This window comes from Actinomadura sp. NAK00032 (assembly GCF_013364275.1).
GTDB lineage: Bacteria > Actinomycetota > Actinomycetes > Streptosporangiales > Streptosporangiaceae > Spirillospora.
The window spans coordinates 5,361,953-5,418,792 of sequence record NZ_CP054932.1 but is presented as its reverse complement, the minus strand read 5'-3'; the positions used below and the strand labels follow the sequence as shown (position 1 = coordinate 5,418,792).

Below are 56,840 nucleotides of genomic sequence, written 5' to 3'. Positions count from 1 at the left end.
GACCGACCGGATGTCCAGCGTCGACAGGTACGCCTGGCCGAGCCGCAGCGCGCCGTGCCCGAGCCGGAACCAGCCGTTCTCCCGGTCCCGGGTGAGCAGGTCGCCGTCGATGAGCGGCTGCGCGAGCCGCAGCACCGTGCTCTTGCTGACGCCGAGCTCGTCGGCGATGCGGGTCAGCGACACGCCCCGCGCGTCGGCGTGGTCGCGGACGTGGTCGAGCACCGCGAGCGCGCGGCGCAGCGACGACGACTGGTTGCGGGGCTTCGTCTCGTCGATGCTCATGTGGTGCTCCCCGGAAGCAGGCCGCGGCCGAGGACGTCCCGCGCGGTCCGCAGGTGCCGTCCCGCGCGGGCGAGGGATATCTCGTGGTGGCCCGGCAGCAGCATGTCGACCTCCAGCCCGGCGAGCCGGGCGAGGCTCGCGGCGTACTCCGGTACCCGCGCGTCGTGGAGACTCTGCAGCGAGATCCGTCCGCCGGTGAACACGCAGTCGCCGGAGAACAGCGCCCGCCCCCCGGGCGCGTCGAGCAGGTAGCAGGTGTGCCCGTCCGCGTGCCCGGGGGTGGCGACGGCCCGCAGGACGACGCCCCCGCCGAGGTCGACCTGCTCGCCGTCCGCGATGGGACGCACCGCCGGGCACGCCGCGAACGCGTACTCGTCCGGGTAGACCCCGGCCGCCTTGCCGCGGTCGACGCTGAGCAGCTCCTCGTCGCCGGCCGCGATCCACCGGTCCGCCGGTGCCCCCGCGCGGACGGCGATCCCCGCGACGCTCCGCGCCAGCTCGGCGGCGCCGCCCGCATGGTCGGCATGCCCGTGGGTGAGCAGCAGGTGCCGCTCGCCCGTCTCGCCGCGCAGCCGCTGAGCGAACTCCCGGGCGGACGCCCCGGCCCCGGCGTCGATCAGCGCCGCTCCAGCCGGCCCCCGCACGAGGTACACGTGGCAGTCCAGCGGATCGGTGAGGTCGAACCCGGCCGCTCCGCTGCCGATGAGTTCGATGTGCTCGGTCAGCTTCACGCCCGGCTCCCGTCGAGGGACCGGACGGCGTCGGCGACCAGCCTGGCGGCCAGCTCCACGTCGGCGAGCGCCACCGATTCGTCGGCGGAGTGCGCGTCGGTGATCGAGCCGGGGCCGAACACGACCGAGGGGATGCCCGCGCGTGCCAGCTTGCTCGCGTCGGTGCCGAACGGCATGCCCTGGACGGCCGCCGGACGTCCCGCCGCCTCCAGCACGCGGCGGAGCGCGGCCGGTACCGGGCTGGACGCCGGGGTGTCGAGGGCGTAGTCGACGGTGAACGGCTCGTCCACCTCGATCCGGCCGGGGAGGAGGGCGGCCAGCTCGGCGCGGTCGCGGCGCCACACCTCCAGGGGGTCCTCGCCGGGGAGGGTGCGGCGGTCGATGTCGATCTCGCAGCGGCCCGGAACGGTGTTCGGCCCCTCGCCGCCCCTGATCCGGGTGACGCAGCGGGTCGCCGGCCCCAGCAGGGCATGCGGCGCGACGTCCGGCTCGGCGGCGGCGATGTGGTCGATGACGCGGGACATGAGGGTGACGGCGTTGACGGCCTCGTCCGGCCGGGAGCTGTGCCCGGCCCTCCCCAGCGTGCGGACGGTGTAGCGGACGCAGCCCTTGTGCGCGGTCGCGGGCACCAACCCGGTCGGCTCGCCGACGATGGCGCCCACCACCGGCAGGTCGCCGAGGTCGGAGATCAGGCCGAGGACGCCCTGGTAGGCGTGCTCCTCGTCCATCACCCCGGCGAGGACGACGCCCGCCTCCGGCGGGTCGGCGGCGAGCTCGACCGCCGCCTGCATGAACGCCGCGAGAGGTCCCTTGGCGTCGCAGGCGCCGCGGCCGTAGAGGCGGCCGTCCCGGATCGTCCCGGCGAACGGGTCGATCGACATGCCGGTGGTCTCGACCGTGTCCAGGTGCGATTCGAGCAGCACCATGCGGGGCCCGCGCCCCGGCACGGTCGCGACGACGTTGGGACGTCCCGGCAGCACCTCCCTCAGCTCGGCCTCGATTCCGCGGCCTGCCAGCCAGTCGCGGACGTACTCGGCGATCGCCGCTTCGCCGAACCCGGGCCCGGAACCGGCGCGCGGGTTGACGCTGGCGATGCCGACCATGGCCTGTAGCAGTTCCCCCGAGGACGTCATCAGGACCGCCGTTCCCTGGCGTAGGCGAGCAGGAGCGCGATGATGAGCAGCCCGAGCACGATCTGCCGGACGCCCTCCGACACGTTCCACGCCGCCAGCAGCGCCGTCAGCAGTGTCAGCAGCAGGGCGCCCGCGACCGTCCCGAGGACGTGCCCGCGCCCGCCGAGAATGGACGTCCCGCCCAGCACGACCGCCGCGATCGACAGCAGCTGGTACGGGTTGCCCATCGTCAGCGAACTGGTGGACGTGAACCCGAGCAGCACCAGCCCGGACACCCCGGCGAGCAGCGCGCACGTCCCGTAGGCGATGAACGCGGTGCGCGCGAGCGGCACCCCCGACGCGCGCGAGGCCCGCTCCCCGTTGCCGAGCGCGAACACGTACCGTCCGACCCGGGAAGCGTGCAGCAGCCAGGCCGCGACCGCGGTGATGGCGATCCACAGGACGAACGCGAGCGGCACCCCCGCGACGCGGTCGTTGGCGAACGACGCCAGCAGCGGCACCTTCGCCGACTTCGGCGACCCGTCGGTGTAGACGAGCAGCGCGCCGGCGACGATCGTGCCGGTGGCCAGCGTCATCACCATCGGCGGCACCCGCAGCCAGGTCACCCCGGCCGCGTTGGCGACCCCGACGAGGACGCTCGCCAGGAGCGCCGCGGCGATGCCCGCCGCCCCGCCCGAGCCGGACGCGACCTGCGCGCACACGACCGCCGACAGCGCGACGACGCCCGACACCGACAGGTCGATGCCGCTCATCATGATCACGAGGGTCTGGCCGACGGCGACGATGCCGAGGAACGCGGCGGTCTGCACCAGGTAGCGGACGCTGGAGACGCTGTCGAAGCCCTTCGCGAACAGGATCGCGGCGATCCACGTCACGATGAGCACGCCGAACGCCCAGGCGGCGCGGTTGTCCCGCAGCACCCTCGGCACTGCGGCGGCCCGCGGTAGCGCGGTCATCAGTCCGTCCTCTCCCGGGTCGCGAACGTCTTGACGGCGATCGCCACGATCAGCACCGCGCCCTGCATGATCAGCTGGTAGAAGGGCGACAGGCCGGTGAACAGCAGCAGGTTCGTCAGCAGGCCGATCAGCAGCGCGGCCAGGACGGTCGCGCGCATCTGCCCGACGCCGCCGAAGAAGCTGACCCCGGCGAGCACGGACGCGGCGATCGAGTTGAGCGTGTACGGGGCGCCGATCGTGGCGTCCCCCGAGCCGGTCTGGACGGCGAGGCCGATCCCGGCGAGGCCGATGAAGACGCCGGCCAGCGCGTAGGCGGAGATCTTCACCTTCCGCGTCGCGATGCCGCTGGCGTAGGCGCCGTGCTCGTTGCCGCCGACCGCGTACAGCGAGAGCCCGAACCGGGTCGTCCGGACGACCTTCCACAGCACCAGGACCAGGACGATCGCGAGGGCTGGCAGCGCGATCCCGTTCCAGCCGTTGTTGTAGGCCTTGACCAGGCCGGACGGGACGCTGCCGCCCGGCTGGGGGAGCACCACGAGCGTGACGCCGCCCCACAGGAACGACGCGGCCAGCGTCACGATGATCGGCGGCAGCCCCGCGTACGCGACGAGCACGCCGTTCGCGGCCCCGGTCGCGGCGGCGGCCAGCAGCGCCAGCACGGCCGCGAGCACGACGCCGTCCTCCGCCCGGACGGCGAACACCGCCATCGCGAGCGCCAGCACCGAGCCGAGCGACAGGTCGATGCCGCCGGCCAGCATGACGGTGCTCTGCCCCATCGCGGCCAGGATCAGCGGCAGGAACTGCGCCGACAGGATCGTGATCGACGCCGGGGTGAACACCTCGGAGTCGTAGTGGCTGTAGACGGCGAGCAGGACGACCAGCAGCGCGCCGAGGCCCGCCACGTCCACGTTGCCGCGCAGCGCGCCGGTGAGCCGGTCAGGCATGCGCCACCGTCCCGGTCACGGAGGCGCGGACCAGCCGCTCCTCGGTGAGGTCGCCGCCCGACAGCCGGTCGACGACCGCGCCCTCGTACATGACGGCGACCTCGTCGCACAGGCCGACCAGTTCCATGGTGTCTCCCGAGGTGACCAGCACCGCCACGCCGCCGTCGGCCAGCCGGCGGAGCAGGTGGTAGATCTCGCGCTTGGTGCCGACGTCGATGCCGCGGGTCGGCTCGGCCAGCAGCAGGACCCGCGGCTCGGACGGCAGCCAGCGGGCCAGCGCGACCTTCTGCTGGTTGCCGCCGGACAGCCGGCGCGCCTCCTGCTCCGGCCCGGTCACCTTGATCCGCATCCGCTCGATGAGGTCGTCGACCAGCCGGGCCTCGGCGCCGCGGTCGACGGTGGTGAGCCGCCGCGCGGGCGTGACGACGTCGAGGTTGGTGAGGGACAGGTTCGCCCGCACGGTCTGCGCCACGTGCAGGCCCTCGACCTTGCGGTCCTCCGGCACGTAGGCGATGCGGGCGCGGATCGCCGCGCGCGGGGACGCGAGGCGGGCGGGGCGCCCGTCCAGCTCGATCCGCCCGGTGTGCCGGACGAGCCCGAACAGCGCGCGCAGCACCGCCCGCTGCCCCTGGCCCTGGAGGCCGCCGAGGCCGATGATCCGGCCGGGCTCCAGGTCGAGGTCGACGCCGGCGCAGGCGCCGGGGACGGTCAGCCCCCGCGCGCTCAGCACCGGCCCGCCGGTCGGGACGGGTGTCGCGTCCTTCGCGGCCCTCTTCTCCGCGGCGATCTCCGTCTCGGACGGGATCGCCGCGATCTGCGCCGCGTCCGGGCTGGCCGCGCTCCCCTGCGGCACCGCTCCGGCCTTCGGCGGGAACAGGTCGGACAGCTCCCGGCCGATCATCAGGCGCACGATGTCGTCGTGGTCGGTCTCCGCCCGCTCCCGGGTGGCCATGACCGCGCCGTCCTTGAGGACGGTCAGCCGGTCGGCGATGGCGAACAGCTCGCCCATCCGGTGGCTGACGGTGATCACGGACGAGCCCGCCTCGCGCAGCTCGTCCACGACCTCGAACACGCACTTGACCTGGTCGTCGTCCAGCGCGGACGTCGCCTCGTCCAGGATGAGCAGGCGCGGGGCGGACGCGAGCGCCTTGGCCAGCTCGACGAGCTGCTGCTGGCCGAGCGGGAGGCGTCCCGCCCGGGTCAGCGGGTCGGCGTCCAGGCCGACGCGCTCCAGCAGCGGCCGGGCGCGCCGGGCCAGGTCGCGGCGCAGGACGAGCCCGCGCCGCGCCGGCCACTGGCCGAGGAACACGTTCTCGGCGATGGTCTGGTGCGGGTTGAGGCTGAGCTCCTGGTGCACCGAGCCGATCCGGGCGGCCCGCGCGCGGTGCGGCGACCAGTCGCGGACGGGGTCGCCGTCGTAGACGACGCGCCCGGAGTCCGGCGCCAGCAGCCCCGTGATCAGGGACAGCACGGTGCTCTTGCCCGCGCCGTTCTCGCCCACGAGCGCGAGCACCTCACCGGCGCGGACGTCGAAGCTCACCTCGTGCAGCACGCGGTTGCCCGCGAAGGACTTGGAGACCCGCTCGACGGCCAGGAGTGTCATGGCTACTTGCCGATCAGCTTGTCGATCTCGGACTGCGGCAGCTCCTGGATGGGGTAGGAGTCGTCCGGCTGGTCCGGCTTGACGTACTCGCTCAGGTTCTCGTTGGTGATCTTGGGCAGCGGGACGGTGATCTGGTTCGGCACCGTCGCCCCGCCGGCCTTCGCGACCGCCGCCCGCAGCGCGATCACTCCGAGGTAGTTGGGCTGCGCCGTGGACAGCGAGGAGAACCCGGCGTCCTTGTTCTGCTGCCACAGCTTCAGGAAGCCGTTGTAGTTCTCGCCGGTGATCGGCACGAGCTTCTTCTTCTGCTTGACGAGCGTCTGCAGCGCCGCCGCCGACAGGGCGCCGCCCTGCGAGAACACGCCGTCGATGTCGGGGTTCGCGGAGTACGCGGAGGCGAACGCCTGCGCGGCCGGGGCCAGGTTGTACTCGCTGTGGACGTTCGAGACGACCTTGATGCCGGGGAACTTCTTCAGCGCCTCCTCGGCGCCCTTCCAGCGCTGCTCGCTGACCGCCACGCCGGCCGGGCCGTTGAACGCGATGATCTTGCCCTTGCCGCCCAGCGTCTCGCCGAGCCACTGGCCCATCATCCGGCCCCACTCGGTCTGGTCGGTGCCGACGCGCACGACCTTCTCGGAGGTGACCAGGCTGTCGAAGTTGACGACCGTGATGCCCGCGTTCGCGGCCTGCTCCAGCGCCGGGTTCAGCGCCGTGGACGACCCGGCGTCCACCAGGATGACGTCGTACTTCTGCTGGATCATCGCCCGGATCTGGGCGATCTGCTGGGAGGTGTCGCCGTTGGCGTTGAACACCTGGTAGTCGGCGACCTTGCCGTCCTTCTTCAGCTTCGCGACATCGTCCTTGATCATCTTGTCGGTCTGCTGCATCCACGACGGGGTCAGGTAGATCGTGGACCAGCCCACCTTGAGGGCCTTGGACTTGCCGGTGCCGCCGGACGAGCCGCCGTCGCCGGAATCGACGCCGCAGGCGGCCGTGGCGGTCAGCGTGCCCAGCGCCGTGACGGCCACGATGGCGCGCGTGAACCTACCGATCATGGATGGACTCCTTGTGCTGGTCCGGAGCCCGAGCGGGCTCCGGCGAACTGGGCGGGGGGTGTCTTGGGGTCAGGCGGGTGTTCAGGGTCGGGAGGGTGTGCGGGTCAGGCGGGTGTCAGGGCCCGCCCGGGCGGCTCGTGGGCCGCCGCGAGGATGCCGCCGCTGAGGACGGCCACGCCGTTCACGACGACGTGCTCCACGCCTTCGGCGGGCACCCTGGGTCTGTCGTAGGTGGAGCGGTCGGTGACGGTGGCGGGATCGAGGACGACGAGGTCGGCGGCGTACCCCGGCCCGACGCGGCCCCGGTCGGCGAGCCGGAACCGGTCGGCGGCGCGTCCGGACAGATGCACGGCGGCCTGCTCCCACGTCCAGTCGCCGAGGTCGCGGACGTGCCGGCCGAGCAGCCGCGCGAAGGCGCCCCAGCCGCGCGGATGCGGATGCCCGCCCTGGTAGATGGCGTCGGAGCCGGCCGTCTGGGCGGGGTGCCTGAGCAGCGCCCGCACCGACTCCTCGCTGTTGGTCGGCGGCTGCCCGAACACGCAGCCCGCCTCCAGCCGCGTGGCGACGAGCAGGTCGCAGCAGAACTCGCCGGGGGCCTTGCCGGCCTGCTGCGCCGCGTCCGGAAGGGTCATGCCCTCGGCCCAGCGGTAGTCGTCCGCCGGGACGTGCGACAGCGTGATGCGCGGCCAGACCTCGGCGCGGTGCGCGAACCACTCGCGCTCCAGCCGCCGCCTGACCGCCGGGTCGGCGAGCGCCTCCAGCGTGCCGTCCAGGTCGGCGATCGGGAGCCAGTCCGGCAGCGTGACCAGCGTCAGCGTGCTGGATCCGCGCAGGTACGGGTAATTGTCGAAGGTCAGGTCGATGCCCTCGGCGCGCGCGTTGTCCACGAGCGCGACCAGCTGGTCCCTGGGGCCGTGGTAGTGCGACACGTGCGGGGCGACGCGTCCGGCGCGCGCGATCTCCAGCACCTCGGCCATCGCCGTGACGGCCGCCGACTCGTACCCGCGCATGTGCGTGACGTAGGGCAGGCCCGCAGCGCCGACCGGCTCGCACAGCGCGGCGATCTCGGCCGCGTCCGCGTAGGCGCCGGGAACGTACTCCAGCCCCGTGGACAGCCCGGCCGCGCCTTCCGCCAGCCCCCGCTCGACGTGGGCGCGCATCGCCGCCAGCTCGCCGGCCTCCGGGGCCCGCCGCGCGGTCCCCATGACGCCGTGCCGGATGGTCCCGTGGGGGAGCAGGTAGACGGTGTTGAGCGGCGTCCTCCGGTCGTATCCGGCGAGCAGCTCGGCCACCGAGACCGGCCCGTCGTCCAGGCCGGGATGGACGCCGTTCACGGGCGCGAAGTACCGGCTGACGTACCGGAGCGTCCCCGCGCTCGCCGGTGCGTAGGACACGCCGTCCTGCCCGAGCACGAACGTCGTGACGCCCTGCCGCAGCGCGGCGTTCTGCACGTCGGGGTCGAACACGGCCGCGTCACCGTGCACGTGGGTGTCGATGAAGCCCGGCATGACGTACCGGCCGGTCGCGTCGATCTCCTCGGCGGCGTGCGCGCCGTCCAGGAGGCCGACCTCCGCGATGCGTCCGGCGGTGACGGCCACGTCCGCGCGGCGGCGGGCGGACCCGGTGCCGTCCAGCACCGTCCCCCCGCGAACCAGCAGATCGTACATCGGACCTCATTCGCCCCAGGAACCACGTAACCGGACGTCCGTGCCGGTAGTCGTGGAGGCTATGGCGCGCACCAACCCCCGCACCAGATTCACAACACATGATTTTGCACTGCAAAACTACCCGCTGACCTGCGCAGTTGTGCTGACGCGCGCAACGGGCGAACCAGTTCGCCCCGCCCGGCCGGGCTAGGGTGCTCCTCGAATCGCCGGTCCGGCCGCCGGGCCGGGACGCCGTAGTCGGAAGGGACGCCGGTGGAACTGGCCACGCAGGTGATCGCTCTGGCCGAGGGCCCGGTGGAGTACCGGTTGGAGCGGCGCGGTCCGGGCGTGGTGCTCATGCTGCACGGCGGGCACATGCGGGCCGGCCTGCCGCTCGGCGAGGAGGTGTTCGCCGACGCGGGGTACACGATCCTGGCGGTCTCGCGTCCCGGCTACGGCCGGACGCCGCTGGCCACCGGTACCTCGCCGGACGGTTTCGCCGACGTGGTCGCCGGTCTGTGCGCCGAGCTCGGGCTGGGACCTCTGGCCGCGGTGGTGGGCCAGTCGGCGGGAGGGCCGACCGCGGTGGCGCTGGCGGCCCGTCATCCCGAGCTGGTCGAGAGGCTGATCCTGCAAAGCGCCGTGGGGCCGGTGCTCTGGCCCGATCGCCGCACCCGGATGGGCGCCGCGGTGGTCTTCCATCCGGGAACTGAGGCGGTGACCTGGAGGCTGATACGGGCGATGACGCGCCGCGCTCCGGGCTTGGCGCTGCGGCTGCTGCTGCCGGACCTGACCGCCCGTCCGGTCGCCGTCGTGCTCGCCTCACTCACCGACGCGCGGCGCGGGGCGTTGCTGGACCTCTTCGGCCGGATGCGCTCCGGCGCCGGCTTCCGCAACGACGTGCGTGCCACGTCCACCCCGAGGGCCGTCGCCCGGCTCGCCGCCGCGGCCGCCCGGGTGAGCCGGCCGGCGCTGGTGATCGCCAGCCGCGACGACGGATCGGTCGCCTACGACCACGCGCGATCGCTCGCCGGGACCATCCCGCACGCCCGCCTGGTGGCCAGCGCCGCCCCCAGCCACATGATCTGGCTCGGCGATGACTACCCGGCCATCGCCGCCACCATCACCGGCTTCCTGGAGTCCGGGACGGTCTCGCCGCCCCCGAGCACGTCTCGCTGAGCGAGAAGGAGGCAGAGGCGATCGGCGTTGTGAAATATCGTCCTGCCGGTGGTGATCCGACAGCAAACGTTCCCAGCCCTCCTCTCGCCCGGCAAGATCGGGCCCATCGCGCTGGCCAACCGAGTGATTCTCCCCGCGATGGACATGAACCTCTGCGAGGACGGCGAGATACACCAGGGCGACATAGACCACTTCGCGGCGCGCGCCAGGGGCGGCACCGGAATGATCATCACGGGCTGCTGCGCCGTCGCCTACCCGGCCGGCTGCACCAGCCGCAAGGAGCCGGGCCTGTCCGAGGACCGGTTCATCCCCGGCCTCACGGCGCTGGCCGACGCGGTCCACGAGGCCGGCAGCAAGCTGTGCGTGCAGATGGTGCACCATGGCAAGGTCGCCCGGATCGACACCCTGGACGGCCGCCCGCAGCTGGTGCCGTCCGTCCCGAAGCCGCCCGGCGACATGAGCGCGATGATCGACTGCACCCCCGAGGAACTCGGGAAGATGGCGGCGATCCAGGAGGGCAAGAAGGCCACCCACCGCGAGGCCACCCACGAGGACCTCGCGTGGCTGGTCCAGATGTTCGCGGAGGCGGCGGGCCGCGTGAAGACCGCCGGTGGCGACGCCGTCGAGATCCACTGCGCCCACAACTACGTGCTCGGCGGCTTCCTGAGCCGCTACTCCAACCAGCGCACCGACGAGTACGGCGGGTCGCTCGAGAACCGGGCGCGGCTGACGTGCGAGGTGATCCGCGCCGTCAAGGAGGAAGTCGGTGACGACCTCGCCGTCATCGTGCGCCTGGCGGGCCAGGAGTACGGCGAGTCCGAGGGGCTGACGCCCGACGAGGCCGCCGGTGCCGCGGCCATGTTCGAGCAGGCCGGCGCCGACGCCATCCACGTCACCGGCACCGCGCTGAACGCGTTCGCGAACTTCACCGACGGCCCGCTGCCCGACAAGGTCGGCTTCTACACCGCCAACGCCGCGGTCGTGAAGCGCGCGGTGTCGATCCCGGTCATCACCGTCGGCCGCATGCTGCCCGAGGTCGGCGAGCAGATGATCACCGAGGGCCACACCGACTTCGTCGCCATGGGCCGCCAGCTGCTCGCCGATCCCGACCTGGTCAACAAGCTCAAGGCCGGCGTCGGTGAGCAGGTCCGCCCGTGCATCAACTGCTACGTGTGCGTGCAGGAGAACTTCTGGGACGCCACCCCGCTGTGCGCGGTCAACCCCGCGCTGGGCGAGGAGACGCTGCTGCCGTTCCCGCGCACCACGGCCCCCAAGCACATCGTCGTCGTCGGCGCCGGACCCGGCGGCATGGAGACCGCCCGCGTCGCCACCGAACGCGGCCACCGCGTCACCCTGCTGGACAAGACCGACCGTCTCGGCGGAACGCTGTGGTTCTCGACGCTGACCACCCCCGACAACGAGCGCCTGCTGAACTGGCTCGCCCAGGAGGTGCGGCGGGCCGGTGTCGACGTCCGGCTGAAGACCGAGGCCACCGCCGCGACGATCAAGGCCCTCGCGCCCGACGCCGTCGTCGTCGCCACGGGCGCCGTGCGGGGACGTCCGAGCGTTCCGGGCGGCGACCTGCCCCACGTGCACACCGGCGACAGCCTGCGCGGCCTGATGACCGGCACCGGTGACATCTCGGACCAGCCGCTGTTCCTGCGGGTCGCCGGCAGGCTCGGCGGCCTCGCCGGGATCACCAAGAGCCCCGCCAGGATTCGCGACCTGAGCCGCAGGTACCTCAGGTTCCTGCCGATGAGCAAGTACGTCGTCGTCATCGGCGGCTCGCTCGTCGGTCTCGAACTCGCGGAGTTCCTCGCCGCGCGCGGCAGCCGGGTGACTTTGGTCGAGGAGGGCCGGCAGCTCGGTGTGCCGATGGCGATGCCCCGCCGCTGGACCGCGGTCAAGCACGCCGGCGAACTCGGCGTGAAGATCCACCGCAACGCGACCGTCGAGCGCATCACGCGCAAGACCGTCGAGTTCACGGTCGAGGGCAGGACGCACTCCGCGCCGGCGCGCATGGTCGTCGTGGCGTCGGGCGTCTCGGCGGCGGCGCCGCTCGCCGACGAACTGGCCCGGGACGGCGTCGAGGTCCACGTCGTCGGCGACGCCGGCGAGGTCGACTACATCGAGGGCGCGATGCACTCGGCGTGGAAGGTGGCCACCGCTATCTGAGCGGATCGGGGCGGACCCAGCGGTGATAGTCGTCCAGGTCGACGTTGCTGCCGCAGATGACGGTGACCACGTGGCGGCCGGCGAAGCGGTCCGGGTCTTCCAGGACGGCGGCGACGCCGAGGGCCGCTGAGGGTTCGACGACCAGACCCGCGTGCTGCAGGAGCATCCGCATGCCCGCGACGATGGACGCCTCCTCGACCAGGACGGCGTCGTCGGCCACCGCCAGGAGATCGTCCAGCACGACGGGGATGGGGCGGCGGCCGGCGACGCCGTCGGCGATGGTGTCGGTGGAGTCGGTGGTGACGACCCGGCGCTCCTGCCAGGAGCGGGTCATCGCCGGCGCACCATGGGGCTGCACGCAGATCATCTCGGCTCCGGGTGCCAGGGCCTTCAGGACGTAGCCCACGCCGGTGGCCATGGCGCCGCCTCCCAGGGCGATCAGCACGGCGTCCAAGGGGGGCGCCTGCCGCACCAGTTCGAGGCCGATGGTCGCCGCGCCCTCACAGGTCTCGATGTCCAGACTGTCTTCGACCAGCCGGACGCCGCGCCGCCGCGCGATGTCCGCCGCCCGCTCCCGGGCCAGGTCGAAGTCGCCGTCGACCACTTCCAGCACCGCACCCGAGGCGCGGATCCGATCGAGCTTGGCGGCGGGCGCCCGGCGCGATGCCACGACCGTCACGTCCAGGTCATGGCGGCGGCCCGACCAGCCCAGCGCCCAGCCCAGATTGCCGGCGCTGGCGCACACCACGGCCCGCCGACCCTGACCGCTCAGCCGATCCGCGACGACCTCGGTTCCCCGTGCCTTGAAACTGCGGACGGGGTTCGCCGTCTCCAGCTTGATGCTGACCGCGCAGCCCAGCGCGCGTCCCAAGGCTTCGCACCGGAACAGCGGAGTGTCCAGGAACACCGGGTCGATCACGCGGCGGGCCGCGCATATCCGGTCAAGATCGAGGCGCGTGTTGAGCACGACGCAACAACGTACCGACACCAGCGTCACCTTGACCGATTTTTTTGGGAGGCGGTGTTCAGCGACGGGCCCTTCGTGGAGTCCAAGGAGTACCTCGCGGGCGTCTGGGTGCGGGAGGCGGCAGTCGCGCGCCGCGTACGACGAGGCCATCGAACTGGCCGGCAACACCGCCGAAACCGCCCACCTGACCCGCCGCCGCGACCAACTGGGATAAATGCGGCCGGGATTCGGCCGCATTCGTTCGTAGCGTGGGTCTCCAACCCGAGTGGAAGGAGACCCGCCTTGCGGATCGCAGTGACCACCCCCAACGGGAACGTCGGCCGCCATCTGACTCGGATGCTGGTCCGTGCCGGCGTCCGGCCGCTGCTGCTGACGCGGCACCCCGACCAGCTCTCCGACGAGCTGCGGGGGCATGTCGAGGTGGCCCGCGCCGACTCCTGGGACCGGAAGGAGGTCGTGGCGGCGACCCGTGGCGTCGACGCCGTCTACTGGGTCGATCCGACCTCGGCCTCCGAGGACCCCATGGCCGACTATGCGCGCGCCACCGAAGCGATCGTGGCGGCGGTCGAGGACAACCGGATCGCGAAGGTCGTCTTCCAGAGCAGCGTCGGGGCGGAGAAGCGCCATGGTGCCGGGGAGATCGATGGGCTGGCCGCCACGGAGGTGGCGCTGGACGCGCTGGGCATCGACGTCGCCCACCTCCGGTGCGGCTACTTCTTCACGAACCTGATCCTCCAGATCGAGGCGCTCCGCACCGGCAGGATCGAGACGGCGCTGCCGCTCGACGCCCCCATGGGCTGGGTGGCTCCTCGCGACATCGCCGAGGTCGCGGCCATGGTCTTGCTCGACTGCTCGTGGCGGCGGCGGCGCGTCCAGGCCGTCCATGGCCCCGAAGACCTGACCTGGGCTCAGGTCGGGGAGATCCTGACCGGCGAGCTCGGCCGGGAAGTCGTCGTCGAGTCCGTGCCCGACGAGGCGATGTACCAGCAGTACCTCGCGGCGGGCATGCCGCCGGCGCTGGCGAGCGCGGTGCTCGGCATGACCACCGGCCTGCGGGACGGCTTCGTGCCCGAACAGCCGCGCTCGGTCATGTCCACGACGCCGACCACCCTGCGCACCTGGGTGCGGGACGAACTCGTCCAGGCCCTGTGACCGATCGCGACCCGGCTCGGAGCTCCCACAGCAGGACCGGCGCCCGCAGGCGTTCGTTCCTTACTGCGGTCAGGCTAGGGGGAGGGTGAGGAAGGGGTCGGTCGACGGCCGGGCGGAGCCGCCCGCGGGTTCGACGGTCATGGCGATCTGCCGGGCGTTCCCGAGCCCGGACGCGATGATCGGCCGGGACGGCCGGTCCGCGGGCGGCCGCAGGACGCCGCCGGGGCGCGGGGCGGCGGAGGCGGCCAGGAACCACAGCTGGTAGGTCTTCGCCGCCGGCAGCCGCTTCAGCCGGGACGTGGTGATCACCGCTTCGTCTAGGGATCGCGACGACACGACCGTGACCGTGGCGCCGTCCTGTGTCCGGGCCGTGGACGATCGGGCGTCGGGGGCCGTCATCACGGCGGCGATCCGCCGGTTGAGGTCCCGCGCCCGTTCGGCGTCGCCCTGGAAACGCGCGGCCGTGATGCCGCCGGCGAGGGCGAGCAGGAGGCAGGCGGCGGCGGCCAGCCAGCTCAGGCCGCGTCCGGGGGCGGGCGGCAGCCGGCGGGTGAGGCGTGGCGGTGACTGCCGCGTCCGGCCGATCTCGGCGAGGACGCGGTCGCGCAGCGCGGGCGGCGGCCGCCGGGACGCGGCGAGCGCCAGCCGGGCGGTGGTCTCGCGCAGCCCGGTGACCTCGTCCGCGCAGGCCTGGCAGCCGGGCAGGTGGCGTTGGAACCGGCGCCGCTCGGTGTCGGGCAGCGCGTCCAGGGCGTAGGCGCCGGCGAGGTCGTGCGGGTCGTGGGTCATGCCCGCACCCCCAGGCAGTCGCGCAGCCGGATCAGCCCGTCGCGCATCCGGGTCTTGACGGCGGCGAGGCCGACGCCGAGCAGTTCGGCGACCTCCCGGTAGGTGTAGCCGCCGTAGTAGGCGAGCGTGATCGACTCGCGCTGGGTCGGGGTGAGGCCGCGCAGGCAGCGGCGCACCTGCTGGTGTTCCAGCCGGGTGCCGGCCTCCTCGGCGACCTGGTCGTAGTCGGGGCCGGGCGCGCCCGCGCGCTCCTCGCGGTCGCGGCCGGCCTGGGCGGAGCGGACCCGGTCGATGGCGCGGCGGTGGGCCATGGTCAGCGCCCACGCGGTGGCGCCGCCCTTGTCGGGCCGGTAGTGCGATGCCTTGCGCCAGAGCTCGACCAGGACCTCCTGGGCGATCTCCTCGGCCTGGGCCGGGTCGCGGACGACGCGCAGCGCCAGCCCGTACACGGGGCCGGACAGCCGCTCGTAGACCTGCTCGAAAGCGTCCCGGTCGCCCCGGGCGACCAGGACGAGCAGTTCGCCCAGGTCCGGGAGGCCGGGGGGCGCGGCGCGTCCGCTCGTCGGATCAGTCATCTCCACACCGGGTGTTCGGTGCCGGGGCGGGATCGGATGGGTGGATCCTGGTCCCGGAAAGTCGCACCCATCCGCTGACTGTGCGGCCCCGAACACCCGGTGTGACAGGCCAGAGAACAAGCGGACCGCTGCGGTGGGCCGGCGCGGCGCTGCGCGGCCTGCTCGCCGCGGCCGCCGCACTGGGGACCGCCGAGCTGGCGGCCGGTGCCCTCGGGCGGGCCACCGCGTCGCCGATCCTCGCCGTCGGCGCCGGGTTCATCGACCTCACTCCCGTCTGGCTGAAGGACTTCGCGATCCGGGCCTTCGGCTCCAGCGACAAGACCGTCCTGCTGATCGGGCTGGGCTGCGGGATCGCGGTGGCGGCGGCCGTGGTCGGGCTGCTGAGCCGCAGACGGCCGCCGTGGGGCCTGGTGGGGCTCGCGGTGTTCGGCGTCGTCGGCGTCGTCGCCGCCCTGACCCGTCCGATGGCGGATCCGGTCGACGCGGTTCCGGCCGTCGCCGGCGCCGCGTGCGGTATGGCCGCGCTGACCCTGCTCACCAGGAGCATCCGACCCACTTCACCTCGTTCTACCGCGGGTGAAGGTACCCGCGGCGGAGACGCCGGGCCAACCCGCGGCTACGACCGGCGGCGCGTGCTGCTGACCGGCGCCGGGGTCGCGGCCGTCGCGGCGGCCGGCGGCGCCGGCGGACGGGCGCTGCTGCGCCGCGAGAACGTCTCCGCCGTCCGTGCCCGGCTGCGGCTGCCCGCCCCGGCGAGCCCGGCCGGGCCGGTTCCCTCGGGCGCGCAGGCGCGGGTCCCGGGTGCGACGCCGTTCCGGACGCCGAACCCCGACTTCTACCGGGTCGACACCGCACTCGTCCTGCCCCAGGTCGATCCCCGCGACTGGACGCTGCGCATCCATGGCATGGTCGCCCGCCCGGTCGAGCTGACCTTCGAGGACCTGCTGAACCTCGACCTCGTCGAACGGCACATCACGCTGTCGTGCGTGTCGAACCAGGTCGGCGGCGACCTGGCCGGGAACGCCCGCTGGCTCGGCGCGCCGCTGGCGCCGCTGCTCCGCCGCGCCGGTGCGAGGCCGGGGGCCGACCAGATCCTGTCCCGCTCGTCCGACGGCATGACCCTGTCCACCCCGCTGGAGACGGTCCTGGACGGACGCGACGCGCTGCTGGCCGTGGGAATGAACGGCGAGCCGCTGCCGGTCGCGCACGGCTTTCCCGCACGCCTGGTGGTGCCCGGCCTGTACGGCTACGTGTCGGCGACCAAGTGGGTCGTCGACCTCAAGGTCACCCGCTTCGCGACAGACCAGGCGTACTGGACCGAACGCGGCTACGCCGAACGCGCCCCCGTCAAGACCTTCTCCCGCATCGACGTCCCCAAGCCGTTCGCGCGTCTCAAGACCGGGCCCGTCGCCGTGGCCGGCACCGCCTGGGCGCAGCAGCGCGGCATCGACGCCGTCGAGTGGCAGGTCGACGACGGGCCCTGGCGCCCGGCGCGGCTCGCCCCGGTACCCGGCATCGACACCTGGCGGCAGTGGGGCGCCGAATGGGACGCCTTCCCCGGCTCGCACACGCTCCGCGTCCGCGCCACCGACGGAACCGGGACGACCCAGCCCGAGCACCGGGAGCCTCCGTTCCCGGACGGGGCCACCGGCTGGCATTCGGTGGTGGTCACCGTGACCTGACCTCGGCGGCCAACGAAACCAACAGTTCACCAACCCCGGAGGAATCCCACCATGAAGCGCACCCGAATCGCCGCAGGCGTCCTGTCCGCGGCCGCCCTGACGGTCGGGCTCACCGCCTGCTCGGGCGGTGACGACTCCGCCGGCGAGGCGTCGCCCAGCGCGTCCGCCCCGGCCCCGTCCAGCACCGCCGCCGCGGCGCCCGCGACGGACAAGCCGTTCGGTCCGGCGTGCTCGGCCGTCCCCGCGTCCGGCAAGGGCAGCTTCAGCGGCATGGCCACCGACCCCGTCGCGACGGCCGCGTCCAACAACCCCGTGCTGTCCACGCTGGTCAGCGCGGTCAAGCAGGCCGGCCTGGTCGACACGCTCAACTCCGCCAAGGACATCACCGTCTTCGCGCCGACCAACGACGCCTTCGCCAAGATTCCGAAGGCCACCCTCGGCAAGGTCATGGCCGACAAGGAGACGCTGAAGAGCATCCTGACCTACCACGTCGTCGGCCAGAAGATCGCGCCTGGCGCCCTGTCGTCCGGCGACTTCAAGACCCTGCAGGGCGCCACGCTGACCACCAGCGGCTCGGGCGAGTCCTACACGGTCGGCAAGGACAAGGCCAACGTGGTGTGCGGCAACGTCCAGACCGCCAACGCCACCGTCTACATCATCGACTCCGTCCTGATGCCGCCCAAGTAACCCGCCCCACGAACGGCCGGTGGACGGCCAGGACCCTCGACACAGGGACAACCGGCCGTCCACCGCGCCCCTTGGCACCGTGATCCGACCGGACTCGCCGCCGAGCAGCACGCAGGGTTCCTTCGGAGAGCCGAGACCACATCAATGACTTTTCGCAATGGGTCGATGACATAGAGTCGTCTTGATCGATCGGCGGATCGATACCTGACTCCGCGGAGTGATGAGTCTGTGGTGGTTGCGTTGGGGGAGTGGCTGGATGAGCGCGGAGGACGTCAGCCGGCGCGGCTTCCTGGGCACCTCGGCGGCAGGGATCGCGGCAGCGGTGTCACCGGCGGCCGCATTGCCCGCATTGGCGGGGCCGAGCGCCGGCCCGGCCGTGCGGACGTTGACGTACACCGAGCTCACCGGCGGATCGGTGACCGCCTCCGCAGACGGTGAGACGCTGATCGCCGAAGTGCAAGGGGTTCTGTGGCGCATCCCGCGCCGGGGCGGTGCGGCGGTGCGGCTGACCGACTGGGAACTGGAGGCCACCCGTCCGGCGCTGTCACCGGACGGAAAGACGGTGGCGGTGTGCGCCTACCGCGGTGGCGGCTTCCACCTGTGGAGCATGCGCTCCGACGGCAGCGGAGTACGGCGGCTCACCGGCGGCCCATGGGACGACCGCGGTGCCGCGTGGTCGCCAGATGGGGCGTTGCTGGCGTTCTCCTCCGAACGGGGTGGCGACCCGGTGGCCGGCTCCGCATTCGGCATCTGGGCCCTCGATGTAGGCGGCGACCGGCTGAGGCGGTTGACCGGCGGGCACTTCGAGGACTTCGATCCGGCGTGGTCACCGGACGGGCGGTGGCTGGTCTGCGTCCGTGCCGCCCACAAGGCGGGCGGCGGCAGCGACGGTGGACTGGCCCTGGTACGGATACCGGCCGCGGGCGGCGCCGCACAGGTCATTCGCACAGTCCCCCGAGGCCGGTTGCTGTGCCCGTCGGTCTCGCCATCGGGACGGGTCGCCTACCTGCACCTGATGGACACGGGCGATACGCCGTCCCTGCCGGGAGCGAGGACCGATCTGCTCGTCGACGGCCGGATCGTGGCCGCCGATGCCGACCTGGCGGCGGCACCCCCTTGCTGGCTGGGCGAAGACCGGCTTCTCTACGTCGCCGGCGGCCGTATCCAGATCCGCACCCTGAGCACGTCGTCGGTCGAGCAGGTCACCTACACCGCGCGCCAGCCCGTCCACCCGCCGCGCCGGCGGGTCAAGGAGCAGGTCCGGCCGGCCGCGGCGCGCGGCATCCATCTGCCCGCGCTGTCGCCCGATGGGCGCAGCGTCGCCTTCGTCGCCTTGAACGCGCTATGGCTGATGCCGCTCGGCGAGTCACCGCGCAAACTGCTGCAGGGCGCGCCCGTCCACTACATGCAGATGCCGTCCTGGGCGCCGGACGGCCGCAGCCTGCTGTACTGCACCGACCGCGACGGGCTGGCGGCCGTCCACCGCGTCCATCTGCCCGTACCGCCCCCGCGCGGCTCGGCGTCCGGCGGAGTCTTGCAGGGAGCACGAGATGAGCTGGTGGCCGGTGGCGGGCTCATCCATCCGGTGCCGTCGCCCGATGGGACCCGGCTGGCGTGCCGCGACCTGGAGGGCAACCTGCTGCTGCTCGATCTCGGCACCGGCCGGCGGCGCCTCCTGGCCCGGCCGCTGGCCGACGACGGGCCGCCCGGCGCCCCCACCTGGTCGCCCGACGGGCGGCATGTCGCCTTCTGCGACCGCAACCGGCTCAACCAACGCTTCCGCGAGGGCTACAACCTCATCCGGATCATCGATACCTCGACCGGCGCCGACCGGCGCCATCTCCCCGGCGAGCACCAGTCGCTGTCGGACCGCGCCGCCTGCGGGCCGGTCTGGTCCCCGGACGGCCGCTGGATGGCCCTGGTCGCCGAATCGGCTCTGTGGCTGCTGCCGGTCGCCGCCGACGGCACCCCCACCCTGCCCGCCCGCAGGCTCACCGACGAGCCCGCCGACCATCCCAGCTGGGCCGCCGACTCGCGCAGCCTGCTCTACTTGTCCAGCGGCCGGCTCCGACTGCTGTCCCTGGACGCCACCGGAGCACCCATCGACCGCCGGACGGTGCCCGTCCGGCTCCCGATCCGCCGCGACCCGCCCCGCGGCGGTGACGCGCTGCGCATCCAGGCAGGCCAGCTCTGGGACGCCACCGGCGCGCCTCCACGCCACAACGTCGACATCCTGATCACCGGCGACCGGATCACCACGGTCGAGCCGCACCGCCCCCGCCGCCCGGGCCACCGCACCATCGACGCCTCGCGGCAGACCGTCATCCCCGGCCTGTTCGACAGCCACACCCACATCTACCAGGCCACCTACGGCGCGCGGCAGAACCTGCTGGCCCTGGCCTACGGCATCACCACCGCCGCGTGCCTCGGCGGCCCGCTCTACGAGGCGATCCGCCTCCGCGAGTCCGCCGACTCGCGGCACGGCCTCGGGCCCAGACTCCTGGCCTGCGCCGAACTGATCGACGGCGCCCGCACCGCCTACGGCATGGGCCGAGCCCACCGCACCACCGCCGGCGTCAGCCGCACCCTGCACCGCGCCACCGCGCTGGACGTCGACTTCGTCAAAACCTACGTCCGCGCCCCCGGCGAGACCATGGCGCGAGCCGCCTCCGCGGCCCACCGGCTCGGCGTGCCGTGCGGCAGCCACCTGTGCTCACCCGGCCGGTCGGCCGGCCAGGACCTCACCACCCACCTCCAGGCCACCCAGCGCCTGCCCTTCGGACACGCCACCACCCCGGGCTGGCACATCCACCAGGACCTCATCGAGCACTACGCCGACGGCACGTTCGCGTTGATCATCACCCCCTTCACCGCCCAGGTGCTCCTCGGCGCCGACCCGGCCCTGGCCGCCGACCCGCGCGTTCGCAACCTCATGCCGCCCTGGGACGTCGCGGCCGTCCAGGAGCGGGCGAACACCCGCCCCACCGGCCCGCAACTGCAGGCCATGGCCACCGAATTCGGCGACTACCGCCGCCTGGCCGACCACGGCGCCACCATCGCCCTGGGCACCGACGCGCCGCTGGTCCCCGTCGGCCTCTCCGTGCACCTGGCCCTGCGAGCCCTGCACGCCCACGGCTTCACCCCCGCCCAGGCGCTGCACTCCGCCACCACCACACCCGCCCGCGTGTTCGGCCTGAGCGCCGATCTGGGCACCGTCGAACCCGGCAAGATCGCCGACCTCACGATCGTCGACGGCGACCCCTTCACCGACTTCACCACCCTCGTCAACACATCCCTGGTGCTAAGCGGCGGCATCCCTCACCACCAAGCCGACCTCACCGCCGTCCACCCACCCACCCAACACACCCTCACCTCAACCCCGCCCACCCCCTAACCACGCTGCAGCGCGGTGAGGCGCCCAGACCACGCTGAGCAGACGCGACCCTGCAGCACGGCACCCCACAGCCCGGTAGCTGACGCCACCAAGGGCGCCACCCCTGAACGGGTCGTTTGATCTCGCCCGCAAGCTGCCGTCCATCGCCACGGCGGACCTCGTCCAGCGCATCAACCCGATGTGGACTCGGCAGACCTCACGCCGAGCTTGGGAGTGTCACGTGTCGCGAGCCACATAGACCACGTGTGACGCGAGACGGGTGCATCCGGGGTGGTGAGGAGCCAGAGGACGAAGCTCGCCTGGTACCGCGCCCATGGGTTGTCGGACTGGGCCGCATGGCCGAGTCTGGCGCGTAGGTCGTCGTTGTCGATGGCCCGGGCGAGCCGGGCGTACCAGCGGTCTTCGCAGCGGTAAGGGCGTTCGACCGCGCTCACGACGAGGTCTGCGAGCTTGGTTTCGGTGCTCGGGTGGTGGTGATTGGCCTTGTCCAGGTGCCGGAGCAGTCCCTTCTTTGTTCCCCAGGACTTGGCGTAGCGCGTCCAATCCTCGGGATATTTCGCCTCCCATTCCAGGTAGAGCAGGGCATAGGGCAGCCCCGGCCAGGCGGCGATGCCGCCCCACGGCCATTCCCATAGCCCGTCTGGCAGTGAGTGACTGCGGGCCTCGATGTAGCGCTGGCGGGCCTGAAGGAAAGCCGGCTCTTTGTAGTGCTCCTCCGGGCCGAGGGAGGACGCCAGCCGCCACAGCTCGTTGCTCTTCCGGAGTGCCTCGCGTGTTAGCCGCTGTACCTCGACCAACTGGGCTAGCGCGGCGGCTCGTTCAAGAGGATCTTCCGACACCAGCCCGAACGTCCACCCCAGCCGCTCGCGCCAGGCGCGTGTGTCGCCGGCGTTCGGGTGCGCTCCCATGCGAACGATCCTCCCTCAGCCCGCGTGGCCGTCCGGCGATGGGGCTTGAACGGTACGCTGCCGGGGTGCGGGAACTGATCGGCTACGCCCGATGTCCAACCGTCCTGCAAGACCTCACGGCCCAGCTCAAAGGACGCGCGCCGAAACTGACTGCACGCCAGCAGGCCGAACTGGTTCGGATGCACGCCACCGGCGACCACACCATCGCCGAACTCATGGAGGTGTTCTCCATCGGCCGTGCCACTGTCCACCGGACCCGGGATTGGACGGGATCCAAGCTCGTAGCCGGGGCGCCCCGGTAGGTCATGGACGCGAATCTCTATTCCGCAGCCCAGGCAGCCTTTCCCGCAGCCCTCGCCGATGACGTCCGTGCTGCCGCTCAGACAGTGCCCGAGGCCCGCCTCCGTCCGGCAGGTTCGTCCACGGTCTGGGTCCACGGCGAGCAGCTCGCGATCCCTTACCGGCTGTACCACTCCGAACCGCGCGAGGATCTGACGGCCCACCTGTCCGCGGTACAGGCCAAGATCCTGCATTGCCTCTACACGCGCCACCACGACGGCCATGTCCGGCAGCGCCACCTCGCTCAGATCATCGAGGCCACCGACTCATGGATCGTCCCGTTCGTGGTCCAACTCATCGGTGAGCCCGTCCTTGAGATCGTGATCGCCATCAAGGACGGGCTCGTAGACCTCGACCTGCGTGGCAGCCCCGACCACCAGGCCTATGGCCGATTCGTCGCCGACAACCCCGACTTTCTCCTCCTGACCAGCCAGCGCGTGGCCAGCTACTGGGACTGCTACTACCGCAACAAATTCCCACACCGCTACTATCCCGGCCGCATCCTCATCGGTTCCCTGAAGGACGCGGTGGCGACTTATAGGGATGCCGTCGATGAGTAGAAGACGTTACGTGGCCAAGGGTGTTCCCGGCGGCTACCGGATCTGGGACGCCAAGGCACGCCGGTGGTGGGGAGAGCTCTACGAACTCTGCCCTGATGAATTGCTCGCCGAATTGAACGGCGACGCGGACTACGCGAAGATCACTGCACTGCTCAAGAAATACCGAGCCCTCAAGCGCTGAATACGGATCCAGCTTGGGCTTCGCTCTTATGGGTTGTCGAAGGTGAGGATGTCGCCGGGCCGGCAGTCGAGTACGCGGCAGATAGCGCTGAGGGGGTGAAACGGATGGCCTTGGCGCGATTGTTCTTGAGGATGGACAGGTTGACGGCGGTCACGCCGACACGTTCGGCGAGTTCGGCCAGGGGCATGGCGCGTTCGGTCAGGAGGCGGTCGAGGTGGACCTTGATCTGGTGCGATCCTTCGGGTGGCATCAGACCAGCCCTTGGGTGTCGGCGCGCAGACGGGCGTCCTGGCGGAACGCCTCAGCGGTGGCGGCGGCCAAGAACCCAAGGAGCAGGGGAGGGCCGGAGAGTTCGTAGGTGGTCGGGACCTTGGGGGCGAGTGCCGTGCCGCTGACCAGAAGGTGGGGGGTGACGGTGTCGGTGAGCGGGACGATGGTGGCGATGGTCAGGATGGCCGGCGCGATGACGCCCAGCCGCCGGACGTTCTGCGTGACGAAGACGTCGCCGTCTCGCAGGGTGCGCACCATCCGGTAGGGGAGTTGAGGGTGGTGGACGAGGCGGCGTGCCTCATCGCCGATGATTTGGCGGGACCGCGCCTTCGATGACACCGGTGGTGGTCGGCCGCCCGGCTGCCAGGGCCCGGTCCTCGCGCAGGTAGGAGGCGTGGCCAGCGGGGTAGCGGATGGCGAGCAACAGGGCCCGGCGCGCGTTGGTGGGACGTGGCCGCCTGATCGTTTCAGCGGATGGTTCGGATCATCGGCTTTGGTCGGGCTAAGCTACCGACCGTCTGGACGGTCTGGAGAAGGGATGTCATGCGCGACAGAATCCTGGACGCGGTCGAGCGCATGCTGATCGCGGGCGGTGCCGACGCGATCCGGCTGGACGCGGTCGCCGCCGAGGCCGGGGTCAGCAAGGGCGGGCTGCTGCACCACTTCGGGTCCAAGCGCGCGCTGATCGAAGGGGTGCTCGGGCGTCTGGTCGAGCGGTTCGAGGCCGAGATGCCGCCGCCGGGCTCGCCACCCGGGTCGTTCACCCGGGCCTGGCTCGACGCGACCATTCCCGAGGAGGACGGACCACCGGACGATCGTTTCGACCAGGTCGCGGTGGCCCTGCTCGCCGGGATCTCGGGTGGGCCCGAGGTGCTGGCCGTGCTGCGCCATTGCTACGAACTCTGGCAGCGGCGGATCTCCGATGACGGGCTCGACCCGGCGACGGCCACCCTGGTGCGGCTCGCCGTGGACGGCTGGTGGATGGCCCGGCTGCTCGGCCTCGCCCCGCCGCGCGACGGTCTGCACACCGAGCTGCGCGCGCGGCTGACCGCGCTGATCAGCGAGGAGAACTGAATGCCGTACGTGCTGCTGTTCGGCGAGCACCTCAAGTCCATTGCCGTCATCGGCGCGGGCATCGTCGTCGCCGGCGTGATCGTCATGAACCTCGGCGGCGGGGTGAGCCGCGGATGAGGCCCGACCGGCTGCTCGCGGCGACCAAGGTCGCCATGCTGCTCACCGACGTCGGGTTCCTGCTCTACTGGGCGATCGCCTGCGGCGGCCTGATCCCTGCCTCGATGGCCTACAAGGACTACGCCGATCCGGTGATGAGCGACTGGAACACCTCGTTCCTGCCCCTCGATCTGGCCGCGAGCGTGACAGGTCTGCTGAGCCTGTGCAGGCCGCGCGGGTGGCGCATCCTCATGGCGGTGTCCCTCACCCTCACCAGTACCGCGGGGCTCCAGGCGATCACATTCTGGGCATTGCGCGGCGACTACTCGGTGACCTGGTGGGTGCCGAACCTCTTCCTGCTGCTTTTCCCACTCCCCGCCCTGGCCGTCCTGATCCGGAGGTCGGGCGCGACGGCGGCGACGGCTGATCTCCTGGCCGAACGCGACGAGCGGCGATAAGTGCTGTCCGCGGCTTCTCCGAACTCTGACGGTGTGGGTGCTGAGAGGCGCGCGGACGGCCTATCTCCTGCCAGATGCAGTGGGGGACGCTGTCGAAGTAGTCCTTTCCTCAATGGCGTGGGATGGCCGGGCCGTGGCCGTTGTCGCCGCGCACAATGATCGACGGGAAGATTTGAGGCCCTGCCAGTTCATCCCCGTCCGCTCGGACAGCATCATGACGGGCGTCTCGTCCGTTCCCCCCGCCGGGGCCGTCCGACAAGGATCGTCATGCGCACCCCCCGTACGTCCGCAGCCCTGCTCGGCGCCGCCCTGCTGGCCGGCGCGCTGACCGCACCGCCCGCCCTCGCCGACGCCCCGAACCGGGTGCCGGTCGCGGCGTCGCCGGCCGCCGCGCCCCGGCTGGCGACGGCCGCCAACTTCCGCGATCTCGGCGGCTACGCGACCGCCGACGGCCGCCACGTCCGCACCGGGGTCGTCTACCGCTCCAACTCCCTGGCCCACCTGTCGGCCGCCGACCAGCAGACGCTGCTCAGCCTCGGCATCACCCTGGACGTGGACCTGCGCAATGACAGGGAACGGTCGGACGACCCCGACCTGCTGCCCGCCGGGATCGCCTACAAGGTCGCCGACGTCGAGGACCTGACGCACGGGATCTCCTTCGCCAACCCGGCGCTGGGCAGCCTGCTGTACGGGCTCCTGATCGGGCTGGTGACCGGGTCGTCCAACCTCGGCCAGTCCATCGCCTACCCGTTCATGGTGGACTTCAGCGGGGCGAGCCGCGCCTACCGCGACCTGCTCACCTCCATCGCCGCCAATCCCGGCGCGACGGTGTTCCACTGCTCCGCGGGCAAGGACCGGACCGGCTGGGGCGCGGCGGTGCTGCTGACGATCCTGGGCGTGCCGAAGGCCACGGTCTACCAGGACTACATGGCCAGCAACACCTACCTCGGCCGGCCCGACGCCGTGGAGTCCACCTGGCTGGACGAGGCGTTCCATGAGGTCGACCGGGCCTACGGGAGCTTCGACGACTACGTCCGCGACGGCCTGAAGCTGAGCGACGCCACCGTCGCGGCGCTGCGCGCCCGGCTGCTGACCTCCTGACTCCCGACCCGCCCGGAGCCCGCGGCCCGCGATGAACCGGGCGGCGGGCCATGTCCCGGCCGGAGCCCCTCGGACGCGAGGCCACCCGTCGTCACCGCCGATCTGAGCCCCGTCGGACGGTCGCCGGCGGTGGCGAAGCCGGCCAGGCGACGGCGTCGATCGCCAGCCATGGCGCGGTGGCCACCGCGGTGGGTGTGAATCCGGTGAACGTCCTGACCTCGCGGTGCAGGTGCGACTGGTCGGCGTAGCCGCTCCGCGCGGCGACGCCCGCGGCGGCGTGACCGGCTGCGAGGAGGTGGGCGGCGTGGTCGAAGCGCACCAGCCGGGCGGCGTGTTTGGGGGTGATGCCGAGCTGGGACCGGAAGCGGGACCACAGCCGCTTGCGGCTCCAGCCGACCTCGTCGGCGAGGCGGTCGACCCGCACCCGTCCCCGGCCGGCGAGCGTCCGCCGCCAGGTGTGGGCGACCTCCGGATCGACCGGGGGGCGGGTGCCGAGCCGCCGGCCGAGGACGTCCGCGGCGATCGCGAACCGCTCGTCCCAGGACGAGGCGGCGCGCAGCCTGTCCTCGGCTCGCTCACCATCGCGGCCCCAGACATCGGCGAGGGACGCCACCGTCCCGGTGAGCTCGGCCGATGCGCCGAGCACCGCGGCCGCCGCGGCCGGTTCCAGCCGTATCTGCAGGCACTCCCCGGTCCCGCGGCCGGTGGTCCGGAGGTCGCCGGGCAGCAGGCCGACGACGACGCTGCCGCGCTCCCGCCCGCCCGGCCCCTCATGCACGATGCCTTCGCCATCGGCCAGATCGATGAGCAGGGTGACGGACGGGTGCGCGACCATGGCGATGTCGACGCGTCCGGGCACCCGATGGCGGAACCCGGCCATGCTCACCCCGGGCAGCCGACCTGACGAGCGCGGGACGGCGACTTCAACGCCCGCCCAGTCGAATGGCGTTTCGGCCGACAGCACATGTTCAGCCTAGGCCGCCGCATCATGAGGCCGGGCGTCAGCGTCCCGAGGCCGCGAATTCCAGCAGCAGTTCGCTGATGGCCTCGGGCGCTTCGAACATCGGCATGTGCCCGACGCCGGGCAGCATCTCGACCCGCGCGCCCGGCACCGCGTCGTACTGGTGCGCCGACGACGGCTCCCACCGGGGGTCGGCGGCGCCGAAGATCACCAGGACGGGGACGCCGAGAGCGGCCAGGCGATCGGGCACGCTCCGTTCGGCGATGTAGGCGGTGTTCTTGCGCAGCACCTCCTTGAACGTGCGGTAGGCGGTGCTCCTGACCTCGGCGACCATGGCGTCGGGGACGTCCACCGGCTGGACGGTCGTCGCCTCGATGCCCTTGCGGATCATCGCGTCCGAACGTTTCGGCCACAGCAGCGGGCCGAAGGGCGGTCCCAGCAGCACCCGCAGGATGAGCGGCTGCGGGAGGAGCGCGCCGGGCTCCGGCCCGCTGCTGATCAGCGCGATCGACCGCACCAGGTCGGGGCGCTGTTCGGCGAGCGCGGTGGCGACATAGCCGCCGCTGGAGTGCCCGACCACGGTGACGCGGTCCAGACCGAGATCGTCCAGTACCGCCGCCACCCGTCCCGCGTGGTCGGGCACATCCTGCGACTCCGCGGGCGGGGACTGGCCGCAGCCCGGCAGGTCGACCCGGATGAGGTGGTGGTGGCCGGCGAGATCCGGAACCACCGGGCTCCAAGTGCCACTCGATGCCCCCGACCCGTGGATGAGCAGCAACGGCGCCGCCTGGCGCGAGCCGTCATGGAGCACGTGCATTCGATACGAGGGCTCGACCTCAGACATATTCATGCAGGGAACGGTGCACGGCCGCTCGCCCACCGGTCTTGGACGAATGTTCCCCCCGAGCCCGCGGCGGACCGCTCTGGCTCCCCGGAACCGCGACCTCGGGGTCGCCCGGGTCAAGAGGGTGCGAGGAACTCTTCGAGGGCGTCGTCGGCGGCGGTCGCCGGTCCCGGGGCGACGGGGGAGACCGTGTCGTGGACGAACCGGACGGCGACGTCCGTGATGCCGCAGTAGTTCGAGATGCCGACCCTCAGCTGATGGGCGAGGGCGTCGCCGAGGCCGTGGCCGGCGTACTCCTCGCGGGACTGCCCGGCCAACGCCAGCCACAGCATCCGCTTCCCGCCGAGGCGCGCGGTGCGCCGGCCGTACGCGAAGCCGTAGTTCCAGACCCGGTCGATCCAGCCCTTGAGGACGGCCGGGAGCCCGTACCACCAGACGGGGAAGACGACGATGACGAGGCCCGAGGCGTCGATCCGCCGCATGTGGGCGCGGACCTCCGCGGAGTAGATCTTGTCGCGGTCGTCCCAGTCGGGTTCGTCCGTCACGGTCATGCGCGGGTCGAAGCCCTCGGCGTGCAGGTCCAGGACGTCGACGGTGTGCCCGTCCTTCTCCAGCCGGACGCGCGTCCGGTCGGCGATGTGGGCGGTGAGGGAGTCGGCGCGGTGGTGGCCGACGACGAGCAGTGCGGTGGCCATGGGAGTGTCCCTTCCGGTGGTCAGAGGCGGACGAGCGTCTTGCCGGTGTTGGCGCCGCGCAGGTTGCCGAGGAGCGCGGCCGGGGCCTGGTCGAGCCCGTCGAAGACGGTCTCCTCGGTGTGCAGGGTGCCGTCGGCGAGCCAGCCCGCGGCCTTGGCGATGTACTCGGGGAACATGTGCAGGTAGGCGCCGACCTGCATGCCGCGCAGGGTGAGCTGCTTGTAGACGATCTGCGCGAGGTTGGCGGGGCCGGGGACGGGCGCGGTGGCGTTGTAGCCGCTGATGGCGCCCACCAGCGCGGCGCGGCCGCCGACGTGCAGGGCGTCGATCGCGGCTTCGAGGTGGTCGCCGCCGACGGCGTCGAGGTAGACGTCGATGCCGCCGGGGGCGGCGTCCGCCAGCTGGGCGGCGATGGGCCCGGCGCGGTGGTCGAGGGCGGCGTCGAACCCGAAGTCGGCCAGCAGCCTCTTCGTCTTCTCCGGCCCGCCCGCCGAGCCGATCACCTTCGCGGCGCCCAGCCTGCGGGCGAGCTGCCCGGCGACGATGCCGACCGCGCCCGCCGCCGCCGAGACGAAGACGACGTCGCCCTCGCGGACGGGCGCCACGTCGGTGAGCGCGGCGTACGCGGTCAGGCCGGTCGTGCCCAGCGCGCCCAGGTACGCCTGGACGGGCGCGAGCCCGGTGTCGACGACCGTCGCGGCGGCCGCGTCCAGCAGCGCGTACTCCCGCCACCCAAGGAAGTGGGAGACGGTCGCGCCGACCGGGACGTCCGCCGACCGCGAGGCGATCACCTCGCCGACCGCCGCGCCCTCCAGCGGGGCGCCGAGCTCGAACGGCGGGAGGACGGGCGAGGGCACGTCGTCCATCCGCCCCCGCATGTACGGGTCCACGGACATCCACGTGTTGCGGACCAGGACCTGCTCCTCGCCCGGCTGCGGCACCGGGGCCTCGGCGAGCGCGAAGTCGGTCGGGGCCGGCTCGCCGACCGGGCGGGCGGCGAGGCGGATCTCACGGCCGGTGAGGGCGGTGCTGTGCGAAGTCATCGGAACTCCCATCGGTGTTGCGTCGGTTGATGGCCTCACTCTGCTGAACGGCGCTTTGGATCTTCTGCCGGTCGGCTGTCGGTAGCCTTCCGGTCATGCGTTTCGGGGTGCTCGGTCCGCTCGCCGTGTGGACGGACGACGGGGCGGCGGTGCGCGTTCCGGAGCTGAAAGTCCGCGCGCTGCTGGCGGATCTGCTGGTCCACCGGGGTCGCGCCGTTTCGGTCGACCAGCTGGTCGACGACCTGTGGGGCGGGGCGGCCCGGCCGCCGCGCAACCCCGTCGGCACCCTCCAGACACGCGTCTCGCAGCTGCGCCGTGCGCTGGACGGCGCGGAGCCGGGCGGACGCGGGCTGCTGGTGTCGCAGGCGCCCGGCTACCTGCTGCGCGTCGACCCGGAGGCGGTGGACGGCGACCGGTTCCACGCTCTCGCCGGACAGGCCCGCGCCACCGAGGACCCGCAGGCCCGGGCCGTCCTGCTGGCCGACGCGCTGGGGCTGTGGAGGGGCCGGGCATACGCCGACTTCGCGGACGAGGAGTTCGTCCGTCCGGACGCCACGCGCCTGGAGGACGAGCGGTTCGCCGTCCAGGAGGAGCACGCGGAGGTGCGGCTGGAACTGGGCGAGCACGCCGTGCTGGCGGGCGAGCTGAGCGAGCAGGTGGCGCGGCATCCGCTGCGGGAGCGGCTGCGGGCCGTGCATCTGCGCGCCCTCTACCGGGCGGGGCGGCAGAGCGAGGCGCTGGCCGGGTTCGAGGACCTGCGGCACCGGCTGGCCGAGGACCTCGGCGTCGACCCGAGCCCGGAGCTGGCCGCGCTGCACCAGGCGATCCTGGAGCAGGATCCCCGCCTGGACGCGCCGCGACCGGCCGTGCGCGCCGCCACGGCGCCCCCGCGGGCGGTTCCCGCGAACCTTCCCGCGCCGCTGACCGACCTCGTCGGACGCGACGCCGCGGTGTCGGAGGTGCGCGCGCTGCTCGACGACTCGCGCCTCGTCACGCTGACCGGCCCGGGCGGCGTCGGCAAGACGCGCCTCGCCCTGGCGACCGCACGGGCCCTGACCGGTGCGGACGCCGACGAGCGGTTCCCGGACGGCGTGTGGCTGGTGGAGCTGTCCGGACTCGACCGGGCCTCCGGCGCGACCCCGGCGGACGCGATCGCGATGGTGCTCGGCGTCCGCGACGATGACGCCCCCGCCGCCGAGACCGCGCGCCGGACGCCCGTGGAGCTGCTCGCGGGCGCGCTCGCCGCCAAACGGCTCCTGCTCGTGCTCGACAATTGCGAACACGTGATCGACCCGGTGGCCGTGCAGGTCGCGGCCCTGCTGCGGGCCGCGCCCGGGGTGCGCGTGCTCGCCACGAGCCAGGAGTCGCTGGCGCTGTCGGGCGAGCGGTTGTGGCCGGTGCCGCCGCTGGGCGAGGCGGACGCCGTCCGGCTCTTCACCGCGCGGGCGGCCGCCGCCGCGCCCGACTTCGCGCCGGGGCCGGGCGACACGGCGACGATCGCCGCCGTCTGCCGCCGGCTCGACGGGATCCCGCTCGCCGTGGAGCTGGCCGCCACCCGCGTCCGGGCGCTCGGCGTGGACGGCCTCGCGGACCGGCTCGACGACCGGTTCCGCCTGCTGACCTCGGGAAGCCGGGACGCCCCCGCCCGCCAGCGGACGCTCCGCGCGATGATCGACTGGTCGTGGGAGCTGCTGGCCGGGGACGAACGCGCCGTCCTGCGGCGGCTCGCGGTGCACGCGGACGGCTGCACGCTGGGGGCCGCCGAGGAGGTGTGCGCACAGGACGGGCTCGACGTCCTCGACGTCCTGGCGCGGCTCGTCGACCGGTCGCTCGTCGTGCGGGTGGAGGGAACCGGCGGCGGCCGCTACCGGCTGCTGGAGTCGGTCAAGGCGTACTGCGCGGAGCGGCTGGACGAGGCGGGCGAGTCCGCGGAGATCCGAGCCCGGTTCGTCCGGCATCACGTCGCCCTCGCCGTGCGGGCCGAGCCGCACCTCTACGGGCACGACCAGCGGCGGTGGCTGGAACTCCTGGACGCCGAGGCCGCCAACCAGCGCGCGGCCCTGGAGGACGCCTTGCGCCTCGGTCTCGCGGCGGACGCGCTCCGTCTGGTCGACGCGCTGGCCTGGCACTGGTACCTGCGCGGACGGCTGACCGAGGCACTGCGATCACTCGATGCGGCGCTGGCCGTCGAGGGCGGGCCGCCGGAGGCGCGCGCGAAGGCGGCGGTCTGGCGGGCCGGTTTCGTGCTGCTCACCAACACCGAGGCGGCGCCCGAGGCGGCGACGTCGTACGAGGGCGTCCGCGACCCGGGCGCGCGGGCCTGGGCGCGCTGGTTCCTCGCCTTCGCCCACCGCGGCTTCGGCGATCTCGAGGTGACCGGTGACCTCGTCCGGGGAGCGCTGGCGGAGTTCCGCGGGCTCGGGGAACGCTGGGGGACGGCCGCGGCGCTGAGCGTCCGGGCGACCGTCCACCGTGCGCGCGCCCGGCTCGACGCGGCCCGGCGCGACGCCGAGGAGAGCGAGGCGCTCTTCCGCGGCCTCGGCGACCGCTGGGGGCGGCTGAAGGCGACCAACACCCTCGCCGAGCTGGCCGAGATCGCCGGAGACTACGACCGGGCCGCCCGGCTGCACGAGGAGGGCCTGCGGATGGCCGAGGAGCTCGGCCTCTGGGCGGAGGCATCGCTGCGGCTGTCCGGCCTCGGCCGGATCTCCCTCCTCACCGGGGACCACGCCGCGGCCGACGACCGGCACCACCGCGCCCTGCGGCTGGCCGCCGACCAGTCGAACAAGGTCGCCGAGCACTTCGCGGCGGTGGGCCTCGCCCTGTCCGCCCGGCGCCGCGGCGACCTCGACGCGGCCGAGGCGCGGCTGCTGCCGTGGCTCGACTGGATCCGGGCGGTGGACGGGGAGCCGGGGCTCGCGCTCGTCCTCGCCGAACTCGGCTTCGCCGCCGAGCAGCGCGGGGACGCGGGCGCGGCGCTCGCCCGGCACCGCGACGGGCTCGCCGCCCGGATCGGAGACCCGCGCGCCGTCGCGCTCGCCTTCGAGGGCCTCGCCGGGGCCCGGTCGCTCGCGGGCGACGCCCGGCCGGCGGCCCGGCTGCTGGGCGCGGCCGCCGCCTTGCGCGCCTCGGCCGGCGCCCCGCTGCCCGCCGCCGAACGCGCCGACGTCGACCGCATCGCCGCCCGCGTCCGGACGCTCCTGGGCGCCGACGCCTTCGCCGCCGAGTACGCCTGCGGTGAATCCGACCCGGACACCGCGTCCCCACCCGGCCCCGGCGTCACGTCCATCTGACCCGTCGCCGGAGCTTCAGCAGGGGCGGGTTCACCCGGCTGATCCGGTCGCCGTCCAGGAGTCGGCGAGTGCGCAGAGGTCGTCGAGGGCGGCTTCGACACGGGTGTGGTCGCCGGTGATCAGCAGGTCGGTCTGCAGGCCGGAGTAGGCGCTGTTGAGGTAGGTCGCCTTGATCGTGGCTTCGCGGGGGTCGAGTCCGCGAGCGGTGAGCGCCCCGGCGACGAACTCGGCCCGCTCGGCCAGGAACGCGGGCACCCGGCCACCGAGGCGCCCGGCGGCCGCCAGTCCCTCGATCTCATGGATCAGGCGAGTGCGAGGAAGGTTCGCCGGCCGGAGATGGCGGTGCCAGGAGTTACGGACGATCGATCCGATGCCCCGACCGGTGTCGTCCCAGCCTTCCGTCGCATGGAGTTGCTCATGCTGGATCTCGTCCAGGCGTGTCAGCAAAGCGGCCAGCAGGGCGTCCTTGTCGGCGAAGTGGTGGGTCAGCACGCGCGTGCTGTGGCCCAGTGCCTGCGCGATCGGCCGGAAGGAGAATCCGCTGGACAATCCGGTCTGGGCAAGGTGGTCCAGGACCGCGTCGAGGATGTCGGTGCGGCGGTGCGGGTCGCGGGGTCTGGCCACTGGCGGCGCTCCTGGCTCGTCTGGTCGGACGTTAGGGAAACACATGTTACGTTAACGTGCCATGGATGTCACACGTCACCGCGCGTTCGCCGAGCCCTGGCTTCTCGCACTCGCCATCACCGCACTGGCCCTGCAGACGGACGACTTCGTCATCGTGGGGGTGCTGCCGTCCATCGCGCGCGACCTGCAGGTCAGCGAAGCGGCAGCCGGCCAGTTGGTGAGCGTCTTCTCGGTGATGTGCGCGGTGATCGGGCCGGTGGCCGCCGTCAGCACTGCTTCATGGCCTCGGAAACGCCTGCTCATCGGCGGCCTGCTGCTGTTCTGTACCGCCAACTTCGCCGTTCCGCTCGCCGCGTCCTATCCCGCCTTGATGGCACTGCGAATCCTGGCCGCGTTCGCGGCGGCGGTCACGCTGCCCACCGTGTTCGCGGTCACGGCCGCGCATTCACCGCCCGAGCGGCAAGGCCGCCACCTCGCCACCGTCATGACGGGGCTGACCGGTGCCGTGGTCATCGGAGTCCCGCTGGGCACCTGGACCGGTGCGGCATTCGGGTGGCAGGCCACCTTCGTGCTCGGCGGCCTCCTCGGCCTGGTGGCGCTGGTCTTCGTAGGACTCGCGGTGCCGGACGTTCCGCCCTCGCCGGCCGCCGGCCTGGCCGAGCGGCTCAGCCCTCTGGCGCGTCCCGCCGTGCTCTGCGTTCTGCTCGCCGCCGTCGTCGCGGTGCTGGGAAATCTGCTGTTCCAGACCTATCTCGCAGCCTTCCTCCACGACGCGGCGAACGTGACGCCGACCATGCTCGGCGGCCTACTCGCATTGACCGGCGTCGCGGGCATCGCTGGAGCACGCCTCAGCGGTGGGCTTGTCGACCGCTTCGGCGCGGGACGGGCGTTCACCATCGCGGTGGTGGTCTTCGTCGCCGCCATGATCGGACTCGCGCTGTGCTGGTCGCTGCGGCCCGCGTTCCTACCTCTCGTTGTCGTCCTTTTGCTGGCCTGGTCGGCCGCCGCATGGGCGATTCCTCCGCCCGTCCAGGCCCGGGTCCTCCAGTTGGCCGGACCGGAAACCGGGCCACAGGCATTGGCGCTCAGCAGCAGCGCGGTCTACATCGGAGCCTCACTGGGTGCCGGTCTCGGTGGCTGGCTGCTCAGCACGCACGGCACCGGTGCGCTTCCGCTCATCGCCGCTTTGAGCGCCCTGGCATCGCTGGCCTTGTTCACCGGTACCGAACGCATCACTGGAGGACGCGGTCAGTGAGGGCGCTCGGGGGTCGGGAGCGTTCTGCCCGTCCCGCAAAGCCCTGGCGAGGTGGATCTCAGGACCAGCCGTGGACGCTGAACGGTTCACCGCGCGTGATCGCGGCAAGGGCCAGTGCGCAGTAGGGGATCATGTCGTCGGGTGGCGTCGCCGGGCTCACGAGCTTGCGGGTGCCCGGCGGCGGTGCTCGCTGAGCCGCGTCCCGTGGTCCTTCTCGGTGGCGACGGCGGTGGCGGAGAGGAGCGTCGCGGCGGTGAGGGTGCCCCAGAGGGCGGCCGGGCCGCGGGAGGCGAGAGCGGTGATGACCGCCGGGGAGACGGCGAGGCCGAAGCCCGTGGAGAGCTGGAAGCGGGTCAGGGCGCGTCCCAGGACAGGGGCCGGGGCGAGGGCCGTGACCAGCGCCGTGGCGCTGCCGGCGTAGATGATCTCGCCGATCGTGCAGACCACGGACACCGCCGCGATGGCCGGGGCGCTCCAGCCGTGTCCCAGCGAGGCGGCCGCGAGGAAACCGAGGTAGGACGCGGCGATCACCACGCCGGCGAGAGCCAGCACGATCCGCCGGGAGAGGCGGGACAGCAGGACGGTGACCGGTACCTGCAGCGTGACCACCAGCACGGTGTTGGTCACGAAGATGGCCGCCGACCACACCGGGGAGGCGTCCAGCTGGGTCACCAGGATCAGGGGGAGCGCGATCTCGGGGACGTTGAGGCAGAAGACATAGATCACGTTGGCGGCCAGCAGCGCGCGCATTCGAGGTGCGGGGCCGTCGGCCGAGTCGTTGGCCGGGGTGGCGGCCGGATGCGCGTGCACGTGGACCGACCATGCCAAGGCCGCCGCGGCGAGATAGGCGAGCCCGGTGACGGCTGCCAGCGCCTGCAGCGCGCTGGTGCCGCCCGCCAGGCATGCGGTGGCGAGGAGGGCGCCCATGCCCAGTCCGGCGTTGCGCAGGGCGCGGCCTCCCGCGAGGGCGGCGTCGCGTTCGCGGCCGTGGGCGACCGTGGCCACGAGGGCGGCGTGGGCGGCCGGCCAGGCCTGGTTGCCGATGCCGAGGAACAGCGCCGCCGTCGCGAACAGCCAGACGTGCCCCGCCGGGGCGGCCAGCAGCAGCGCCACGCCCAGCACCCGTACCAGCATCGACGCTGCCACGACCGTGCTGCGCGCGCCCTTGTCCAGCCATCGGCCGACAGCGGGCATGCACACCAGACCCACGACGACGCCGGCCGTCATGGCGATGCCGGTGCTCGGTGCGGACAGCCCCAGCACCGTCACCCCGTACAGCAGCAGAAACGGCCGCAGCAGGCCGGTGCCGAGCGCGTCCACGACCAGGGCGACGGCATAGCGGGGGCCTCCGGAGGCACGGACGAGGGCACGCGGCTGGAGCTTGGTGGTGGCTGCCATGGCGTCAACGGTGCGCTCGGTCGCGGGACCGACCGTGGTCGATTGACGGACACCGTCAATCGACGCGTTCGCGGGCCGTCCGACCAGCGATGATGGGGGGATGACGTTGAGGATCGACATCGGCGGCCCGCCGTCCGGGCGGCTGCGGTTCGCCGCGTCCCCGCTGGCCGAGCTGACCGCGATGCTGCACGTGCTCGCCGAACCCGGGCACCACCCGCAGCTCGCCGGCTGGGCCGCGGACGTCTGGGCCGGGCTGCGGCCGGAGCTGGCCGAGCGGCTCCGGGAGGCGGAGTTCCTCTGGCGTTCCTCACGGGCCGACTTCCTGGTCCCCGCCCGTCCGCGGCCCACCCTCGCCGAGGAGTTGGACGATGTGGACCGGATCGACGACGAAACCTATGTGACCGCCGCGCTCATCACCACGTGCGGCAGCAACCGGGTCCACTTCGCCGCGCCGTCGCCGCTCGCCGACGCGACGGCGCGCGAGCGTGCCCTGGACCGGGCCCAGGCCCGCGGCGCGCTCCAGGAGGCCTTCGCGGAACGGCTGCTCGCAGACCCGGCCGCCGTGCGGGCGCGGGTGCGCAGCACCCTCGAACAGTGCGCCGAGGCCTTCTTCGACGCCGCCTGGACGAGCGTCGCCGCGCAACTGGCCACCGACCTGCGCCTGAAGAACGACCTGCTGAGGCGCCAGGGCATCAGGGCCGCACTCGCATCGGTCTCCAGCGCCGTGACCCTGACGCCGGACGGCGACCGCATCATCGTGGACAAGCTGCAGGACAACGCGACCGCCGCCCACGACACAGGAGTCACCTTCCTCCCCAGCGTCTTCGGCCGCCCGCACCTGGTGGCGGTCCACGCGCCGGGGTGGCGACCGGTGGTGCAGTACCCCGTGGCCGAGGCGAGTCCACCGGAGCCGGTATCGCTGGAAACGGTCACGCTGCGGCTGGAGGCACTCGCGCATCCCGTACGGCTGCGGCTGCTGCGCACCCTGGCCCGCGGCCCCCACACCACCGGTGAGCTGGCCCAAGCCTGGGAACTCTCACCCCCGGAGGTCTCCCGGCACCTCGCCGTCCTGCGCCGCGCGGGCCTGCTCACCTCCCGACGGCAGGGGCGGTACGTCCGCTACACCCTCAACCTGCCCGATCTGACGTCGCTGGGGCCCGACCTGCTGGCGGCCGTCCTGCGCTGAGCCCCCTACGGTCCGGCGCATCCTCTGCGGCTTCCGGTCGTCAGGAGTCGAAGCCCAGTCCGGCCGCGTCGAGGGCGCGCAGGAAGGCGTTGCGCTTGCCGCGCCGGTGGTCGGCGCGGTCGAGAGACCAGCGGGTCAGGTTGATTCCCACGCTGGCGAAGGGCTCGGGTGGGAACGGCAGCGGACGCTTGCGCACCATCTCCAGTTCGGTCCGCGGGGTGGACTCACCGGAGAGGAGGTCGAGGAGCACTTCCGCGGCGAACCGGGTGGCTCCGACGCCGAGGCCGGTGAATCCGGCGGCGTGCGCGACGCGGCCGCGGTGGGTCAGGCCGTAGAAGGCGGTGAACTGGGTGCAGGTGTCGATGGCGCCGGCCCAGCGGTGGCTGAACCTGACGTCCTCCAGTTGCGGGAAGGTCGCGAAGAAGTGCGAGGCGAGCCTGGCATGGGTCTCGGGACGCTCCTCGTAGCGCTCCTTGACCATCCGGCCCGTGTGGTACACCGCGTCGTACCCGCCGAAGAGGATGCGGTTGTCCCTGGTCAGACGCGAGTAGTGGAACTGGTTCGCCAGGTCGGCGAGCCCCCGGCGATCGCTCCAGCCGATGGACGCCATCTGCTCGCCGGTGAGCGGCTCGGTCATCAGGACGTAGTCGTAGACCGGGACCGTCATCAGCCGGTTGCGGCGCACCAGCGACCGGAACACGTTGGTGGCCAGGACCACTCGGCCGGACGTCACCGCGGCGCGGACGGTGCGCACCTCGACGGCGCCGCTCGCCGTGCGCAGTCCGGTGACGGGGGAGTGCTCGTGGATCTCAACGCCCATCTCGGCGGCGACACGGGCGAGTTCCAGGGCGAGGCGAGCGGGGTGGACCATCGCGCAGCCGTCCGGATCGACCGCTCCGGAGAGGAACAGCGGGCTGTTGATCTCGGCCTGGACCGCCGCGCGGTCCAACTCGCCGGGTGCTCCGTGGAGCCACGCGACCTGGTGCTCCTCCACCGCGACGGTGAGTGTCCCGGTGCGCTCCCAGTGGCAGTCGAGGGCCAGGTCTCGGACGTCCCGCTCGAACGCGTCCAGGTTCTCCTCGCCGAGCCTCTGCAACGTGTCGAACTCCTCGGGCCATCTGGCCCGGCCGTTCTCGTCGCCATGGGTGATGGAGGCCTCGCAGAACCCGCCGTTGCGCCCGGACGCCGCCCAGCCGACCGTCTTCGCCTCCAGGAGCACCACTCTCAGGCCGGGATCGCGGCGCTTGGCGTGTACGGCGGTCCACAGGCCCAGGTACCCGCCGCCGACGATCGTGAGGTCGGCCTTGCGCGCAGCGGTCAGCTCCGGGAACCGCGGACGGGCGCCGGCTTCTTCGAGCCAGTAGACCGATCGCTTGGTCTCGGCCAGGGCGCGTTGGACGACGCCGGCGTCGGGTGCGTTGCGTTCGTAGGCGGTCTGGTGCGGTGTCACGTGGTTTCCCGTTGTTCAGTCGTCTGCGCGGACGGCGGGGTGAAGTCGACGAGGGTTCCCGGCTGTCGCCCTAGTTGGTGTTGTCGTACGCCTCATGTACCACCTGGTACGGACTGAAGGCGGTTCCGGACAGGCCTGCGTCGCGCCAGAACAGCGTCGGCGAGGTTGCTGAACGACCCCCGCGGCGGCTTGGTGAGCATCGCGGGCCCGACGTAAAGGGCGATGTTGTGCGCCGGGCCAGGGAGGTGTTCCCCCAACCGGTCGCGGCCCTGGCGGACGACTGGATCACGTGGGCGGCGTCGGCCTCGCTCGCGAGGGCGACCTTGCCGGTCACCCGGCCCGTCGCGGGATTGGTCACCTGCCCCCAGGCGTCCGCCGTCCCGGCGTATTCGACTCCCATGGCTTCATCCTCTCCGGCGTCGTCCCCGCGGATGGGTGGCGGAACGTAGGCTCTACGGCAATTGGGGCGACAATGTGTCGCCCCGGTGCGGAGCGGGAGGGTGGTTTCGTGGCTCAGGTGACTCTGGCCGAGGCGCTGGCCCTCCCGGCGTTCCGGCGCGCCGCGCCTCAGGTGGTCGCGGGACGGGCCGGCCTGGAGCGTCCGATCCGCTGGGTCCACGCGACCGAGCGCATCGACGTGGGCGAACTGCTCCGCGCGGGCGACCTGGTGCTGACGATGGGCACCGGACTCCCGCCGGATTCGGATGAGGAGGGGCTGCGGGCCTTCGTCCAGGAACTCGCCGAGGTCGAGAGCGTCGGCCTCGTCGTGGAGCTGGGACGCCGGTGGGACGCCGAGCCGCCGGCCGCCCTCGTCGAAGCGTGCGAAGCGCTCGCGGTCCCGCTCGTGGTCCTCAACCAGGAGACGCGCTTCGCGGCGCTCGCCCAGGAGATCGGCGAGCGCGTCGTGGACGAGCAGCTCGCGGAGCTCCGGGACGCCCAGCGCGTCCACGAGACGTTCACCGAGCTCAGCTTCGGCCAGGCGGGCCCAGCAGAGATTCTCCAGGCGGTCCAGCGCCTGACCGGGGGACCCGTCGTGGTCGAGAACGCCGAGCACAGGCCGCTCGACTACCTCGCGGGTCCAGAGGACATGAGCGGATTCCTCGACGGGTGGCCGGCCCGGTCCAAGCGGGTCGCCGTGGCCGGGCGCACCGGCTGGGACGCGGGCAACGGGTGGCTGGTGACCCGGCTCGGGACCACCGAGCGGGACTGGGGACGCCTCGTCATCGGCTCGCCCGCACCGCCGTCGCAGCGGCTGATCGCGGTCGCCGAGCGCGCCGCCGCGGCGCTCGCCCTGCACCGGCTGCACGACCGCGACCGGGGCAACCTGATGCGGCGGACCCACCAGGAGATCCTCACCGGCCTGCGCACCGCCCCGGACTCGCCCGAGGTGCTCCGCCGGTGCGAGCTGGCGGGGTTCCCGGTCCGGCGGCGCCGGTTCCTGGGCCTGGTCGTCCGGCCCCGGATCAGCGGCCGTCCGCAGGCCGACCCCGGCGAACTCGCGGCCGCGGTCGTCCGCGACGCCCACGGCCTCCGGCTGCCCGCACTCGTGTGCGAGGTCGAACGCGACCTGCGCGTCCTCATCTCCGTCCCGTCCTCGGCCGACGCCGACGCCATGGCCGACCGGCTCGGCGACCGGCTCGCCCGGCGGCACGACGTGATCGTCGCCGCCGGGCGCGCGGTCCCCGACCGCTCCGGCATCGCGCGGACGATGCTGGAGGCCGGCCAGGTCGCCGACGCGGCACCGCAGGCCCGCCGCGACCGCGACCCGGACGTCCACCGGCTCCAGGACCTGCACCTGCGCGGCCTCCTGGCCCTGTTCGGCGAGGACGAGCGCCTTCAGCTCTTCGTCGACCGGGAACTGTCGCCCCTCAAGGACCACGACCGCGCCGAGGGGGCGAGGACCGACCTCCTCGCCGCGTTGCGGGCACTGCTGAACCATCCGGCGAGCAAGACCGAGGCCGCGGCCGGCCTGCACCTGTCCCGCGCGGCCTTCTACGACCGCCTCGCGAAGATCGAGGCGGTCCTGGGCGTCGACCTCGACGACCCGGACGTCAGGGTGTCGCTGCACGTCGCGCTCGTGGCCGACGATCTGTTCAGCGCGCGAGACGACTGACGGCAGACCGCCGCCACCGCCCGCGCGAGACCCTCCGTGCGGCGGGTTCCTACGGTGCCGTGCCGCCGAGCCCGAGAAGTTCGGCGGGGTTCGTCTCGAATATCCGGGTCACCTGCTCGGCGGTGAGACCGGCTTCCTCGACGTAGCGCACGGCCCGGGTGTAGAGATCGTTCTGGAAGTACGGGAAGTCGCTGCCGAGCAGGATGCGGTCGATGCCGAAGCTGTCGATCGTGCACCGCGCGATGGGGCGTGGAAGTTCGCCGTGTCGTACCACATGTTGCGCAGCAGCTTGCTGGGCCGGTCGGGGAAGGCCTCGGCCCAGTGGTCGTAGTTGTCGTCGATGCGCTGCAGCAGGAAGGACGCCGGGGTCCCGCCGGGCGTGGTGAACGTGCTGCCGGCGCGCCGCTCGGGGCCGGTCGTGGCGGGAATGCTGCGCGACCCGCGCGTCCGCAAGCTGTCGTTCACCGGATCCACCGAGGTCGGCCGGATCCTGCTGCGCGAGGCCGCCGAGCAGGTGCTGAACACCTCGATGGAGCTCGGCGGCAACGCGCCCTTCCTGGTCTTCGCCGACGCCGACCTCGACGCCGCCGTGGACGGCGCGATGGTCGCGAAGATGCGCAACGCCGGGGAGGCGTGCACCGCCGCCAACCGCTTCTACGTCGAGGAACCGGTGGCGGCGGAGTTCGGCCGCCGGCTCGCCGGCCGGATGGCCGCGCTGGTCGTCGGGCCCGGCACGGAGCCGTCCACCGAGGTGGGGCCGCTGGTGAACGAGCGGTCGGCCGCGAAGGTGGACGAACTGGTGCGGGACGCGGTCGGCCGCGGCGCGCGGGCCGTCACCGGCGGCGGGCGCCCCGACCGGCCCGGCTTCTACTTCGAGCCGACCGTCCTGGTGGACGTGCCGGCGGACGCCGCGCTGCTGCGCGAGGAGATCTTCGGCCCGGTCGCGCCGATCGTCGCCTTCACCGACGAGGCGCAGGTGGTCGCGACCGCGAACGCGACCGAGTACGGGCTGGTCTCCTACGTCTACACCGGCGACCTGGCCCGCGCGCTGCGGGTCGGCGAGGCGCTGGAGTCCGGCATGGTCGGGCTCAACCGGGGCCTGGTCAGCGACCCCGCCGCGCCCTTCGGCGGTGTCAAGCAGCGCGGCCTCGGCCGGGAGGGCGGGCACGAGGGGATGCTCGACTACCTCGAATCCACGTACATGGCGGTGACCTGGTGAGCGGCCCGGCGACCGGAACGGGGCTGCCGGGCCTGGCGGGCGTGGACCACCTCGGGTTCACCGTCCCCGACCTGGAGGAGGCACGCCGCTTCCTGGTGGACGTGATCGGCTGCGAGTACCTCTACAGCCTCGGCCCGTTCCGCGACGACGGCGGCGGCTGGATGGCGGACCACCTGAACGTGGACCCGCGTGCGGTGATGCGGCGGCTGCACTTCTTCCGCTGCGGCACCCAGGCGATCTTCGAGGTCTTCGAGTACGCGTCGCCCGGCCAGCGCACCGAGCAGCCGCGCAACAGCGACATCGGCGGCCACCACGTCGCCCTGTACGTCGACGACCTCGACGCGGCCGTCGCCCACCTGAAGGGCCGCGGCGTGACGGTGCTCGGTGAGCCCACCAGGAGCCGGGGGCCGAGCGAAGGGCAGCGATGGGTCTACTTCCTCGCGCCCTGGGGGATGCAGTTCGAGCTGGTCTCCTACCCCGGCGGCAAGGCATTCGACCGCGAACAGGAGAGCCCGGCATGACCCGGCACCAGCCACTGCGACCCGACGCGCCGTGGGTCGAGATCGCCGCCACCGACGACGACTGGGACGCGGCGGCGCCCGCGACCCTCGAGACGATGCTGGCCCAGCTGGTCCTCATCCGCACCTTCGAGGAGTACGTCCTCGAACTCGCGGGCGCGGGACTCGTGCACGGGCCCGCGCACTCCAGCATCAGGCAGGAGGGCGGCGCGGTCGGCTCAGCGCTGCTTCTGACCAGCGCCGACACCGTGAACGGCTCGCACGCGGGCACCACCAGTTCCTCGCCAAGGCGCTCGGCCACCTCGCGCCGAAGGGCCTGGACCCGCGCGCGGAGATCCCGGCGGACGTCCGCGACCTGCTGCTGCGCACCCTCGCCGAGATCTGCGGGCTCGACCGCGGGTTCAGCCACGGCAGGGGCGGGTCGATGCACCTGCGGTGGAAGGAGGCCGGGGCGATGGGCACCAACGCCATCGTCGGCGGCGGCGTCCCGCAGGCGGCGGGGTTCGCGTGGGCGCACCGGCAGGCCGGCACCGACGCCGTCTCGGTCACCTACTTCGGCGACGGCGCCGTCAACATCGGCTCCACCCTGGAGACGTTCAACCTGGCGGCGGCGTGGCGGCTGCCGGTCTGCTTCTTCATCGAGAACAACCGGTACGCGGTGTCCACCCACGTCCGCGAGGCGACCGGCGAGCCGCGGCTGTCCGGCCGCGGCCCCGGCTTCGGCGTCGCGAGCTGGAAGGTCGACGGGATGGACCCGCTCGCGGTCCACCTCGCCATGGGCGAGGCCGTCGAGCACATGCGCGCCGGCCGCGGCCCGACCCTGATCGAAGCCGATGTCTACCGCTACTTCCACCAGAACGGGTCCTTCCCGGGCAGCGCGTTCGGCTACCGCAGCAAGGACGAGGAGAAGCGGTGGCGCGAGCGGGACCCGATCACCCGGCTGTCCGGGCATCTCGTCCGGCGCGGCCTGCTCACCGACGAACAGATCGCGGGCCTCACCGCACGCGCCAAGGCTGTCATGGCGGACCTCGGCGACACCCTCCTGGAGGACGACCCCGGCGCGAAGCGGGGCGGGCGGCGGATCAAGCCCGCCGAGTGGCCCGACCCGGAGTTCCGCGACGTCGGCATCCGCGGCGACCTCAGCGAGTTCGCCGGCGCACCCGTCGCCGAGCAGGCCACCTTCACCGGGGCTCTCGCCGAGGTCAGGTTCGTCGACGCCGTCGCGGGAGTGATGGGCAGGAGGATGGCGGACGACCCCTCCATCGTGGTCATGGGCGAGGACGTGCACCGGCTGAAAGGCGGCACCAACGGCGCCACCCGCGGCCTCAAGGAGGCCCACCCCGACCGGGTGCTCGGCACCCCGATCAGCGAGAACGCCTTCGCCGGGCTGGCCGGCGGCATCGCCATCGACGGCCGCCACACCCCCGTCGTCTAGTTCATGTACGCCGACTTCATGTGGGTGGCCGCCGACCAGCTGTTCAACCAGATCGGCAAGGCCCGGCACATGTTCGGCGGTGACGGTCCCGTGCCGCTGGTCCTGCGCAGCAAGGTGGCGATGGGCACCGGCTACGGCTCGCAGCACTCCATGGACCCCGCCGGGATCATGGCGACCGCGCCCGGCTGGCGGATCGTCGCGCCGTCGACCCCGTTCGACTACGTCGGGCTGATGAACAGCGCGCTGCGCTGCAAGGACCCGGTCATCGTGCTCGAACACGTCGACCTGTACACCGCGACGGGCCAGGCCCCGGTGGAGGACCTCGACCACTGCATCCCGCCCGGCCGGGCCGCCGTCCGCAGGCCCGGCGCGGAGTTGACCGTCCTCACCTACCTCGCCATGGTCGGGCCCGTCCTCGACGCCGTCCAGTCCGCCGGCGTCGACGCGGAGGTGATCGACCTGCGCTGGCTGGACCGCGCCAGCCTGGACTGGGACACCATCGGCGCGAGCATCCGCAAGACCAACCGGGTGCTGATCGCCGAGCAGGGCGCGCTCGGCACCTCCTACGGCGGATGGCTGGCCGACGAGATCCAGCGCCGCCACTTCGACTGGCTGGACGCGCCCGTCGAACGCGTCACCGGCGGCGAGGCCTCACCCAGCATCAGCAAGGTCCTCGAACGCGCCGCGATCGCCGGGACCGGGGAAGTCATCACCAAGCTCACCGAGATCGCGGGTTCCTGACCATGGCCACCATCGTCCGCATGCCGGAGATCGCCGCCAACACCGGCGAGGCCCTCCTCGCCACATGGCTCGTGGCCGAGAGCACGGCCGTCGCTGCGAGCGACCCGATCGCCACCGTCGAGACCGACAAGGCCGCCGTCGACATCGAGGCGGAGGCGGCCGGTGTGCTGCTCAAGACCCTGGTCCGGGAGGGGACCTCCGTCCCGGTCGGGGCACCGATCGCCGTGCTCGGCGAACCCGGCGAGCAGATCGGCGAACTCCAGGCACTCCTCGGAGCGACCGCCGCGCCCCCGGCGCCCGCCGCCGCTCCCGCTCCCGCGGCCGCCGCGAGGCCCGGCCCCTCCACGGAGGAGGAGCCGCCCCAGCGGATCTTCGCCAGCCCTCTGGTCCGCCGCCTGGCCAAGGAGGCGGGGCTGCGGCTGGAGGACCTGCGGGGGACCGGTCCGGGCGGCCGGATCGTCCGCCGCGACATCGATGCGGCGGCCGGTCCGCAGGAGGTGGCGGCTCCGCGGGAGGCGGCCGGTCCGCAGGAGGCGGCAGGTCCGCGGGAGCCGGCCGCCGCCCGTCCGGCCGAGATCCCTCACTCGCGCATGCGCGCGGCGATCGCGTCCCGTCTCACCGAGAGCAAGCAGACCGTCCCCCACTTCTACCTGCGCGGCAGCTGCCAGGTCGACAGGCTGCTGGCCCTGCGGGCCGAGCTGAACGCCGAAGGGGCGGTGAAGATCTCGCTCAACGACCTGGTCGTCAAGGCCGCCGCCCGCGCGCACACGCTGGTCCCCAAGGCCAACGTGATCTGGACCCCCACCGCGGTCCAGTCGTTCACCACGGTGGACATCGCCGTGGCCGTCAGCACCGGCGACGGGCTGGTCACACCAGTGGTCCGCGGTGTCGAGGGCATCCCGGTCGGCGCCCTCGCCGCGCGGCTGCGGGACCTCGCGGCCCGCGGCCGGGCCGGCCGCCTCCGCCCGGACGAACTCGAAGGCGGCACCCTCACCGTCACCAATCTGGGGATGTACGGGACCGAGGAGTTCGCCGCCATCATCAACCCGCCGCAGGCGGCGATCCTCGCCGTCGGAGCCGCGAGACGGCAGCCCGTCGTCCGCGACGGCGAACTGGCGGTGGGCACGGTGATGCAGGTGACGCTGTCGGTCGACCACCGCCCCGTCGACGGCACGGTCGCCGCCGAGTGGCTGCGCACCTTCATATCCCTGATCGAGAATCCGTTGCGGATCCTGGTGTGACGGCACAGGACCGGCCCGGGCGCATCGAGCCCGCGCCGGTCCTGTGAGCCGTTACGGGAGTTGCAGGGGGAAGGCCGCGGCTCGGGCGTAGAGCTTGTAGAGCTTGAACGGGCCCGCGAAGGGCAGTCCGCAGGCGTTGTTGAGGACGCTGGTCGCGTTCTTGTTGCTCAGCGTCGTGCCGCGCGCCCCCGGATGGTCGATCTGGCCGCCCATGAACACCGCCATCTCGGCCAGCATGTGGTCGCGCTGGGCGGTCGTCATCTCCTGCCAGGAATGGCAGGTCATCGCGGCGAGCATCGCGTCGTCGAGTTCGCTCGTCCCGGGGTGCTCGTGGCCGTCGGCGGGAGCCGTTCGGGACGCGGCCGGCGCGGTGGCCTCGGGGGTCGTGAACCAGGGGCACGGGCCGCCGGGCTTCAGGTTGGCCATGCAGGTGAGCAGTTCGAGTTCGTTGCCCAGGTTGCCGAACCCGAAGCTGAGGAAGGGCGCCTTGCCGTTCAGGCAGTCCGGCAGGTTGCCGGGCGAGGTGGTGACGGTGCCGTTGGAGTACCAGCAGTTGCCGGTGTTGCCGGGGAAGGCGTCCCACCAGAAGTCCAGGCCGTTGCCGGTCATCCGGTTGCCGTAGAACTGGTTGCGGTGCGAGGTGGACAGCTTCAGCGGGTCGCAGCCCGTCATGGGCTGGTCGGCGCAGACGAAAGCGTCCGGGACGGCGAACAGCATGGCACCGCGCCGCAGGTTGTCGCGGAACCTGTTGTTCCGGACGACGTTGTCGTCACCGCCGGCGATCCACATCCCGGTCCCCACCGGGACCGGGACGGTCGGCACCACGTCGCTGCCTGCCAGGTACGGGTTGAAGTTGTTGGAGAAGAAGTCGTTGTTCTCGACGAGGTCGCCCTGCTGCGGGAATCCGGGATGTCCGGCGGCGGTGAACACGTCGGTGGTGAAGCCGAGGCCGTTGTCGTAGAAGTTGTTGTGGTGCACCCACGTGGCGCTGCCGTCGGTGCCCGAGTAACCGCTGGTGTTGTGGTGCGAGTCGCAGTAGCGGATCTCCTGGCTGTAGCGCGCGGTCGGGTAGACGCGCTCGTCGCGTCCGGCCCCGGTCTTCGCGCCCGACCCCGGATACAGGCCGGAGTCGCCGTTGCCGGCCGCCTCGCAGTTCTGGATGACGCCGTGGTCCTCGACGAAGGTGAGCACGCCGTACTCGCCCGCGTAGAAGGTCTTGAAGCTGTCCAGCAGGTACCCGTTGCTCTCCAGCACGTAGATGTCGTGCTCCTCGGCGTGCCGGACGGTCAGGTTCCGCAGCACGAAGCCGTCGGCCCGGTCGGCGCGGATGCCCACGTCCTTCACCGAGTTGCGCGGCCCGCCGTTGCCGGACGACGGGTCGCCCGCGTCCACCACCACGTCGTCGGCGCTCACGCCCGACCCTTCGAGCTGGAGGTTGCAGCGCACGCACGCGCCCCGGTTGGGGATGCCGTGCCGGTCGACGAGCGGCGGGTCCGGGTCCTGGCCGGCGCCGGGGGCCCGGCCGAGCACGGCGATCAGGTTGGCGTCGTTCTGGCAGGTGTACTCGCCGAGGTAGGAGTACGCGCCCGTGCTCAGCTTGTACTGGTCGCACGCGGGGTCGTGGGTCGGCTTCTGGCGCGCCGTCGGCTCGGTGTAGACACCTGGCAGCACCACGACCCGGTCGTTGTTCCGCGAATCGGTCACCGCGGGCTGGATCTCGCTGTACCGGCACCGGTCGAACAGCGCCCGGTTGATCTGCTTCAGGGCCCGCGCCTGGGTGGCGCTGAGCGTCCGGTGGTCGTGCGGGCGGACGTTGTAGCCCGACTTGAGCGCCCGTTTGATCGAGGCGTCCAGTCGTTCCAGTGAATCCGGCCGGCACACCACGCGGGTCGTGCTCCCCGTGTCGGTCTCGAGCGCCGACGCCAGGCTCCGCGGTGTCGGCACCGTCCCGCCCGCGCACGGGCTGACGGAGCAGTCGGGGCCGGGAGCCGGCCAGTACGACGGCCGCTCGATGTGCGCCTGCGCCGCCTGCACCAGGCCGAGGACCAGCACGGCCGCGGCCGCCAGGGGCAGCCATAACCTCCGGAGAAACCGCGGGCCCATCCGGTACTCCCTCGCTCAGCGCTTCGCTTCCATCCCAAACGCTTGCTCGGTACACATGGAACCACGAACCTCAAATCCGAGGAAGTCTCACAACCAGACTGGCATCGATCTTCAGGTTTCCGCGCCCTGGTGTGAGACGGAGGTCGTGATGGGTTCGGCCGAGGTGAAAGGCGAGAAGTGCGTTGCCGTGCGCGGCGGCGAGGATGGATCCGTTGGTGCCGAATTCCCATTGCTTGGTGGAGGCGGGGGTTGTCAGGGGGTAATTCCAGATGATTCGGCCTGTCTCGGCGTCCCACGCATAGAGTCCCGAGCCCGTGGTGCCGGCCACGCCGGTGCAGATCAGCCCGCCGGCGGCGACCAGCGGAGCGGTGTTGGGCGCGGGGCTGTCGGCCGACCAGAGACGCTTGCCGGTGCGGGCATCGAGGGCGACCAGATGTGGACTGTCCAGGATGAAGGCGCCTTTCCCTTTGAGTAGAAAGGGGAGCCAGCCGGGCGTGGCCGTCCGGGCGGTGAGCAGCGCCGGCAGCAGCTTCGCGGACGGACGCCGGTCGGGGTCCCGGCTGAGGCAGGCGGCCACCAGTTGAGCCAGGGAGGCCGGGACGCCGCGCAGGTCGGGTTCTTCGTGCAGCGTCCGATGGATGATCGTGGGGACCGCGCCCTCGCCGAACGGCGGGCGCCCGGTGGCGGCGAAGGCCGGCACCGCGCCGTAGGCGAACACGTCGGCGCCGACCTGCGCTCGGTCGTCGCCGACCCGTCCCGCCCGGAACCGCTGGCGGCCGGTGTGAGCCGCGTTCCGTGGATCTGCTCGGGGGACATGTAGCCGGGGGAGCCGATGACTGGCCCTCCGCGGTGAGGGTCGCGGTGTCAGCCCATCTATTCAAGCAAGTTCCCGGCCCGGCTCGCACCGGGCGGCAGGGGGCGGCTCTTTACAGTCAGCAGTGACTGTGAGATCGTGCGCTTCACAGTCGGTGCTGACTGTGAAATGGAGAGGGATGTCCAAGCGTGAGGAGCAGCGGGTCGCGACGCGGGCCCGGATCGTGGAGGCGGCGGTCGAATCGCTGGTCGAGGCGGGTGTCGCCGCGACCACGACCGTGGAGGTGCAGCGGCGGGCCGGAGTGAGCCGGGGCGCGCTGCTGCACCATTTCGCCACTCACGAGGAGCTGTTCGGGGCGGCGGTCGGCCGGCTGGTGCAGCGCAACGAGGACGCGGTGCGGGAGGAGCTCGACGCGGTGCCCGCGTCGGGGGACGCGCTGCTGCGAGGGGTGCGGGTGCTGCGCGCGGTGCTGCGGCGGCCGTCGTTCGGCGCGGAGCTGGAGCTGTGGGCGGTGGCCCGGACGAATCCGCGCCTGTGGCGGGTGCTGCGGCGGGCCGAGGGCGCGGCGCGCCGGGACCTGTTCCGGGTGGTCGGCGAGATCCTGGGCCCGGAGGTCACCGGGATGCCGGGATACCCGCTGGTCGCCGAGCTGACCGTGCAACTGCTGCGCGGCATGGCCATCTCCGACGTGCTCTACCGCGAGGACGCCGACCGGGACGCGCTGCTGGAGCGGTGGGTCGAGGTCGTCCGGCCGCTGCTGGCCGGCCCCGGCTCCCAGAAGGAGGAACGATGAACGAAGAACGGCCCTCGACGGTCCTGTACGAGGTCGCTGACCGCAAGGCGTACCTGACGCTCAACCGGCCCGACCGGCTGAACGCGATCGACTTCCACATGCCCGGCGACCTGGCGGCGGCGGTGAAGCGCGCCAACACCGACCCTCGGGTCCATGTGATCGTGCTGCGCGGCTCGGGACGGGCATTCTGCAGCGGCTACGACCTGAAGATCTCCGCCGAGGACGGCCAGGGCACGCAGGGCTCGTCCGGCGGCGACCCCGTGTGGGACCCGATCAAGGACTTCGCGGTGATGAAGCAGTTCACCGACGACTACTTCTCCCTGTGGCGCTCCCTCAAGCCCACCATCGCCCAGGTGCACGGCTTCGCCGTCGCCGGCGGCAGCGACATCGCGCTGTCCTGCGATCTGGTGGTGATGGCCGAGGACGCCCGCATCGGGTACATGCCGGCGCGGGTCTGGGGCTGCCCCACCACGGCCATGTGGGTGTACCGGCTCGGGGCCGAGCGCGCCAAGCGCATGCTGCTGACCGGCGACACCATCGACGGCCGCACCGCCGCCGAGTGGGGGCTGGTGCTGGAGGCGGTGCCCGCGGACGGGCTGCGGGACCGCGTGGAGGAGCTGGCCGACCGGATGGCGGGCGTCCCGGTCAACCAGCTCGCCATGCAGAAGCTCATGATCAACCAGGCCTACGACAACATGGGCCTGCACGGCACCCAGATCCTGGCGACGCTCTTCGACGGCATCACCCGCCATTCGCCCGAAGGCCGCTGGTTCCAGGAGTTCGCGGCCGCCCACGGCTTCCACGAGGCGGTCAAGTGGCGCGACTCGGGCCGCTGGATCCCCGAGGGCGGCGGCCCCGTCCCCACCGGCGAGGAACTGCGGGACTGAGCCGCCGCGACCTAGTAGCCGGGGCCGCTGAGGAGGCCGCCGTCGACCAGGATCTCGGTGCCGGTGCAGTGGGCGGACTCGTCCGAGGCCGGTCGCGTACGCCGACAGGCCCGCGGCGGCGGCGTAGCCCTCGATGGAGGAGGTGTTGACGATCGCGCCGCCGCCCGCGGCCTTCATCGGTTCGGCGACCGCCTTCATGCCCAGCCACGGGCCGACGAGGTTCACGTCGAGGACCTGGCGGAGCTGCCCCTCGGTCATGTCCGACAGCAGTCGGCACCGAAGGATGCCGGCGTTGTTGACCAGCACGTTGAGAGTGCCGAAGCGCCAGACCGCGGTGTCCACGGCGCGGGCCCAGTCCTGCTGCTCGCGGTCTTCCTCACGGCGGCGGCCATGCTGGTACTGGCAGCAGTACCTGCCCCACCCCTCGCGCGGCCTCGACCCCCGCGCGTCCCCGCTCCGCGCCGCCGACCTGTCCGGGCTGCCGCCGGCCTGCGTCATCACCGCCGAATGCGACCCCCTGCGCGACGAGGGCGAGGCGTACGCCGCGCGACTGTCCGAGGTCGGCGTACCGGTGCGGGCGCATCGATTCCCCGGGACGTTTCACGGCTTCCACGGACTCGACCACGCCCTCCCCGCCGCCGCCCGCGCACGAGACCTGGCCGCGTTCGCCCTACGCGACGCAGTCACCTGACCGCCGCCGGAGACCGCGCCCCCCGCCCGGCCGTGGCGCTGTGAACGCCGGCGCCGCGCGATTTCGCAGGTGCGAGGGCCTCGTTCCGCTGGCCCGGACTCCGAGAGCGGGCTGTTCACCACCTCCAACGACCGGTCCCGGCCCGCTGCCGGGCCGGGGGGCTGACCGTTGACCTGTGGCGTAGCTCACCTCTACAGTAATTATCGATATCGATAGTTAGGGAGCAGCGTGGACGCCACAGTTCTCGAGATGGTGGGGATCACCAAGGCCTTCCCCGGTGTTCAGGCGTTGTCCGGAGTGGATCTGGAGGTGCGCCGGGGGGAGGTCCACTGCCTCCTGGGCCAGAACGGCGCGGGGAAGTCGACGCTCATCAAGGTGCTGGCCGGCGTGCACCGCCCGGACGGGGGAGTGATCCGGGTCGAGGGCCGGGAACTGGAGTTCAGGAGCCCGGTCGCCGCGTCGTCGGCGGGCATCGCCACCATCTACCAGGAGCTCGACCTCGTGGACGGGCTGTCGGTGGCGGGCAACGTCTTCCTGGGGCAGGAGATCGCCGCCTGGGGCGTGACGCGGCGGCAGCGGCAGAACCGGCAGGCCGCGGAGCTGCTGGCCAGGCTCGGGCACCCCGATATCGACCCCGCGGAGCCCGCCGGCGGGCTCGCCCCGGCGGGGCAGCAGATCGTCAGCATGGCGCGCGCGCTGTCCCGCAGCGCGAAGATCATCGTGATGGACGAGCCGTCCGCCGCCCTGTCGCACGACGAGGTGGCGAACCTCTTCCGGATCATCCGGGAACTCCGCTCCGACGGGGTCGGCGTCATCTACATCTCGCACCGGCTGGAGGAGATTCGCGAGATCGGGGACCGCATCACCGTCCTGAAGGACGGCCGGACGGTGGGCGCCGACCTCGATGCCAAGACCACCAGTACCGAGGAGGTGGTCACGCTGATGTCCGGGCGGGCCGTCGAGCGCGCCTTCCCCGAGCGCGCCGCGGGTCCCGGAGACGGCGGCGCGCCCGTGCTCGAGGTGGCCGGGCTGTCGCGGCGGCACGAGTTCGAGGACGTGTCCTTCGCGGTGGCGGCCGGAGAGGTCGTCGGCATCGCGGGCCTGGTCGGGTCGGGGCGGTCGGAGATCCTCGAAACGATCTTCGGTGCGCGCAAGGCCGCGCGGGGACGCGTGTCGGTCGGCGGCGAACCGCTCAAGCCCGGCAGCATCGCCGCCGCGATGCGGGCCGGGGTCGGGCTGGCACCGGAGGAGCGCAAGAGCCAGGCGCTGGCCCTGGGCGAGAGCGTCGCGCGCAACATGAGCCTCTCCTCGCTGGCGCGGGTGTCGCGGCTGGGCTGGCTCCAGCTGGACAAGGAGCTCGAGCAGGGGAGCGCCTACGGATCGAAGCTGGATCTGCGGCCGGCCGACCCGCGCGTCCCCGTCCGCCGGCTGTCGGGCGGCAACCAGCAGAAGGTCGTGCTGGCCCGGTGGCTGATCTACGGATGCCGCGTGCTGCTGCTCGACGAGCCGACGCGGGGAGTCGACGCCGCGGCGCGGGCGGAGATCTACGGCCTCGTCCGCGAACTGGCGGACCAGGGGCTGGCCGTCGTCGTCGTCTCCAGCGAGATAGCCGAGGTCATCGGCCTCGCCGACCGGGTCCTGGTGCTGCGGGAAGGGCGCCTCATCTCGGACGTGCCGGCGGCCGACATCACCGAACAGCAGGTCCTGGACACCGTCATGGAAGGGAACGTAACTGTGGAACTGGACGGGGTGGCCAGGTGAACGGCCGTACCGAAGAGCGAACCGCCGCCGCCGAGGCGGCCGCGCCGCCGGCGCCGTCCGCTCCGGCGCTCGCCGGCCTCGGCCGGGTGCGGGAGGCGCGCAATATCGGACTGGTCCTCGTGCTCGTCCTCCTGATGATCGTCGGGGCGGCCACGAGCGACGCGTTCCTGCGGTGGAGCAACATCGTCACGATCCTCACGCTCGCCAGCGTGATCGGAGTGGTCAGCGTCGGAGCGACGTTCGTCATCATCGGCGGCGGGATCGACCTGTCGGTCGGTTCGGTCCTCGGCCTGGCGACGGTCTGGTGCACCACGGTCGCCACCCAGTCGTACGGGCCATGGGTCATGGCGCTGTGCGCGATCCTCGTCGGGCTCGGATGCGGACTGGTCAACGGCGTCCTCATCGCCTACGGCGACCTCGTCCCGTTCATCGTCACCCTCGCGATGCTGGTGGCCGCCCAGGGGCTGGGCGAGTTCATCTCCAACAGGCAGTCGCAGCTGCTCACCCAGCCGGCCCTGGCCGATCTGCTGTTCAAGAAGGTGCTCGGGCTGCCGGTCATCGTCTACATGTTCGCGGTGGTGGCCGTCGTCAGCTGGTTCGTCCTCAACCGGACGAACTTCGGTGCCCGCACCATCGCGGTGGGAGGCAACAAGGAAGCCGCACGATTCGCCGGAATCAATGTCCGGCGGCACACCGTCCTGCTTTATGTCCTCTCCGGATTCTGCGTCGGGATCGCGGCGGTCATGACCGTCGCCCAGACCAACACCGGCGCGAGCACTCTCGGCACTCTGTACGAGCTGGACGCCATCGCGGCCGTCATCGTCGGCGGAACGCTGCTGAGCGGCGGCCGCGGCACCATCGTCGGAACCGTCCTCGGCGTCCTGGTATTCACCACCATCACCGACATCTTCATCCTGAACGGCCTCGATTCGCCGATCCAGAAACTGGCCAAGGGGGCCATCATCGTCGGCGCCGTTCTGCTGCAGCGGCGGACGCAGCGGTCGGCGAGCTAGGGCGATCCCTCTCGGAATTGGCGGCCGTTCTGTGCCGCCGAAAAACACCACCCCACATAGAAGGATTCTGCATTCCATGAAGTTCTTCGAGGACGGCGGTCTGAACCGTCGCAAGCTTCTCTTCAGCGGCGCCGCGGTCGGCGGGGGCGCGCTCCTCACGGCCTGCACGAGCAACGCGGCCAAGACGAGCGGCGCCGCGGAGGCGGCCGAGGGCGGAGGCGGGGACGACGCCGCCCCCGGCAAGCACGTGACGATCGGCTTCTCGGCCCCGGCGGCCGACCACGGCTTCATCGCCGCCATCACGGCCAACGCCAGGACGCGGGCGAAGAGCTACTCCGATGTCACGCTGGAGGCCACCGAGGGCACCAACGACGTGGCGATCCAGATCGCCGCCGTCCAGTCGATGATCAACAAGAAGGTCGACGCGATCGTCATCCTGCCCTACGACGGGAAGGCGCTGACCGAGGTCGCGACGAAGGCGATGAACGCGGGCATCCCCGTCGTCAACCTCGACCGCGTCTTCTCCAGCCCCGTCGCGTACCGCACGTGGGTCGGCGGCGACAACTACGGATCGGGGGTCAGCGCCGGCAACTACATCGGGAACCGGCTGAAGGGCAAGAAGGACCCCGTCATCCTGGAGATCGCCGGGCTCGACAACCTGGAGCTCACCCAGCAGCGGAGCGCGGGGTTCAAGGCCGGGCTGGCCAACTTCGGGCTGACCGTCACCGACCGGCAGGCCGGCGACTTCACCGCCGCCACCGGCCAGAAGGTCGCCGCCCAGATGCTCCAGGCCCACTCCAAGGTGGACGCGATCTGGAACCAGGACGACGACCAGGGGATCGGCGTGGAGGCGGCGATCAAGCAGGCGGGCCGCGACGAGTTCTTCATGGTGGGCTGCGCGGGTTCCGCCCATGTGATGCAGCAGATCAAGTCCGGCAAGGGACCCGTCGTGGCGACGGTCCTGTACAGCCCGATCATGTCGGCCTCGGCGGTGAGCCTGGCCCGCCTCATCGCGCAGGGCAGGGGGCTGGGGGAGATGGCGGAGAAGGACGTCCCGGCCTCGGTCACCGCGTACTCGGCGGTCGTGACCAAGGAGAACGTCGACAACTACATGAGCATCGGCTTCAAATGACCCGCCCGGTGGCGCCGGCTCGCAGGGCCGGCGCCATCCGGTCCTCCGGCCGGCGCGCCTCAGCCGCCGGAAGCGGGCGACCCGCCGCCGTCATGGCGGACGGTCCGCGCCGCGCCGTGCATGTCATGGGGAAGGTCCGCGTAGGCCCACTGGTGCGTGCGCGCGTGCATGCAGGCCTCCTCCAGATCGCCTCGTTCGAGCACCTCCAGCAGCTCCTTGTGCTCGTCGGCGACGTGGGCGAGGTCGGGACCGGCCACCATGAGGGCGATGGCCGTCCGCGCCTCGATCTGCAACGCCTCCCAAGCCCGTTCCAGCAGGAAGTTGTCGCTGGCCACGACCACTCGGCGGTGAAACCTCGTGCTCGCCAGGCCCATGGCGCGGACGTCCTCGACCTCGGCGCACCGGTACATGTCCTCGACGTCGCCGTGCATGGCCTCGAAGGGCAGCCGCCCGTTGAGCAGGGCCAGCCGTGTCGCGGCCTCCTCCAGCGCGGCGCGGACGACGTACGCCTCGCGGATCGTCTGCTCGATGAACGGCAGCACGTGCCGCCCCCGGCGGGGGACGCTCTTGATGAGCCCCAGCCCCTCGAGCTCGCGGAGCGCTTCGCGGACGGGGGCCTGGCTCGTCCCGAAGTCAGCGGCGATCTTGGTCTCGACGAGCCGTTCCCCGCTCTTGAGCCGGCCCGACACGATGAGTTCCACCAGGCCGTCCCGGATGTTCGCGCTCAGAAGCGGCTTCGACTGACGAGGCGTGGGGGCGCCGGCGCCTCGTGCTTCGGTGGTCACGCACCGTCCTCCAATGTGTCCCGATGGCCGTCTCCGCGACGGCTCGCAGCTGTGCTGTTGACCAGCATAGTGAGACGTCCTACTGTAATTATCGATATCGATAAAAGGATGCGCATGCTGACTGAGGTTCATGTCCCCGACGACATGGCGACCGTCCTGAGCCTGATGGCGTCGGGCGCGACGGTCGTGGCGGGCGGGACGAGCATGATGCCCTGGCTCAACGACCACGCCTCGCCCCCGACCGAGCTGGTGAGCCTGCGCCGCGCCGGCCTCGGGACCGTCCGGGTCTCCGGAACGACGGCGCGGCTCGGGGCGGCGGCGACCCTCGCGCAGGTGGAGCGCGACCCGGCGCTCGGCTTCCTCGACCCCGTCGTGCGGTCGATCGCGTCGGTGCCGGTGCGGACCCTCGCGACGGTCGGCGGGAACCTGTTCGCCCGCCGGCCGCACGGGGACCTCGCGGTCGCCCTGATCGCCCTCGGCGCACGCGTCGCCGTCGCCGAGCCGGCCGGGACGCGCGAGCTGCCCGTGGCGGAGTTCGTCGCCGCCGAGGCTCCGGCCGGCCTGGTCACCGACGTCGCCTTCGAACTCCCCGCGCCCGGCGCCTTCAGGTACCTGAAGGCGGCCCGCCGGCGCTTCAACTCCGCGTCCCTCGTCACGGTCGCGGCCGGTGTCACCGAGACGGCGGGGGTCGTCACCCGGATCGTCGTCGCCCTCGGCGGCGTCGGCCCCCGCGCCCAGCGGGCGAGGGCCGTCGAGGCGGCCCTCCTCGGCGAACCGCTGAACGCGGAGACCGTGGCGGCGGCGGCCGCGGCCGGGCTCGGCGAGATCGCGCCGGCGGACGACGCCTACGCGTCCGCCTGGTACCGCACCAGGGTCTTCCCTGTCCACCTCCGCCGAGCCCTGCTCGG

At 72.4% G+C, this 56,840-nt stretch carries 51 protein-coding genes and 4 pseudogenes (2 of these 55 running past the window's edge); 28 read left to right on the top strand and 27 right to left on the bottom strand.

The features are described 5' to 3' along the window. From HUT06_RS25275 to HUT06_RS25240, 8 genes are all read right to left on the bottom strand, one after another. Positions 1-282 carry the 5' end (the start) of an IclR family transcriptional regulator gene (locus tag HUT06_RS25275; protein WP_176197999.1) on the bottom strand. It extends 540 nt beyond the left edge of the window, so 282 of the gene's 822 nt are visible here — the first part of the coding sequence; the start codon lies at positions 280-282; its stop codon lies off the left edge, out of view. Next, positions 279-1,013 (bottom strand): MBL fold metallo-hydrolase, encoded by a 735-nt coding sequence (locus HUT06_RS25270; RefSeq protein ID WP_176197998.1) that lies wholly within the window; start codon positions 1,011-1,013, stop codon positions 279-281. Before HUT06_RS25270 ends, HUT06_RS25275 begins: the two co-directional genes overlap by 4 nt. Continuing rightward, positions 1,010-2,146 carry a M20 family metallopeptidase gene (locus HUT06_RS25265; protein ID WP_176197997.1) on the bottom strand — a complete coding sequence of 379 codons (1,137 nt, stop codon included), beginning with the start codon at positions 2,144-2,146 and terminating at the stop codon, positions 1,010-1,012. Before HUT06_RS25265 ends, HUT06_RS25270 begins: the two co-directional genes overlap by 4 nt. Beyond that, positions 2,146-3,102 carry an ABC transporter permease gene (locus HUT06_RS25260; protein WP_176197996.1) on the bottom strand — a complete coding sequence of 319 codons (957 nt, stop codon included), beginning with the start codon at positions 3,100-3,102 and terminating at the stop codon, positions 2,146-2,148. The genes HUT06_RS25265 and HUT06_RS25260 overlap by 1 nt, the downstream gene beginning before the upstream one ends. Further along, positions 3,102-4,046: an ABC transporter permease gene (locus HUT06_RS25255; protein WP_176197995.1), complete on the bottom strand. Its 945-nt coding sequence runs from the start codon at positions 4,044-4,046 to the stop codon at positions 3,102-3,104. The genes HUT06_RS25260 and HUT06_RS25255 overlap by 1 nt, the downstream gene beginning before the upstream one ends. Further along, complete coding sequence (locus HUT06_RS25250) at positions 4,039-5,649, bottom strand: sugar ABC transporter ATP-binding protein (RefSeq protein ID WP_176197994.1); 1,611 nt, start codon at positions 5,647-5,649, stop codon at positions 4,039-4,041. Before HUT06_RS25250 ends, HUT06_RS25255 begins: the two co-directional genes overlap by 8 nt. Positions 5,650-5,651: 2 nt before the next feature. Then, positions 5,652-6,704 carry an ABC transporter substrate-binding protein gene (locus HUT06_RS25245; RefSeq protein WP_176197993.1) on the bottom strand — a complete coding sequence of 351 codons (1,053 nt, stop codon included), beginning with the start codon at positions 6,702-6,704 and terminating at the stop codon, positions 5,652-5,654. A 104-nt stretch (positions 6,705-6,808) separates the two neighbouring features. Further along, positions 6,809-8,371: an amidohydrolase family protein gene (locus HUT06_RS25240; protein WP_176197992.1), complete on the bottom strand. Its 1,563-nt coding sequence runs from the start codon at positions 8,369-8,371 to the stop codon at positions 6,809-6,811. Positions 8,372-8,623: 252 nt separating this feature from the next. On the opposite strand from HUT06_RS25240, the gene HUT06_RS25235 reads away from it, so the two are divergent. Beyond that, positions 8,624-9,529 carry an alpha/beta fold hydrolase gene (locus tag HUT06_RS25235; RefSeq protein ID WP_217711444.1) on the top strand — a complete coding sequence of 302 codons (906 nt, stop codon included), beginning with the start codon at positions 8,624-8,626 and terminating at the stop codon, positions 9,527-9,529. Between the two features lie 51 nt (positions 9,530-9,580). Then, entirely contained in the window at positions 9,581-11,704 is a 2,124-nt protein-coding gene (locus tag HUT06_RS25230; protein WP_217711443.1) for an NAD(P)/FAD-dependent oxidoreductase, read from the top strand. Here HUT06_RS25230 and HUT06_RS25225 read toward each other — a convergent pair. Next, positions 11,697-12,701, bottom strand: coding sequence for a threonine/serine dehydratase (locus HUT06_RS25225; protein WP_217711442.1), 1,005 nt, complete (start codon positions 12,699-12,701; stop codon positions 11,697-11,699). The two genes, HUT06_RS25230 and HUT06_RS25225, sit on opposite strands and share 8 nt — an antisense overlap. 252 nt (positions 12,702-12,953) lie before the next feature. On the opposite strand from HUT06_RS25225, the gene HUT06_RS25220 reads away from it, so the two are divergent. Continuing rightward, positions 12,954-13,823, top strand: coding sequence for an NAD(P)H-binding protein (locus HUT06_RS25220; RefSeq protein ID WP_176197990.1), 870 nt, complete (start codon positions 12,954-12,956; stop codon positions 13,821-13,823). A gap of 69 nt (positions 13,824-13,892) precedes the next feature. On the opposite strand, the gene HUT06_RS25215 is transcribed toward HUT06_RS25220, so the two are convergent. Both HUT06_RS25215 and sigK read right to left on the bottom strand, forming a co-directional pair. Next, positions 13,893-14,612, bottom strand: coding sequence for an anti-sigma factor (locus tag HUT06_RS25215; protein WP_176197989.1), 720 nt, complete (start codon positions 14,610-14,612; stop codon positions 13,893-13,895). After that, on the bottom strand, positions 14,609-15,187 hold the full coding sequence (sigK, locus tag HUT06_RS25210) for an ECF RNA polymerase sigma factor SigK (protein ID WP_176197988.1): 579 nt from the start codon (positions 15,185-15,187) through the stop codon (positions 14,609-14,611). Before sigK ends, HUT06_RS25215 begins: the two co-directional genes overlap by 4 nt. 101 nt (positions 15,188-15,288) lie before the next feature. Here sigK and HUT06_RS25205 point away from each other — a divergent pair, with 101 nt between their 5' ends. The 3 genes from HUT06_RS25205 (at position 15,289) to HUT06_RS25195 (ending at position 20,950) form a co-directional block, all read left to right on the top strand. Then, positions 15,289-16,869 (top strand): molybdopterin-dependent oxidoreductase, encoded by a 1,581-nt coding sequence (locus tag HUT06_RS25205; protein ID WP_176197987.1) that lies wholly within the window; start codon positions 15,289-15,291, stop codon positions 16,867-16,869. A gap of 51 nt (positions 16,870-16,920) precedes the next feature. Beyond that, entirely contained in the window at positions 16,921-17,556 is a 636-nt protein-coding gene (locus HUT06_RS25200) for a fasciclin domain-containing protein (RefSeq protein WP_176197986.1), read from the top strand. A 256-nt stretch (positions 17,557-17,812) separates the two neighbouring features. Beyond that, entirely contained in the window at positions 17,813-20,950 is a 3,138-nt protein-coding gene (locus tag HUT06_RS25195) for an amidohydrolase family protein (protein WP_176197985.1), read from the top strand. A 170-nt stretch (positions 20,951-21,120) separates the two neighbouring features. On the opposite strand, the gene HUT06_RS25190 is transcribed toward HUT06_RS25195, so the two are convergent. Then, positions 21,121-21,858, bottom strand: coding sequence for a hypothetical protein (locus tag HUT06_RS25190; RefSeq protein WP_176197984.1), 738 nt, complete (start codon positions 21,856-21,858; stop codon positions 21,121-21,123). A gap of 65 nt (positions 21,859-21,923) precedes the next feature. Here HUT06_RS25190 and HUT06_RS25185 point away from each other — a divergent pair, with 65 nt between their 5' ends. From HUT06_RS25185 to HUT06_RS25175, 3 genes are read left to right on the top strand one after another with little or no spacing between them, the layout of a single operon-like run. After that, positions 21,924-22,160, top strand: coding sequence for a helix-turn-helix domain-containing protein (locus HUT06_RS25185; protein WP_217711441.1), 237 nt, complete (start codon positions 21,924-21,926; stop codon positions 22,158-22,160). 3 nt (positions 22,161-22,163) lie between these two features. Continuing rightward, positions 22,164-22,757, top strand: coding sequence for a hypothetical protein (locus HUT06_RS25180; protein ID WP_176197983.1), 594 nt, complete (start codon positions 22,164-22,166; stop codon positions 22,755-22,757). 10 nt (positions 22,758-22,767) lie between these two features. Beyond that, entirely contained in the window at positions 22,768-22,938 is a 171-nt protein-coding gene (locus HUT06_RS25175) for a hypothetical protein (RefSeq protein ID WP_217711440.1), read from the top strand. A 95-nt stretch (positions 22,939-23,033) separates the two neighbouring features. Here the strand turns inward: HUT06_RS25175 and HUT06_RS45660 are convergent. Together HUT06_RS45660 and HUT06_RS25165 are read right to left on the bottom strand one after the other, a co-directional pair. Then, a pseudogene (locus tag HUT06_RS45660) lies at positions 23,034-23,125 on the bottom strand (helix-turn-helix domain-containing protein); the annotation flags it as partial. A 62-nt stretch (positions 23,126-23,187) separates the two neighbouring features. Then, positions 23,188-23,466 carry a hypothetical protein gene (locus HUT06_RS25165; protein ID WP_176197981.1) on the bottom strand — a complete coding sequence of 93 codons (279 nt, stop codon included), beginning with the start codon at positions 23,464-23,466 and terminating at the stop codon, positions 23,188-23,190. A gap of 285 nt (positions 23,467-23,751) precedes the next feature. Between HUT06_RS25165 and HUT06_RS25160 the strand changes: the two genes are divergently transcribed. The 3 genes from HUT06_RS25160 to HUT06_RS25150 all read left to right on the top strand — a co-directional run bounded on the left by HUT06_RS25160 (position 23,752) and on the right by HUT06_RS25150 (position 25,937). Then, positions 23,752-24,282 (top strand): TetR/AcrR family transcriptional regulator, encoded by a 531-nt coding sequence (locus HUT06_RS25160; RefSeq protein WP_176197980.1) that lies wholly within the window; start codon positions 23,752-23,754, stop codon positions 24,280-24,282. A 113-nt stretch (positions 24,283-24,395) separates the two neighbouring features. Beyond that, positions 24,396-24,836, top strand: a complete 441-nt coding sequence (locus tag HUT06_RS25155) for a DUF5360 family protein (RefSeq protein ID WP_176197979.1) — start codon at positions 24,396-24,398, stop codon at positions 24,834-24,836. Between the two features lie 267 nt (positions 24,837-25,103). Continuing rightward, positions 25,104-25,937, top strand: coding sequence for a tyrosine-protein phosphatase (locus tag HUT06_RS25150; protein WP_176197978.1), 834 nt, complete (start codon positions 25,104-25,106; stop codon positions 25,935-25,937). 91 nt (positions 25,938-26,028) lie between these two features. Here the strand turns inward: HUT06_RS25150 and HUT06_RS25145 are convergent, their stop codons facing one another. The 4 genes from HUT06_RS25145 to HUT06_RS25130 all read right to left on the bottom strand — a co-directional run bounded on the left by HUT06_RS25145 (position 26,029) and on the right by HUT06_RS25130 (position 29,480). Further along, entirely contained in the window at positions 26,029-26,901 is an 873-nt protein-coding gene (locus HUT06_RS25145; RefSeq protein WP_254715372.1) for an AraC family transcriptional regulator, read from the bottom strand. A 37-nt stretch (positions 26,902-26,938) separates the two neighbouring features. Beyond that, positions 26,939-27,628, bottom strand: coding sequence for an alpha/beta fold hydrolase (locus tag HUT06_RS25140; RefSeq protein ID WP_254715371.1), 690 nt, complete (start codon positions 27,626-27,628; stop codon positions 26,939-26,941). A gap of 230 nt (positions 27,629-27,858) precedes the next feature. Next, positions 27,859-28,437 carry an NAD(P)H oxidoreductase gene (locus HUT06_RS25135; protein ID WP_176197976.1) on the bottom strand — a complete coding sequence of 193 codons (579 nt, stop codon included), beginning with the start codon at positions 28,435-28,437 and terminating at the stop codon, positions 27,859-27,861. Positions 28,438-28,457: 20 nt separating this feature from the next. After that, positions 28,458-29,480 (bottom strand): NADP-dependent oxidoreductase, encoded by a 1,023-nt coding sequence (locus tag HUT06_RS25130; RefSeq protein ID WP_176197975.1) that lies wholly within the window; start codon positions 29,478-29,480, stop codon positions 28,458-28,460. A 95-nt stretch (positions 29,481-29,575) separates the two neighbouring features. On the opposite strand from HUT06_RS25130, the gene HUT06_RS25125 reads away from it, so the two are divergent. Further along, the gene (locus tag HUT06_RS25125) at positions 29,576-32,773 is read left to right on the top strand and encodes a BTAD domain-containing putative transcriptional regulator (RefSeq protein WP_176197974.1); all 3,198 of its coding nucleotides are present in this window, start codon (positions 29,576-29,578) and stop codon (positions 32,771-32,773) included. Between the two features lie 30 nt (positions 32,774-32,803). On the opposite strand, the gene HUT06_RS25120 is transcribed toward HUT06_RS25125, so the two are convergent. After that, positions 32,804-33,397 carry a TetR/AcrR family transcriptional regulator gene (locus HUT06_RS25120; protein ID WP_176197973.1) on the bottom strand — a complete coding sequence of 198 codons (594 nt, stop codon included), beginning with the start codon at positions 33,395-33,397 and terminating at the stop codon, positions 32,804-32,806. A gap of 61 nt (positions 33,398-33,458) precedes the next feature. On the opposite strand from HUT06_RS25120, the gene HUT06_RS25115 reads away from it, so the two are divergent. Then, positions 33,459-34,652, top strand: a complete 1,194-nt coding sequence (locus HUT06_RS25115; RefSeq protein ID WP_176197972.1) for an MFS transporter — start codon at positions 33,459-33,461, stop codon at positions 34,650-34,652. A 156-nt stretch (positions 34,653-34,808) separates the two neighbouring features. Here HUT06_RS25115 and HUT06_RS25110 read toward each other — a convergent pair whose 3' ends face one another. Then, complete coding sequence (locus HUT06_RS25110; RefSeq protein ID WP_176197971.1) at positions 34,809-36,050, bottom strand: MFS transporter; 1,242 nt, start codon at positions 36,048-36,050, stop codon at positions 34,809-34,811. A 100-nt stretch (positions 36,051-36,150) separates the two neighbouring features. Between HUT06_RS25110 and HUT06_RS25105 the strand changes: the two genes are divergently transcribed. Further along, positions 36,151-37,236: a helix-turn-helix domain-containing protein gene (locus HUT06_RS25105; RefSeq protein WP_176197970.1), complete on the top strand. Its 1,086-nt coding sequence runs from the start codon at positions 36,151-36,153 to the stop codon at positions 37,234-37,236. 40 nt (positions 37,237-37,276) lie between these two features. Here the strand turns inward: HUT06_RS25105 and HUT06_RS25100 are convergent, their stop codons facing one another. Further along, positions 37,277-38,686, bottom strand: a complete 1,410-nt coding sequence (locus HUT06_RS25100) for an FAD-binding oxidoreductase (protein WP_176197969.1) — start codon at positions 38,684-38,686, stop codon at positions 37,277-37,279. 70 nt (positions 38,687-38,756) lie between these two features. Continuing rightward, the gene (locus HUT06_RS44005) at positions 38,757-39,086 is read right to left on the bottom strand and encodes an aldehyde dehydrogenase family protein (RefSeq protein WP_217711439.1); all 330 of its coding nucleotides are present in this window, start codon (positions 39,084-39,086) and stop codon (positions 38,757-38,759) included. Between the two features lie 108 nt (positions 39,087-39,194). Here HUT06_RS44005 and HUT06_RS25090 point away from each other — a divergent pair, with 108 nt between their 5' ends. Next, positions 39,195-40,799 (top strand): PucR family transcriptional regulator ligand-binding domain-containing protein, encoded by a 1,605-nt coding sequence (locus HUT06_RS25090; protein ID WP_217711438.1) that lies wholly within the window; start codon positions 39,195-39,197, stop codon positions 40,797-40,799. A gap of 49 nt (positions 40,800-40,848) precedes the next feature. Here HUT06_RS25090 and HUT06_RS44000 read toward each other — a convergent pair whose 3' ends face one another. After that, positions 40,849-41,073, bottom strand: a complete 225-nt coding sequence (locus HUT06_RS44000) for an amidohydrolase family protein (protein WP_217711437.1) — start codon at positions 41,071-41,073, stop codon at positions 40,849-40,851. A gap of 84 nt (positions 41,074-41,157) precedes the next feature. On the opposite strand from HUT06_RS44000, the pseudogene HUT06_RS25080 reads away from it, so the two are divergent. The 5 genes and pseudogenes from HUT06_RS25080 to HUT06_RS25065 all read left to right on the top strand — a co-directional run. Then, a pseudogene (locus HUT06_RS25080) lies at positions 41,158-42,018 on the top strand (aldehyde dehydrogenase family protein); the annotation flags it as partial. Next, a complete protein-coding gene (locus HUT06_RS25075; RefSeq protein ID WP_176197966.1) occupies positions 42,015-42,539 on the top strand; it encodes a VOC family protein in 525 nt (174 codons plus the stop codon). The pseudogene HUT06_RS25080 and the gene HUT06_RS25075, both read left to right, overlap by 4 nt. Before the next feature lie 31 nt (positions 42,540-42,570). Continuing rightward, positions 42,571-44,250 (top strand): annotated as a pseudogene (locus HUT06_RS43995) (thiamine pyrophosphate-dependent enzyme); the annotation flags it as partial. Continuing rightward, positions 44,239-44,712, top strand: a complete 474-nt coding sequence (locus tag HUT06_RS44730; protein ID WP_302931886.1) for a transketolase C-terminal domain-containing protein — start codon at positions 44,239-44,241, stop codon at positions 44,710-44,712. The pseudogene HUT06_RS43995 and the gene HUT06_RS44730, both read left to right, overlap by 12 nt. Positions 44,713-44,714: 2 nt before the next feature. Next, entirely contained in the window at positions 44,715-45,953 is a 1,239-nt protein-coding gene (locus HUT06_RS25065; RefSeq protein ID WP_176197965.1) for a dihydrolipoamide acetyltransferase family protein, read from the top strand. Positions 45,954-46,004: 51 nt separating this feature from the next. Here the strand turns inward: HUT06_RS25065 and HUT06_RS25060 are convergent, their stop codons facing one another. Together HUT06_RS25060 and HUT06_RS25055 are read right to left on the bottom strand one after the other, a co-directional pair. Further along, positions 46,005-48,056, bottom strand: coding sequence for a right-handed parallel beta-helix repeat-containing protein (locus tag HUT06_RS25060; protein WP_176197964.1), 2,052 nt, complete (start codon positions 48,054-48,056; stop codon positions 46,005-46,007). A 70-nt stretch (positions 48,057-48,126) separates the two neighbouring features. Continuing rightward, positions 48,127-48,774, bottom strand: coding sequence for a PQQ-binding-like beta-propeller repeat protein (locus tag HUT06_RS25055; protein WP_176197963.1), 648 nt, complete (start codon positions 48,772-48,774; stop codon positions 48,127-48,129). 274 nt (positions 48,775-49,048) lie between these two features. On the opposite strand from HUT06_RS25055, the gene HUT06_RS25050 reads away from it, so the two are divergent. Continuing rightward, positions 49,049-49,663 carry a TetR/AcrR family transcriptional regulator gene (locus HUT06_RS25050; protein WP_176197962.1) on the top strand — a complete coding sequence of 205 codons (615 nt, stop codon included), beginning with the start codon at positions 49,049-49,051 and terminating at the stop codon, positions 49,661-49,663. Continuing rightward, positions 49,660-50,550 (top strand): crotonase/enoyl-CoA hydratase family protein, encoded by an 891-nt coding sequence (locus tag HUT06_RS25045; RefSeq protein WP_176197961.1) that lies wholly within the window; start codon positions 49,660-49,662, stop codon positions 50,548-50,550. Before HUT06_RS25050 ends, HUT06_RS25045 begins: the two co-directional genes overlap by 4 nt. A gap of 150 nt (positions 50,551-50,700) precedes the next feature. On the opposite strand, the pseudogene HUT06_RS44725 reads toward HUT06_RS25045, so the two are convergent. After that, positions 50,701-50,856, bottom strand: a pseudogene (locus HUT06_RS44725) (SDR family NAD(P)-dependent oxidoreductase); the annotation flags it as partial. Between HUT06_RS44725 and HUT06_RS45285 the strand changes: the two are divergent. The 4 genes from HUT06_RS45285 (at position 50,846) to HUT06_RS25020 (ending at position 55,147) form a co-directional block, all read left to right on the top strand. Beyond that, entirely contained in the window at positions 50,846-51,241 is a 396-nt protein-coding gene (locus HUT06_RS45285; protein WP_302931831.1) for an alpha/beta hydrolase fold domain-containing protein, read from the top strand. The pseudogene HUT06_RS44725 and the gene HUT06_RS45285 sit on opposite strands and share 11 nt — an antisense overlap. A gap of 228 nt (positions 51,242-51,469) precedes the next feature. Continuing rightward, a complete protein-coding gene (locus HUT06_RS25030) occupies positions 51,470-53,002 on the top strand; it encodes a sugar ABC transporter ATP-binding protein (protein ID WP_254715370.1) in 1,533 nt (510 codons plus the stop codon). Then, entirely contained in the window at positions 52,999-54,015 is a 1,017-nt protein-coding gene (locus HUT06_RS25025; RefSeq protein WP_254715369.1) for an ABC transporter permease, read from the top strand. The genes HUT06_RS25030 and HUT06_RS25025 overlap by 4 nt, the downstream gene beginning before the upstream one ends. A gap of 76 nt (positions 54,016-54,091) precedes the next feature. Next, on the top strand, positions 54,092-55,147 hold the full coding sequence (locus tag HUT06_RS25020) for a substrate-binding domain-containing protein (protein ID WP_176197959.1): 1,056 nt from the start codon (positions 54,092-54,094) through the stop codon (positions 55,145-55,147). A 59-nt stretch (positions 55,148-55,206) separates the two neighbouring features. Here HUT06_RS25020 and HUT06_RS25015 read toward each other — a convergent pair whose 3' ends face one another. Next, complete coding sequence (locus HUT06_RS25015) at positions 55,207-55,932, bottom strand: GntR family transcriptional regulator (RefSeq protein WP_176197958.1); 726 nt, start codon at positions 55,930-55,932, stop codon at positions 55,207-55,209. Positions 55,933-56,046: 114 nt separating this feature from the next. Between HUT06_RS25015 and HUT06_RS25010 the strand changes: the two genes are divergently transcribed. Continuing rightward, a protein-coding gene (locus HUT06_RS25010) for a xanthine dehydrogenase family protein subunit M (protein WP_176197957.1) crosses the window boundary here: on the top strand, positions 56,047-56,840 show its 5' portion. Its footprint extends 7 nt past the window's final position; only the first 794 of its 801 coding nucleotides appear in the window; it begins with the start codon at positions 56,047-56,049; its stop codon lies off the right edge, out of view.

Bases quoted from the DNA above. Each gene is read 5' to 3' on its own strand.
- HUT06_RS25165 (WP_176197981.1), bottom strand. From the start codon at position 23,466: ATGGTGCGCACCCTGCGAGACGGCGACGTCTTCGTCACGCAGAACGTC.
- HUT06_RS25045 (WP_176197961.1), top strand. From the start codon at position 49,660: ATGAACGAAGAACGGCCCTCGACGGTCCTGTACGAGGTCGCTGACCGC.
- HUT06_RS25105 (WP_176197970.1), top strand. From the start codon at position 36,151: ATGACGTTGAGGATCGACATCGGCGGCCCGCCGTCCGGGCGGCTGCGG.
- HUT06_RS25240 (WP_176197992.1), bottom strand. From the start codon at position 8,371: ATGTACGATCTGCTGGTTCGCGGGGGGACGGTGCTGGACGGCACCGGG.
- HUT06_RS25060 (WP_176197964.1), bottom strand. From the start codon at position 48,056: ATGGGCCCGCGGTTTCTCCGGAGGTTATGGCTGCCCCTGGCGGCCGCG.
- HUT06_RS25150 (WP_176197978.1), top strand. From the start codon at position 25,104: ATGCGCACCCCCCGTACGTCCGCAGCCCTGCTCGGCGCCGCCCTGCTG.
- HUT06_RS25255 (WP_176197995.1), bottom strand. From the start codon at position 4,046: ATGCCTGACCGGCTCACCGGCGCGCTGCGCGGCAACGTGGACGTGGCG.
- HUT06_RS25215 (WP_176197989.1), bottom strand. From the start codon at position 14,612: ATGACCCACGACCCGCACGACCTCGCCGGCGCCTACGCCCTGGACGCG.
- HUT06_RS25190 (WP_176197984.1), bottom strand. From the start codon at position 21,858: ATGGGAGCGCACCCGAACGCCGGCGACACACGCGCCTGGCGCGAGCGG.
- HUT06_RS25115 (WP_176197972.1), top strand. From the start codon at position 33,459: ATGGATGTCACACGTCACCGCGCGTTCGCCGAGCCCTGGCTTCTCGCA.
- HUT06_RS25065 (WP_176197965.1), top strand. From the start codon at position 44,715: ATGGCCACCATCGTCCGCATGCCGGAGATCGCCGCCAACACCGGCGAG.
- HUT06_RS25130 (WP_176197975.1), bottom strand. From the start codon at position 29,480: ATGACTTCGCACAGCACCGCCCTCACCGGCCGTGAGATCCGCCTCGCC.
- HUT06_RS25200 (WP_176197986.1), top strand. From the start codon at position 16,921: ATGAAGCGCACCCGAATCGCCGCAGGCGTCCTGTCCGCGGCCGCCCTG.
- HUT06_RS25110 (WP_176197971.1), bottom strand. From the start codon at position 36,050: ATGGCAGCCACCACCAAGCTCCAGCCGCGTGCCCTCGTCCGTGCCTCC.
- sigK (WP_176197988.1), bottom strand. From the start codon at position 15,187: ATGACTGATCCGACGAGCGGACGCGCCGCGCCCCCCGGCCTCCCGGAC.
- HUT06_RS25260 (WP_176197996.1), bottom strand. From the start codon at position 3,102: ATGACCGCGCTACCGCGGGCCGCCGCAGTGCCGAGGGTGCTGCGGGAC.
- HUT06_RS25050 (WP_176197962.1), top strand. From the start codon at position 49,049: ATGTCCAAGCGTGAGGAGCAGCGGGTCGCGACGCGGGCCCGGATCGTG.
- HUT06_RS25020 (WP_176197959.1), top strand. From the start codon at position 54,092: ATGAAGTTCTTCGAGGACGGCGGTCTGAACCGTCGCAAGCTTCTCTTC.
- HUT06_RS25265 (WP_176197997.1), bottom strand. From the start codon at position 2,146: ATGACGTCCTCGGGGGAACTGCTACAGGCCATGGTCGGCATCGCCAGC.
- HUT06_RS25245 (WP_176197993.1), bottom strand. From the start codon at position 6,704: ATGATCGGTAGGTTCACGCGCGCCATCGTGGCCGTCACGGCGCTGGGC.
- HUT06_RS25180 (WP_176197983.1), top strand. From the start codon at position 22,164: ATGGACGCGAATCTCTATTCCGCAGCCCAGGCAGCCTTTCCCGCAGCC.
- HUT06_RS25135 (WP_176197976.1), bottom strand. From the start codon at position 28,437: ATGGCCACCGCACTGCTCGTCGTCGGCCACCACCGCGCCGACTCCCTC.
- HUT06_RS25160 (WP_176197980.1), top strand. From the start codon at position 23,752: ATGCGCGACAGAATCCTGGACGCGGTCGAGCGCATGCTGATCGCGGGC.
- HUT06_RS25195 (WP_176197985.1), top strand. From the start codon at position 17,813: ATGAGCGCGGAGGACGTCAGCCGGCGCGGCTTCCTGGGCACCTCGGCG.
- HUT06_RS25155 (WP_176197979.1), top strand. From the start codon at position 24,396: ATGAGGCCCGACCGGCTGCTCGCGGCGACCAAGGTCGCCATGCTGCTC.
- HUT06_RS44005 (WP_217711439.1), bottom strand. From the start codon at position 39,086: ATGGGAGTCGAATACGCCGGGACGGCGGACGCCTGGGGGCAGGTGACC.
- HUT06_RS25250 (WP_176197994.1), bottom strand. From the start codon at position 5,649: ATGACACTCCTGGCCGTCGAGCGGGTCTCCAAGTCCTTCGCGGGCAAC.
- HUT06_RS25125 (WP_176197974.1), top strand. From the start codon at position 29,576: ATGCGTTTCGGGGTGCTCGGTCCGCTCGCCGTGTGGACGGACGACGGG.